Raw genomic sequence first — 57,671 nt, forward strand, 5'->3', positions numbered from 1 at the left:
GATTTACGCCGATAAGAATAAGTTTAAATCCACCGAAAGCAACTACAAACAGGCTGCTTCGGAACTTTCGAAAGCCACTTCGGAATACGAGTCTGCTTTTGAGAAAGTAATGGAACTGGAAGATAAGATACAGGGGTAAACTGTTTTATCCTGAAAGGGATGATCCCCGGCGCTGAAAGGTTCCGGGGATTTTTTTGTGTGGTAAAGTATAAATGCCGGGTGGCGGATGCAAATGATTGTCAATCAGGCGGGCATGTTATGAGACAAACTGCCCGGTTTCAACCTTAATTAAAACTTAACGCGTTAAAATTGGCGGTGCGGCGGGAGTTATTAATTTTTGATGAAACGATCCCGGTAGTAAAAGCGCCCCGTTTCCATGGCTTCGAAACCCATCATCCACCAAGCTTGAATCGCATGCCCGCAGAGAAAGACATCCTTTTCCGTCAGTATTTCGAGCGCACCTATCCGCGCGTGAAAGCCTATCTGGTGAATGCACTCGGCGCCAATATGCATGCCGATGATATTGCGCAGGACGTGTATATCCGGATCTGGAAACACTGGGACCGCCTGGAAGCCACCCCACCGCCGGATGCCTGGCTGTTTACCGTGGTGCGCAACTCCGTGGTATCGCACTTCCGGGTAAAGCGGCTGCCCATTGTGGAACTGGAAGAAGAGCGCCACGATCAGATACCTGCCGGCGGCACCGCACCCTCCCTGCTGCATAAAGAATACTATGAACTGTACGAGCGTACCCTCCGCACCTTCCACACCGTAAAACAACGCTGCTTCAGGCTTCATTGGGACGACGGGTTAACCTATCGGGAGATCGCCGAGATGGAGGGTATATCCGTAAAAACGGTGGAGCGTCATGTGAACGAGATCCGCCGCCTGCTGCGCACTAAGCTGGATGTGCATGCCCTCTACGTGATCCTGCTCATGCGCGCCGCCGGTGAGTTAACATTATGGTAATACAGAAAATGTCTGTCTCCCTTCCCCTTTAGCGTATTACTGGTATGGACCCGCAACACATCCGACATCAACTACGGCAACTAAGTGCCGGCACGCTCAGCGAAGCAGACCAGGAGCTTTTGCGGGAGCGGCTGGAACTGCTGGAGCCTGCAGATATCGATATAATATTCCCCGAAAAAGAATGGGCGGAAACAGTTCCGTTCCACATATCTCCAATTGAACAGCAGACAGTGTACAGCAGCATAATGGCACAGGTGCGCCCTTCCAGCCGGGTCGTACGCATGCGATGGCTAAGGGCCGCCTGCGCTTTGCTGCTAATTACTACCGGGGCTTTAACGGCCATGATCTTCTGGCGTAATGCGGAAGCGGAGAAGGTACGGATGGCTGCTGCTGTGCGCAGCCTTACCTTCAGTACCGGTGCCGGAGAGCACCGGCTCGTAACACTGTCAGACAAAACGCGGATCTGGATGAATGGGGCCACCGTGCTGGAAGTACCGGAAACATTTACCGGCGATTACCGTACTGTACGCCTCCATGAAGGCGAAATCTTTATAGAAGCAGGCATTGATCCCGGCAAGCCTTTTCGTGCGGAAATGGATAGTGTAACGGTGGATGTGCTGGGTACATCTTTCAATATGCGGAATTACTATACCGACCCCGGCGCCAGCGTATCTGTAGCCACCGGTAAGGTAGCCATGCGCCATAGTAACCGTTCTCTCATTCTTACACCCGGTAAAACGGGCATCTGGTCTAAATACGATGGCAGCCTGCTGCCCGGGAAGCCGGCTGGTAAGCCCGGAAGCTGGAAGCACCGGGAGTTCCATTTTGATGGGGAACCTTTAGGGGAAGCCCTCGCTGTACTGGAGCATTCGTTTGGTTACCGGTATCATGTGAAAGACAAGCGCCTGCTTATGCGCCCGGTGAAAGCGGCTTTCAGGGACCAGTCGCATGCGGATGTGCTGCGTATCCTTGCCGCCATGGGGCGGTTCAGGTACGAACAGCGCGACAGTACCATTATCATCACTGCAAACACACCTGCCACACCCATACATTAAATAATAGCCTTTTACGCATGAATGCATGTTTACCATTTTTCCTCCGTGCGGGGAACAGGACGCTGCTTGTCCTGATGTTCTCCCTGCTCCTGTTGCCTGCCTTACTGATTGCCCGGCAGGCGGAGCAGAAGATTGATGTGAAGCTGGAGAAATCCACGCTGAAGGAGCTTTTCGCATTACTTGAAAACAAAACGGGTCTCACGTTCAATTACTTCCAGGACGAGGTAGACCTCCGTACGCCCGTAACCGTGAACATGCGGCAGGCCACCCTGCAACAGGTGTTGCGTGCTGCTTTGGCCCCTACCACATATGGCTTCCGGGTAGATGGCCGCTCTGTGATCATCCGCCGCAAGCCTGCCCCCTCGCCTTCCGCTAATGGCAAACTGGCCGGTGTGCTGGTAGACGGTGGCTCCGGTGAACCCCTCGCAGGTGCCACCATTATGGCGGGCACGGCAGGTATGGTAACCGACATCAGCGGTAAGTTCGCCTTTGAACTGCCGGAAGGGGAATACGTCCTGCAGATCCGCTACATCGGTTATCAGCCCAAGAAGATACCGGATGTAATGATTAAAGCCGGTCAAACCAACGCGCTGAACCTCACACTGCTGCCTGCCAAAGGAACGCTGCGTGGCGTGGAAGTAGTTTCTTCCGCAAAGAAGGAATCCATCTCCTCCCTCTATGCCCGGCAGAAGAATAACCCCGCCATGAGTGACGGCATCAGTGCCGAGCAGGTGCGCAGAACACCGGACAGTCATGCCGGCCAGGTGCTTAAGCGTATCAGCGGGCTTACCGTACAGGATAATAAGTTCGTGATCGTGCGCGGCATGAGCGAGCGGTATAACAACATGCTGCTGAATGGCTCTTCACTTCCCAGTACGGAGCCTAACCGCCGCAATTTTTCTTTCGACATATTGCCCAGTAACCTGATCGACAATGTGGTAGTCAATAAAACCGCCACGCCCGATCTTCCGGGAGAGTTTACCGGAGGGCTGGTGCAGGTAAATACACTGGACGTGCCCGCTGAGAATTTCGTAAACATACTGGTGGGGACGGGTTTCAATTCGCAAAGCACAGGAAAGGATTTTTACAGTACCCGCAGGCTTAGTGGTGATTACTTCGGTAAACCCGGTGATGAGCGCCGCTGGTTAAACCGCTCCTGGTTCAGCCGCGATTACCAGCAGATGCTGATTGCAGGCAACCATGCAGGGATGAATGCCATGAACGGGCAGGTTCCAAATTTCTATGGGCTTCATCAGTATACCGCTAAGCCAATGCAGCAGTATCAGGCTTCGCTGGGTGGCAGTAAACAGTTGAAGGGAAGCCGCTCGCTGAGCCTTGTGTTGGCTGGCAGTTACCGGCATGAAGAAAACATCGAGCAATACGACGCCTGGTTCCGGCAAAGTCCTACGATAGTAGACGATGCCATGCAATATAATTTTATTACTGCCGCGGGCGGACTGGGCAATCTTACCTTCCAGACACCCCGTCATAAACTGGTATGGCGCAACCTGTATAACCGCCGCTTTACGCATGAAAATATTATTCAGGAGGCGGAAGACAAAGGCCGTAGCGGCCGTTCGCGGGAGTATGTATCTATCGTGGAAGCCGGGAACCTTTTCCAGACCAGGCTTGAAGGAGAGCATAAACTCGGGAAGGGAATTAAGCTTAACTGGTTTGCCGACCATGCCACGGTAGATAAAGAGCAGCCTGATACCCGGTATTCGGTTGGTGAGATACTCGGTACCGATCCGCATACCGGTCTGCCATTGCTGCGGTATGATTATGCGCGGCCCACTGCTTCTACTATTAAAGACGGCGGGCTGTATGCGAACCAACTGCATGAAAAGAAACAGAATATAGGGGGCGACCTTACCATTCCCATTCAGCTGGGAGGCCGCACCCACAAAATAAAAACCGGTTACTGGGGTACATTCAGAACCGCTGAATATGCACAGGTGATGCTGGCGCCAACGGCCAATGCCAGTGGTGACCGTGGCAGGGAAATAGCGGATTCCATCGGGTTCGGGAAACCGGATTATGAAGTGTTCCGCCCGGAGAACTTCGCCGCAGGCATACTCACTTACCGGCCCATTACTGCTTCCGGACTGGATGCTGCAGACCATTACGATGGCGACCAGCGCCTGCATGCCGCCTATCTCATGGCCGACTTCCTTCCCCTGCCCAGGCTGCGCGTAATTGCGGGTGTACGGCTCGAGAGCAATGCCATGGATGTGCATACCTATACCCGCATCAACCAGGGCAGCACTGCCAAGGCGGGCGATACCACGCTTAAATACCGGGAAACCGACTGGCTCCCTTCCATTAACCTGGTGTATCAGCTTACGCCTGCCATCAATATCCGCGCGGCTTACAGTAAAACCCTCGCCCGGCCCGATTTCAGGGAGCGCTCCACCTTCATGTATTACGACGTGAAGATGCGGCAGGATGTGAAAGGGGTACAGGGACTGGATTACAGCCGTGCCGACAATGCGGATGTAAGGATAGAATGGTACCCCAGCCCGGTGGAGGTACTGTCCCTCACCGCATTCTACAAAAAGTACGATAAGCCGGTGGAAACGGTGAGTTACCTCTTTTCCGATAACCGGTACGGCGTCTTTTACTTTAACCTCGAAAGCGCCGTTAACCGTGGGCTGGAACTGGATTACCGCCACTCCTTCTCCTTCATCAACCCCAACAGCGGGTTCTGGAAGAACCTGTTCCTCAGTGCCAATCTCACCGTGATGGATAGTAAGGTGACGTATGATGAGCTGAATATCCAGCGGGTATCTAACGGATTGCCGCCACTGCCTTCCAACGATTCGTCGAAGAACATCAGGAAGCGGCCTTTGCAGGGATTGTCTCCCTACATCATTAATACCGGTCTGTCGTGGCAGGGATCGTATTTCGGGGCCAACGTTACCTATAACCGGTTTGGCAGAAGGGTGACGTTTGCGGGGATCGATGATTACGATGACACTTATGAGAACCCGCGCGATCAGCTGGACCTGCAGCTGAATGCCCGTCTGCTGAAGCAGCGGATGGAAATACGGCTGAATGCGGCCGACCTTTTAAACCAGTATTATATCGAGTACTTCAACAAGCACCCCGGGAGCTTTCCGCCTGCCAGTCCAAGTAACGTGAACAATGCCGATGATCCGAAAGGGATGGGTTACAACCCATCATCCGACTGGAAGCTGAAGCGGACGAAGAAAGGGACAAACTGGTCGGTAACGGTGAGTTACCGGCTATAACACGCAGTTCATTCATCATGATATCAAAACCCTAGAAGTTAACGACATCAAAATTGCACCATGAAAAAGCATTTTTTATTGATCACCCTGGTAGCTACCGCATTTGCTGCCTGTAAGAAAGACGGCCAGAAACCCAATGCCGGCAGACCCGAAACTGCATCGCGCCTTGCTGCTGCAGCAGTTTGTGAACCCTGCAATACCGCTCCAAAAGATCTTCCGGATGTTATCAGCGGTAACCGTACCCTTTACAGGGATACCTGCTACATCCTCGACGGTAAAACCTGGGTGAAGAATGGTACGCTCACTATCCAGCCCGGTACCATTATCAAAGGCATTAAAAAAGCCACTGCCAGCGAAGCATCAGCATTGATTATTACCCGCAATGCATCTATTAACGCAGCCGGTACGGCCGACTGCCCTATCGTATTCACTTCCAATGAAACCACTAAAGCCGCGGGCGACTGGGGTGGCGTGGTAGTACTGGGTGATGCGCTGGTATGTACCACAACCGGTACTGCCCAGATCGAAGGTATCAACCCCGTGATCGTTCCTGCAGGAGTAGATTACACTTATGGCGGTACTACCGCTAACGACAATTCCGGTACTCTTTCCTACATCCGTATCGAGTACGCCGGTGCGGTGATCCAGGAAGGTAATGAGCTGAACGGCCTTACCCTCGGTGGTATCGGTTGCGGCACTACCATGGACCACATTGAAGTAATGTATGGAGCAGACGACGGATTCGAGTTCTTCGGTGGCAACGTAAACGGTAAGTACCTGCTGGCCATTGCCAATAACGATGATCAGTTCGATTTCGACTTCGGTTACAAAGGCAACCTCCAGTTCCTTGTATCCATCATCAAGCCTTCTGTTGAGTATGCCGCTAACAACTCTAACGGTATTGAGTGCGATGGTGGCCAGGTATCATCCTGCTACAGCCGTCCCGTTATCAGCAACATGACCATTGTGGGCGCGCCTAACTGCACCGTAACTTCTACCAACCAGCTGCTGAACGGTACCCGTTTCCGCAACAATACTTATGCAGTAATGCGTAACTCTATTGTGTACGGTTATCCTACGGCTATCCGCCTGGAGTCTGCCGTTACTACCGCTTCGTTTAACAACACAGACAGCTGTGGTACCAGCGGAACAGCAACTTACCTGTTCAACAACGCCGTACAAGCCTGTGTTACTGCATTCGCCACTTTCACGCCGCACTCCAGCACTACCAGCAACACGGTGGCCGGCCTGAACCTGAGCGATGCATTCCCTGCAGCCTTTGCAGACTATTTCGACCCTATCGCTTCCCCGCTGGCGCCTGCAGCACCGCCTACGTCTAATAAGACCGGCTTCTGCGGCCTGCTGCCGGTTAACTGCAGCTATGCTTTCAACACCGTTACCTACAAAGGTGGCGCGGTGGACCCCAGTGGTAATTACTGGCTGGGCGACACCTGGATCCGTTTCTAAGACAATCTCCTGTTCGTGATGAATAACTGGAAAGGGCGGGTTCATCGCCCGCCCTTTCATTTCTTTTAAAATTCCGATTGCATGAAAAAATGCTTTTTACCGGCCCTCCTGGCCCTCCTGTTCACCGCCTGTCAGAAGAATGGCGACCTCGTGGCACAGCCCGAGTTTTTTGAGATAAGGCTCACCTGGCTGTATACCCCTGATACTGATGTGGCGTATACGGTAGAATTTGAAGGCAACCGGGTGACAGACAGCCTGGTTTTCAATATAGATCAGAAATTTGCGCGTAAGATGTTGCCCGGCGCCAGCATGGGTAAAAAGAGAATAGTGCTGAAAGTAACGGGAACAGACAGTACCGTGCTGGATACCTCCGTGATGGTGAATGGCATGGCCAGCTTTCAGCTGCTGGCAGTGTCTGCCACCGATAAGCCCGTCCTGGTAGGCGGCAATTCCGAAGGCGGCGAAACGCCTGATCCTTCTTCCCGAACCCATGGAAAACACCGATATTATTATACAGACCCGCTGCTGCCCGATTCTGTGCGGATGGAAATACACGTATGCAATGCGGGTGTAAGGCCCTTTACTTACCAGGAAGCGCCATCCGGCGTATTAAACCTCAAGAAGGGAGCCTTTTCCCCTTATATAGAACTGCCGATGGATGTATATGGGCGTAATACTCTCTACCTGTTTAAACTCATTAACCCGAAGGATGGCTCCATGATCCAGGACATCACTTTCCGGCATGCCACCCGTATAGACCAGGCGGCGGGATATTCCGACAGTTTCAGGAGCAACCGTGCTTCGGCAGACGGTGTTCCACCCTACAAATTTGTGACCTCGATACTCCGTTATGGAGGGCCTGATGAAGTGCCTGCCAGGCAGGACAAATTCCATGACCTTACTTTATTCATGACAAACTGGTAAACCATTGCCTTTAGTTATCCGTAAAACCCTGAAGCGGCCCCTTAACCGGGGCTGTTTTTATTAGTGGCAGCGGCTGCGGGTTATAGAGAAGAATGCTGCATTTCGTAAAGGAAAAGCTGCGGTTGGTGTAAAAGAGATGTGGGGGAGATTGCTTACATTTATATTGAAGCCAGCATGGATATTCTAAAGACAATCACCCGTTGGCGGCTGTATCACTTCCTGTTTTGGGCCGCTTTCTTTGTGGTTTGGATCACATTGCGGATAGATGATTACCCTGATCTCACGCCCACTGTGTTAGCCGGACTGCTGAAAGTGCTTTCGCTGGCCGGGGCGGTTTACTTCACCAATTACGTGCTCATTCCTAAGTTCCTGTATAAGAAAAGGTACTTCACTTTTCTCGCGGTGTTTACGGTATTGGTGGGTGTAACGGGGTTTGTGGTGATTAAGGTTTTAAACTGGATACTCCTGCCCTACGCCTCTACCATCACCCACTGGCCCAATGCCACGCTGAACAGCCAGCTGTACGATGTATATATCCCCTTGTTTTTCATGGTAGGCGCCGCGGCGGGAATCAAGTTTTACATCGATCAGATCAGGACGCTGCATCATTTGCAAAGCGCCCTGCGTGCGGGAGCTGAACAGGAATTGCAGTTCCTCCGTTCGCAGATCAATCCGCATTCACTGTTTAATTCCCTCAACACCATTTACTTCCTTATCCATAAAGAGAATCACCTTGCCAGGGAAACGCTGCTCAGGTTCTCTGACCTCCTCCGTTACCAGTTGTACGAATGCAATACGGAAAAGATCGATATCGCGAAAGAGATCGCTTACCTCGAAAACTACATTGCCCTGCAAAGGCTGCGGCACGATAAGCAATATGATATCCAATTCGAGCATTCGCCCGATGTGAAAGACTTTGATATTGCGCCCCTGCTGCTCATGCCTTTTGTAGAGAATGCCTTCAAGCATATATCGCATCAGGCTGCCAACTCGGTTCATATTCAGATGGCGCGGGAAAACGGGCAGTTTACCTTTACCGTGGAAAATACCTGCGAGCCAAAGCCGCAGCGTACCACCGGGGGGATTGGACTGAGCAATGTAAAGCGGCGGCTGGAGCTTTTGTATAATGGAAAACACGCATTGCAGATTGTACCTGGCAGTGAGCAGTTTGCAATCACCTTAACCTTGCAGGTATGAAATTACAATGTCTGGTAGTAGACGATGAGCCGATGGCGCGGCAGGGCCTCCGTGAACATATTGCGGGTGTCAGTTTCCTGGAATGGGCCGGGGAATGTGAAAGCGCTATGAAGGCTGCGGAATTCCTCCAGCAACGGCCTGTTGATCTCCTCTTCCTCGATATCCGTATGCCACGTCTCAGCGGGCTCGAGTTCCTCCGTACTCTCCCGCAAAAGCCGCTTACCATCATCACCACCGCCTATCCCGATCATGCGCTGGAAGGTTTTGAACTGGATGTGCTCGATTACCTGCTGAAGCCGGTATCGTTCGAACGTTTCTTTAAAGCAGTCAGCAAGGCGAAAGCTTTATTGAAAACCGCCCCGCCGGATCACTTCTATATCAAATGCGAGCACCGGCTGGAAAAGATACGCCTGGAGGATGTGCTTTTCGTGGAAGCCCTGCAGAACTATATAGCCGTGCATACCACACAACGCAAATACATTACTTACCTCACGTTTAAAGCAGTGGAAGAATACCTGCCTGCAGAGCAGTTCATCAAAGTCCATAAATCTTACATCGTTGCTGCCGGTAAAATCGACAGCATAGAGGGCAATACGATTACGGTGGGCGCTCATGAAGTGCCCGTCAGCCGTGCGCTGCGCGATGAAGTGATGGAAAGAATTCTGCAGAACCGCTATCTAAAGCGCTGATTCCCCGGGAGGTGCTGTACGCCTTTTCTTACGTTTGTTGAAAAGCATCAGCCCCTTGTCTATCCCCTTACGCATTTCCGCCTGTTCTTCTTCGGGCAGGGCAATTACATCTGTACAGGCCTGGCTGCAGCATTTGTTGAATTGCTCCGCGCATTTCTCGCATTGGATAAACAGGAGGTGGCAGCCTTCGTTGGCGCAGTTGACATGCGTATCGCAGGGGGCGCCGCACTGGTGGCACTGGGAGATGATCTCTTCCGTGATGCGCTCGCCCAGCCTGTCGTCGAACACGAAGTTCTTACCCCGGAACTTATTGGGGATGCCCCATTCGCGGGCTTTATTGGAATATTCTATGATGCCGCCTTCCAGGTGGAAGACGTTGTTGAAGCCATGGTGGAGCATGTATGCCGAGGCTTTCTCGCAACGGATGCCGCCGGTGCAGTACATGATGATGTTCTTGTCTTTATTGTCCTTCATCATATCCACCGCCATGGGCAGTTGCTCCCGGAAGGTGTCTGAAGGTACTTCGAGTGCGTTATCGAAATGGCCCACTTCGAATTCGTAGTGGTTACGCATGTCGATGATCACGGTATCGGGGTCGGCGGAAAGCTCATTGAACTCCCTGGCGTTGAGATATTTCCCCCGGTTGTCCATATCAAATGTGGAATCGGTGATACCGTCTGCCACAATTTTTTCGCGCACCTTGATTTTCAATACCCAGAACGACTTACCATTATCATCCACGGCAACGTTGAGGCGGATGCCTTTGAGGAAAGGAATGGTATCGAGGTGCTGACGGAATGCGTCAAAATGATGTTCGGGGATACTGATCTGTGCATTGATACCTTCGTGCGCCACATAGATGCGGCCGAATACCTCAATTTCGTGGAGGGCGGTATACAATTCATCCCTGAAAAGCTTAGGATCGGAAATTTTGGCGTACTGGTAAAAGGATACCGTAACGCGGCGGAAGGTTTCCGCAGCCAACCGTGCTTTTAACTCGGTGGCAGAGAATCTGTTGTGAAGAACCATACTAGAATTTTAAGGACCAACGCCGGTGGAACAAAACTCATTAATAAATTGATTACCAATTGGACGGTGCTTGTCATACTCCCGCTGGCGGGACCTGACAGGCATTGCCGGCGCAAAGTTACAAAAAAAAGTGGTGGCGTAAACCGCCCATTCTCCAAGAAGCTGGTCTTCATCTCACATTCGTCAAATCCATCAATCGTATTGAACATTTTGACGGTATGGCAGTTAAATTATGGCACGCTTTTGGAAAAGTGGGATAATGTATGTGGATTTGACCCTGTGCTGTTCGAGTATTTTCTAACCCCCTTAAAGCAATCTATATGAGCATTTACGCGATTTACCTCATTACCGCCATTGTTTTATTTTGTATTTACCGCATAGCAGCTTACCATGCCCACAGCGAAGTAAAACTTAAAAAAGCGGGAGACCGTGGCAAACGGAGAAGTCTCCGCGTCCGCGCTTAACCGTACTCAGATACCTTTGGCAAGCAAAAAAAGGAAAGGCTGTCTCCCGTAAAAGGGAAGGCAGCCTTTGTCTTTATTACCATCGTTAAATTTATTTATTCTACCCTGAACGCTCCTCCCAGTATTCCCCCAAATCCCAGCCGCACTCCTATCCGGGTATCTGCCTGGCTCTGGTAACCTGCCACCACATCTACCCTTATCACTTTCAGGATGTTCTCCAGTCCGGCAAACACTTCCACATAATTGTTATTCCGGTTCACGTAAAACGCATTTGACCCTGCTACCAGGTGCCACTTCAGGCGGTTGAACAGGGGAATGCGGTTGGTGAGGAGCCCGTTGAAGTGATGCTCCACATTCGCCGTAGCATACAGTTTGGCAGTGGTGCTGTACTCGTAATACCTGGCCAGCTGGAAGCTGTTCATGTAACGGATGTTCAGGAAAGTCTGGTTCCCGTTGAAGTGCTGCATGTCTGGTATAGAAACAGATTTCCGGTTGAGGAACCCGCCTATCGTAACATGGTATTTGAGGGCTCCCAACAGCTTGAAATTCATATCGTCTTTCACATCTATATTCCATTTATCGAAATTGGCATCTAACAGTCCTTTCCGGTACCCGGCATAGAAAGTAGGGTATTTGGAACCGATGGCCTGTTTGCCATTGGGGTATTCGATAAAGCGCTGACCGGGCTGATAGCTGATGTTGGCGCCAATGGTTAGTACCTGTTCTTTTCCAAAGGGTACGCCAGCAAGTTCTTCAGGGTGGTTGGGTGTAAAGGATTTCTTTGCATTTTTAAAGATCACGAAGTCCGTTGTATTCTCCACTGCGTTACGATCTTCATATAAAGCAAAGGCGCTTAATGCTAAGGTGCTTTCATATACCCTGCTGAAACCCAGTGTGGCGAACTTACTTTCATACAATTTCATGTAATTCTCTTTCAGCAGCAGGGTATACAATTCATTCATGATCGGCCCGATGGGATTGGCGCGGTTAAACTGTGTGATGCGCTTGCCACCTGAAGCGCTCCAGGTATTACGCACGCCTACCCCGCCTTTAGGTACATTGGTTAACGTGAGCCCCGTTTGCGCCTGTAGGTGTGTATTGGAAAATCCATACCGCGCACTGGATTGCCAGGTGAGGTATTTCCGGTTCGGTAAACTGAATGTAACGGATGGATTGATTTGTAAAGCCACCCCTTCCACGGTGTTGTAACTCAGTCCTCTCGCGAGGCCCGGCATGCGGAATGTGTGAGACTGTACAGAAGTATCTCCCTGGAAATACCAGTTGTGGCTCCATCCGCTCCAGAGCACCTGCATAGGCTTAACGGGTTGTGGTTTCGCACGGAGGGAATCCAGGTGCTGGCGGCTGCGGGTTGAATCGCGGCGGGCGCGTGCGGTACTGTCTTTCACATGAAAATCCCGAAGCTCATCGGCTTCCAGTGGCAGCGGACGGATACTGTCCCAATACTTAATACTCCTCCACTCCGCATCCTTCTGGTATTTCATTACCACTTTATTGAAGTAGTTTTTCGGGAACACGGGGCTCAGGTTGTAGTTGGAGTATACATTCACGGAAGTGCCGGTAACTTCGAAGCCAAACACTTTTACGGCGAGGTACACTACCTGGTCTTTCGTGCGCCATACATCCGGCGCTACCGGCACATGCGTCTGGCGGATGACGAGGGTATCGATCAGTTCCAGCTGGTACTCTTTGGTGAGCATGAGGTCGGTGCTGTGAATACGCCAGTCATCTTCCGTAATATAAATATGCCCTGCAAATACCGGCTCGTATTTACGGCGCGGGATCACCAGGATCTTGTTGACCAGCTTACCATCGTCTACAAAGGTGCCTTCGAGGCGGTATTTATAATGGGACAATGCATTATCGGCGATGGGAGAAATAAAGCCACGGGGGCCTATCTGCGATTCCATGGCTTCCACATTGTTCTGATAGAAGTTGATGATGGTGGGAATGCTGAAGCCGAGCCCGCCACCACTGGAGCGGCTGGATACCACATCGAGCTTCATGTCGGGGTCGCGCCAGGCTATTTTGGTGAGGGATTCGGTGAGGGCTACGATGCCTTTGCCGGTGGAGTCTACCCCTAATTCATCTGCATCTACCTTCTGGCCAAATACCCGTTTGGGCATTTTACGCAGGCGGGCCAGCATTTTAATGTAGGATTCGCAGGTGTAGGCTTTTACCTGTGAGAGGTAGAACGGGCGCTTTTTGATGGCCTGCCTGATGATGGCATATGCAGGATCTTCCCCGCCTGATTTCACGACTACTTCCTTCATCTGGAGGCTTACCGGCTGCAGGGTGAAATTCAGTTCCACGGGCGCATCGCCTGCAGTAACGCTCTTTTCCGCTTTGCGGTACCCCATATACTGGCAAACGATGATGTGGCTGCCGACGGTGATGTCTAGCTGATAAGCGCCATTCGCGTTGGTGGTGGTACCCAAGGTGGTACCTTTGATCATGATGGTGGCAAATGGAAGGGGTGCCCCGCTTTCATTGGTGACAACGCCGCGGACCTGTGCGCCTGAAGCAGGTAATACAAACAGGAATAGGAAACAGGGTATCAGAGCTTTCATCATGTGTCAAATGTAACGGATGGCCCTACACGGGAGTAGTGCGCCCGGTCCTTTTATGCAAATTTTAACACACATGAACAGATCATGCTGCTTTCCGGGGTGCGGGCCGCAGCACGCTGGCGGAAAGGGCTCCCATACCGGCTACCAGTCCTCCGATAAGAGAAGAAGCAAGGATGAGTACCCAGGGCATGCGGCTTCCGGCTATCAGCTCGCTCATGCGGTTGCTGAGGATATGGTCATTCCGGATGTCGGCCACCCAGGCGAGGATGCCCCATAAAAGGAAGATGGCGAGAAAGCCGCTGATGAATGCTTTACCGGGGCGCTGTTGCCAGATGAGGGCCACAATGAAAGCCGCGATGGCTATTGCCCACCAGGGCAGGAAAAGTCCGAGGATATAACCCAGCAGGGCGGTAAAAAGGATTGTGAGCACAAAGCGCATGCGGTAAGGTTTAAAAAGGAATGCATGTAATCGGGAAGGAATTTACACATTTCTTCTCAATTACATGCATTGCCGTATGAAGGAAAGCCGGGCGGGTATCAGATGCTGTTCTCCAGCGCCTGCAGCACGTCTTCCAGAATATCGTCTTTATGTTCCAGGCCGCAGGAGATGCGGATAAGCCCCGGGGTGATGCCCACATTCACTCGCTCCGCTTCGCTCAGCTTGGCGTGTGTGGTGGATGCCGGATGGGAGGCAATGCTGCGGCTGTCGCCCAGGTTGGCGGTGAGGCTCAGCAGTTCCAGCTGGTCGAGGAAGCGGCGGCCTCTTTCCAGTCCCCCTTTCAGTTCAAAGCACACGATGCCTCCGCCGGCCGACATCTGCTGTTGTGCGATGGCGTATTGCGGGTGCGATGGCAGGAAGGGGTATTTTACCCATTCCAGGTGCCTGTTGCCTTCGAGGGCCTGGGCAAGGGAAAGGGCGTTGCCGGAGTGGCGCTCCATACGCACATGCAGGGTTTCGAGGCTGCGGGCCAGTACCCAGGCGTTAAACGGACTGAGCGAGGGGCCTGTGCTGCGGCAGAAAGCGTATACTTCATCCACCAGCTCCTTTTTACCCAGTACAATGCCTCCCAGAACGCGGCCCTGTCCATCGAGCCATTTGGTGGCCGAATGCGTTACCAGGTCGGCTCCCAGTTCGAGGGGGCGCTGAATGGCAGGCGTGGCAAAGCAGTTATCGACGTTGAGGAGAACGTTATGCTTATTGGCAATCTTCGCTACCACTTCCAGGTCGATCAGGTCGAGCCCGGGGTTGGAAGGTGTTTCCACAAAGATCATCTTCGTATTGGGCTGAATGAGCGCTTCGATAGTCTCAGGCTTGTTGAGATCGAAGTAAGTATGGCCGATGTTCCATTTAGGCAGGAACTTAGTGATCACGGTGTGGGTGGAGCCGAAGATGGAGGCGCTGCTCAGCAGGTGGTCGCCCGCTTTCAGGAATGCCATGAAGCTGCCGAAGATGGCGCTCATGCCCGAAGCGGTGGCAAAGCCACTCTCCGCTCCTTCCAGTGCGCACATGCGCTGGGTGAACTCTTCTACGGTAGGGTTACTGAAGCGGGAATAGATATATGCATCTGTTTCATCTGCAAATGCTGCCCGCATTGATTCCGCATCTTCATAACAGAAGCTGGAGGTAAGGTACATCGGGCTGCTGTGTTCCATATTCGGCGTTCTGCCGGGTTGTATGCGAATGGCCTTGGTTTCTGGCCGGTAGGTCGGTTTTATCTTTCTTTTTTTCATCTTTCAGTTTGGTATCAGGCGTTCAGTTTCACTTCCCAGGTAAGCTGCGTTTTACCCTGGCGGAGGGTTTCGGCTACGGAGCAGTATTTGTTCATGGAAAGCTCAACGGCGCGGGCGGCTTTATCAGCGTCCACTTTGCCGGAGATATGAAATATAATATGCGCTTTTTCCCAGAGAGACGGTTCTTTACCCTTCTCACGGTCGGCCTCGATCTCGATGCGGAAGTCCGTGATTTCCTGGCGCTGTTTCTTGAGGATCATCACTACGTCGATAGCGGAACAGCCGCCGAGGCCCATCATCAGCATCTGCATGGGGCGTACGCCGTTGTTTTTACCGCCGTTTTCCACGGAGGAGTCCATTAATACCTTGTGGCCCTGCTCGTCCACAGCTTCCATGTTAAACCCGTCGTCTATGCGTTGTAAAGCGATCTTCATATCTCTTAAATATTCGGTTTAATGTAAAATTAGCGGTTACGCCGCTCATCAAAGATAAAATATCTGCATGAATAACATAAGGATGACAAACGCGGTTTATCCGTGCATATTTGTAAATGGCCGCTTACTTTTGTAGGTTTGCGCAAAATTTTTCAAGCCGTTGTCATTGCAGACCTTTCACAGCCGTCAGCCTTTTACACTCGAATCCGGAGCGGTTTTGCCCGGGATCGAGATCGCGTATCACACTTACGGGACGCTTAGCCCGCATGCCGATAACGTGGTATGGATCTGTCATGCCCTTACCGCAAATTCGGATGCGGCAGACTGGTGGCAGGGACTGGTAGGTGATGGCAAAGTGATCGACCCGCAGCGGCATTTTATCGTTTGTGCCAATATCCTCGGCTCCTGCTATGGGAGTTCGGGGCCGCTCAGTACCGACCCTGCAACCGGGGAACCCTGGTACCGAAGCTTTCCGCAGGTCACCATCCGCGATATCGTTCATGCCCATATCCTTCTCCGCAAACATCTTGGCATCGACCGGATCCATTTGCTGGCTGGTGGCAGTATGGGGGGCTACCAGGTGCTCGAGTGGGCACTTATGGAGCCGGAGCGTATCGGGCAGCTCTTCCTCCTCTGTACCGGTGCTGCAGAAAGCGCCTGGGGTATTGCTGTACATACTTCCCAGCGGCTTGCCATTGAGGCAGACGGCAGTTGGGAAGAAGCCCGTAAAGATGCAGGCGCCAAAGGCCTTAAAGCTGCCCGTGCCATCGGCATGCTCACTTACCGGAACTATCAGACCTTTATGGCCGCGCAAACGGACCCTGATAAGGAGAAAACCGACAACTTTAAAGCCGCTTCCTATATTATTTACCAGGGCGATAAGCTCGTACGCCGCTTTAACGCCCAGAGTTACTGGTTGCTGACCAAAGCCATGGACAGCCACAACATCTCCCGCGGCCGCCATGCCGATGTGGCTACTACCCTTCGCCAGATCGAGCAGCGCACCCTGCTGATCGGGATCACCAGCGATATTCTCTGTCCCCCGCAGGAGCAAACCCTGCTGGCCAGCCATATGCATAACTGCATCTACCATGAAATCGATTCTCCCTATGGCCACGACGGCTTCCTGATTGAATTCGGGAAAATAGGGCTGATCCTCAGCAGCTTCCTCGGGCAGGACTAACTCCCTCTTTTATAACTTCCTGTATTTCAACGGTACCCAACCTGTTAAGATGGCGCCGTACATCCTTGTATTACCCATATTTTTAATAGAAAAATTTTTGGTTTTCAAAAAAAATCTTAACTTCTCTCTATCAACTGATACTGTTATGTAACCTATTCATTTTCACGAACCAAATATCCAAACCTGCGCGATTCCATTCACCAAATTCTCACCTTATGAAAGTATGTAGACAAAGCTTTAGCTTGCTGGCCACATTGCTGGTATTGCTATGTCATCCTTCCCTGGCCCAACAGCAACAGAATATAACTGGTACCGTTACGGATGCCACCACCCGCCAGGGGCTTCCCGGGGTTTCGGTGTCTGTAAAAGGCGCCAACGCAGGCGCGGTTACCAATGCTAATGGTGAGTTTACCGTACGCACCACGCACCGGCTCCCGATGACGCTCGTGTTTTCTTATGTTGGTTACAAGCCTGTTGAGCAAACGGTAACAGACGCTTCCGCGGCGGTAAACGTTCAGCTGTCTTCCACCGAGATCCTTGGTCAGGAAGTAGTTGTATCGGCTAACCGTACCGCACAAAGCGCACTGGAATCGCCGGTATCCATCGAGAAAATAGATAACAGGGCCATCAAGGCCTCCCCTGCGCCTACGTTTTATGACGCATTGGCTAATATGAAAGGCGTGGAACTCAGTACCCAGAGCCTCACTTTCAAGTCCGTAAACACCCGCGGCTTCAACAGCAATGGTAACACCCGTATGCTGCAGCTGATCGATGGTATGGACAACCAGGCGCCCGGCCTCAACTTCTCCGTGGGTAATATAGTAGGTATCACCGAGCTGGATATGGACAACGTGGAAGTACTGCCCGGTGCGGCTTCCGCACTGTATGGTCCCAATGCCCTTAACGGCATTGTGCTGCTGAACAGTAAAAGCCCCTTCCAATACCAGGGTCTCAGCGCTAATATCAAATCCGGCATCCTCAGCGAGAGCGGCAGAAGCAAAGGCACCACAGGGTATTACGATGTAGCTGTCCGCTATGCTAAGGCCATCAATGAGAAATTCGCTTTCAAGGTAAACCTCGGATATATTAAAGCAGACGACTGGCAGGCATATGATGACCGTGACCAGAGCCTGCTCAACGGTCATGGTCTGGATGGTACACGCGCCAATCCCGGTTACAACGGCGTCAATATTTATGGCGACGAAACCAATGTGAACATGTACCAGGCCTTAAAAGCAGCCGCATTTACACCCGGCAATCCGCTGGGTAACGGTATCGCTGCTTTATCTGCTGCAACAGGCGGCTTAATTACCCCCCAGCAGATATATGCCGGCTTTATGCCAGACAGTGCCCGTACTTTCGTATCCCGCACAGGATATAATGAAAGGGATCTGGCAGATTACGAAACCAAGAACCTGAAAGTGAACGCTGCAATACATTACAAGTTCAATCCCAACCTGGAACTCCTTGTGCAGGGCAGCTACGGCACCGGTACTACCGTGTACACAGGGGCAGACCGCTATTCCATCAAGAACTTCCGGATGGGACAGTATAAAATAGAGCTGCGCGCAGATAACTTCTATGTTCGTGCCTACACCACGCAGGAGCGCTCCGGCGATTCTTATGCCGTGGGTACACTTGGTTCCGGTATTAACGAAGCCTGGAGCTCGAGCCAGAACAAATGGTTCCCTGAGTATTTCGGTAACTACGCTACACAGGGGTTAACTACATTCTCCACCGCATTCCAGCAGGCGCTGCAGGGTGGTCAGAATCCTGCCCAGGCATTTGCCACAGCAAGCGCAGCAGCAAAAGGAGGCAGCGCTAATTTCCATAATACCGCACGCGCATTTGCTGACCGCGGACGCCTCATGCCGGGAACAGCTGAGTTTGAAGCGGCAGCCAACAAAGTGAAGGACAAACCTATCCCCGGAAGCCTCGCAACAGGCATCGGCGCCAAGTTTATGGATAAAACGAACCTGTATCAGGGAGAGTTCATGTACAACTTCAAAAACCAGATCAGCTTCATGGAACTGATGGTAGGCGGTAACTATCGTGTATATGCACTGAACTCAGAAAAAACAATCTTCGCGCTGGACGATAACGGTAAAGAATTCCGCATCAACGAATACGGCGGTTATGTTCAGGTAGGTAAAAAACTGCTGGAAGACAACCTGAAACTTAGCGCAGCTTTGCGTTACGACAAAAACGAGAATTTCAAGGGGCAATTCAGCCCAAGGCTTTCTGCCGTATATACCTTCTTCAATACTCATAATCTACGCGCTTCCTTCCAGACCGGTTTCCGCATCCCGCATACACAGGATCAGTATATCGATCTGCTGACACCGCAGGCCCGCCTGCTCGGTGGCCTCCCCTTCCTGCGTGAGCGCTACGGCCTCAACGGTCCGAACGTATTTTCGCTGGAATCTGTGCAGGCCGGTGCGCCAAAGCAATACACTTTCCGCGAATTCAAACCGGAGAAAGTGGAAGCATTTGAGATCGGGTACAAAGCGCTGGTGGCCAGCAAACTGCTCATCGATGCTTACGTATATACCAATACCTTTAAAAACTTCAACGGCAGCCAGGTGCTCATAAAAGTAACCCCACAGGGTCAGGAAGTGTATAGCGTTCCCGTGAACTATGAGAAAGACATCAAATCATGGGGCTGGGCACTGGGCCTCGATTATCGCCTCCCTGCCAACTTCACCGTTGGAGGTAACGTTTCTTACAACAAACTCCTAGATGAGGAATCGCTTGGTGGTTTCCAGGCCATGTACAATACACCTCGTAACCGGTATAACATCAATTTCGGCAACCGTAACATCGCGCAGAGCAATTTCGGCTTCAACATCTCCTGGCGCTGGCAGGAAGCCTTTGTATGGTCTTCCTCCTTCGTTGGTCCGCTCGTACGCGTGAACAATCTCGGCAACATCCCTGCATACGGTGCGCTGGATGCCCAGATATCCAAGTTGTTCCCCAAACCGAAGCTGACCATCAAAATCGGTGGTGCTAACCTTACCGGGAAGAAATACACCCAATCCTGGGGTAACCCCACCGTGGGCACTCAGGCATATGTTTCCCTCGGGTACAATCTCTAGTCTTTTTCTGATTTGCCATAATAGCGAAGGCCCCGGTTTTACACCGGGGCCTTCTTTTGTTGTAACCCTCATGATTGCTCAAGAGTATCTTTATACGTTGAAACGGAAATGCATCACATCTCCATCGCTAACGATGTATTCCTTGCCTTCAATACGCAGGCGGCCATTGTCGCGTGCGGAAGATTCGGAACCGAATTTTACGTAGTCGTCGTAAGAAATAACCTCTGCTTTGATGAATCCTTTCTCGAAATCGGTGTGGATCACACTGGCGGCCTGCGGGGCTTTCCAGCCACGGAGGATCGTCCAGGCACGTACTTCCTGCACGCCGGCGGTGAAATAAGTGATCAGGTTCAGCAGTTTGTAAGTGGAGCGGATGAGGCGGTTAAGGCCCGGCTCGGTAAGGCCGTATTCTGAGAAGAACAATTCTTTATCAGCAGCATCTTCCAGTTCACTGATCTGTGCTTCGATAGAGTTGTTCATGATGATCACCTCTGCGTTTTCTGCCTTCACTGCTTCTTCAAGCGCTTTGGAGAATTTGTTACCGGTGAGGATGGAACCTTCGTCTACGTTAGCTACATAGAGAACGGGCTTGTCGGTCAGCAGGAAGAGATCTGCGATAGCGGATTTATCTTCTTTGCTGAGGCCCAGTTCGCGGATATTGCGGCCCTGTTCCAGGAATTCCTGGCAGCGTTTCAGGGTTTCGAATTCAATTTTAGCTTTAGGATCGCCACCGGTTTTAGCCATTTTCTCTGTGCGGGCAATTTTCTTTTCCACGCTTTCGAGATCTTTCAGCTGCAGCTCGGTATCGATGATGCCCTTATCGTTAACGGGGTTGATAGGACCTTCGTCGCGGAGGATATTCTCGTCTTCGAAGCAGCGGATTACGTGAACGATAGCATCAACTTCACGGATGTTAGCGAGGAACTTGTTACCCAGGCCGTCTCCCTTGCTGGCGCCTTTTACGAGGCCGGCAATGTCCACGAACTCCATGGTGGTGGGCACGGTACGGTTGGGCTGAACTAGTTCAGCGAGCTTGTCTATGCGCTCATCCGGCACATCCACCAATCCAACGTTGGGCTCGATGGTGCAGAAGCGGTAATTGCTCGCTTCGGCTTTTGCGCTGTTTGATACAGCATTAAACAAAGTAGACTTCCCTACGTTCGGTAATCCGACAATTCCTGCTTGCAAGGCCATTTTTGAAAAAATTTGCGCAAAGATAGGAAAAGCATTCTGTATTTCAGCGCGTAACGGCCAGTAGTTGTAATCCGGGAGTTACATATCACAATTTTGTGGCGTAGGATGGAATAAAAACCATATTTTGGCCGCTTAATACCATCTAATACCAGGGATATTTATGGCTTTAAACTACGTCTGGATCGCATTTTTCGTGATTTCTTTCGCCGTGGCGCTCTTCCGGCTCATCTTTATGGGTGACGTCGAAATATTCGGGAAAATGACCACCAGCCTCTTCGAAAGCGGGAAAACCGGTGCTGAAATCGCTATCGGCCTTACCGGTATGATGGCTTTCTGGCTGGGTATCATGAAGATAGGCGAGCGCGCCGGGATGATTGCAAAACTGGCCCGGGGAGTAAATCCCCTGTTCAGGCGGCTCTTTCCCGGCATTCCGGACAAGCACCCTGCCATGGGCTCGGTAGTGATGAACTTCTCAGCCAACGCCCTCGGCCTCGATAATGCCGCTACCCCCATGGGACTAAAGGCCATGAATGAGTTGCAGGAGCTGAACCCGAAGAAAGACACCGCCACTGATGCGCAGATCATGTTCCTGGTGCTGAATACAGCCGGGATCACTATGATCCCTACAGCAGTTATGGCTATGCGGCTTACCATGGGTGCCGCTAATCCGGCGGACATCTTCATTCCCACCATGATCGGCACATTCATTTCATTCATATCCGGCATGATTGCCGTGGCAATATATCAGCGCATCAACCTGTTCCGCCCTGCCCTGCTCTTTTTTGTTGGCGGGTTTATCGGGCTGATGTACCTGCTTTATCTCTGGATGCGCAATATGCCACAGGAAGAGATCGCAGTGAAAACTGCCATGCTGGGCGGTATCATCATCTTCTCCATCATCACCTCTTTCCTTGTAGTAGGCTGGCAGAAGAAGATCAATGTGTATGAAGCATTTATCGACGGCGCCAAAGAAGGGTTCACTACAGCCGTAATGATCATCCCCTATCTCGTAGCCATCCTCGTAGGTATTGCAGTGTTCAGAGCTACCGGTTGCCTGGATTTCATTACCAATGGCATCGCTTATGTAGTAGCGCTGATGGGACTGAACACCGACTTTGTGCCTGCATTGCCCGTTGGTATTATGAAAACCTTCAGTGGCAGCGGCGCACGCGGCATCATGGTGGAACTGATGAAAACACATGGCCCGGATTCTTTCGTTGGCCGCCTCGCCTGTATTATGCAGGGCTCCACAGAAACCACGTTTTATGTACTGGCCGTATATTTCGGCTCCGTAAATATCAAAAATACCCGCTATGCCCTCACCTGCGGACTTATTGCCGACGCCGTAGGTATTATCGCTGCAATAATGATAGGATATATCTTTTTTCACTAACCATTAAATGATGCAAAAGAAAATTGCTCTTCATGAAGACTGGATCTCGGTTATACTGGCATTTACTGCCATTAGCCTGATCCTTGTGGGCCTGCACCCGGCCATGCCAAAATTCGACTGGAACAACGGGCACGACTTCCTTACCCGCCTTACCGATCTTTCCAACTACGGCAAAATGGCCGGTACGTTCGGCTGGGTAATTGGCGCGCTCCTGATCGCTTACCTGCTGGGAGGTAAAAAAATCTCCGGCGGACTGTTCACCGGCGCACTGGCCATATTCGCCATATCTATGTTTGCGCAGGTGATTACTGCCAACGCTGCCATTAAAGATCTTGGTATCGAGATCGTATTGTTCAGCCTGCTGCTGGGCCTTTTTATCAGTAACGTAATAGGTTTACCGGAATGGATCAGGCCTGCCCTGCAAACAGAGCTGTTTATTAAAACCGGTCTGGTGCTGCTGGGTTCCGGCATCATATTCCAGGAACTGATGAAAGGCGGCGGGCTTGGCGTGCTGCAATCCGTAGTAGTTGTGTTTACCGTTTGGTACTTTACTTTCTGGCTTTGTAAGAAATTCGGGCTGGATGATGAGTTCCGTATGATGATATCCAGCGCGGTGAGCATTTGCGGTGTATCTGCCGCCATTGCTACATCCGGTGCTATTGAGGGAGATAACAAGAAATTATCCCACGTGATTTCACTGGTACTGATCGTAGCCATCCCCATGATGATTTTCATGCCTTACGTTGCGCAGTGGATGAACATGCCGCCTGAAGTAGCAGGCGCATGGCTCGGTGGTACCATAGATACTTCCGGCGCGGTTGTGGCAGCAGGAACCTTACTTGGCGAAGAAGCTTTGAAATATGCCACACTCGTTAAGTTCTCTCAGAACGTACTGCTGGGCGCTGCTGCTTTCTTAATCTCATTTTGGTGGGCGTATTCCAAGAAAACTGCCAATCAACCCAAACCGGGCCTGCGCACTATCTGGGACAGGTTCCCCAAGTTCGTACTGGGCTTCATTCTTGTTTCACTGGTATTTTCGTTCCTGCTCTCTCCTGCTACGGTAAAAGCTATTAAAGCGCCGATCAAGGAACTGCAAACCTGCTTCTTTGCCCTGGCATTTACCTGCATCGGACTGGAAACGAAGTTTACCGATATCTTCAGAATGGAAAACGGCCGTCCGGCCATGGCATTTATCATCGCACAGGTATTCAATATCCTTGTAACCCTCGCTATGGCTTACCTGGTGTTTGGCGGTGTATTATTTTCTTAATTCAACTGATCTTTATAGCAGAAGCCTTCCCCATTTGAGGGAAGGCTTTTTTCTTTCATTACCCTGCCTCAACCATTCACACCCGCCAACCCTCAACTCACTACCCTTCCATTGATTTTCTCCTCACAACATTTCATATTCGCGGCGAAACCATGTATTCGATAATTAAACCCCATTGCCATGAAGCAAATGCTTAGCCTGGCTGCATGCACGCTGCTGCTGACTGCCTGTTCCAAAAACAATAACGACTCCCCTCCAAAAGATGAACCAGTCCCCCTGAAATACCTCATATGGGCGGGCGAGAAGAACGGTAATACAAAAGTTGACGGTGTTACCATCACCTACAACGCTCAGAACCGCCTTGCCTCTTTTATTCAGGATAATGGTGAAGATGGCATGAGAACATCCTACGACAACGATGGTAATGCCATTATGAACGAAGTCTGGACGGAAGATGTTCTTTCCCGCATTCATATTCACTATGTAAACGGCAGGCCGGATACCGCTGTGGAAAGATTCTATTTGAAAGCTACCAATGTGAAAACGGATGTTCATTTCATGTCATACACGATCGAGAACAACCGCGTAGTCCGCATCCGGCAGCGTGACTCTGCTGGTATAAAGCCCACTGTTGATTACTTTATCAGATACACCGGAGATAACGTTACATCTTTCCTGCAGACACCGGCTGCCCAGGTCGCTGATACTGTGCTTTTCGCAGAATGGACGTATGGCACCAAAAGCAATCCTTTCTCAGCTGGTAAAACAAAATTCTTTGTAAGCCCTACGGGTAACAACTTATTTTTTCAAAGCGCCAATGAACCACTGACGCAACGGTACCGAATTCCCGGATTCAACGTTGACCTCAGGGAGAAATTCGTTTACCAGTACGATAAGCAGGGATATCCTGTCCGCCAGGCTGGCATAGAAGCCGGTGAAACTGATTCTACGATCGTTCAATACGAATATCGCCCTTAATATCTCACGCGTTCGGCATAGCAAAAATGCTGCAGTGGTTATGTACTTCGGAGATCACTACCGGCAGTTCAACTGCCTAAAACGACGATACGCAACGCAGCAGATGCAGTTCACCACCCGTGGGATGTACCCGGTGAGGGATTGCATTACATTAGCATGTTAACGAACAAAAGCAACAGCATATGAAACCGAATTTAAAGTGGATGCTTGCAGCAGCAGGGCTGATTTGCCTTGGTGGATATGAAGCATCCGCCACCCCAAACACAGGAGATTCTACATTGCAGGCAGCGCATTCCCCTGCAGCTACCCGTTATCTTAAGAAACATGTGCGCACCCTTGCAGGTGATGTACCGGAATCCTATCTGTTTACCTACGACAGCCAGCACCGGCTTACCGGTACTGCACAGAAAGATGCTGAACAGGAGAATAAGCGCGAATTCGCTTACAACCAGCAGGGACAACTTAGCAGGATGGTGATATGGAGCGATGGGAAAAGGCATGCTTTCCTCTATCAGTATTCGCCGGACGGAAGTGCTGCAACCGGCATAGAAAGGATCTTCGAAGATGGAGACGATGACCAGCCCGTTAGTACCGTTAACTGGAAATTCACTATAGAGAACGGGCAGGTAACACAAATTAAGAAGGATAGTAAAGATGATCCTGAAGCATTTCATCACCAGGTAATCCGTTACGACGGTAAAAACGTGCGCTCCATCGCTTCCGTAGCTGCCAACGGTAAAGATACCGTGGGGGTAATGGAACTGGTATACGGAAAGAAAACCAACCCATATATTGGCGCCCGCATGCCGCTGCTGATGCACCCGGCGGCAATGGTACTCCTGATGAGTGATAATGAAGTTATTGCCATGAGCTTCCGCAGTAAACAGGCGAAAGCCACCGTAACCACCCGGTACGAATATAAGTATGATGGGCAGGGTTACCCGGTATCAGGTGTTGAGAAAGACGGTGGAGAGGTTTCTGCAACAGAAACGTTTGAATATCAATAGTCAGTCAAACAATAGATGATCAGTGGTATGCCCGGAATGCAATTGCAGACCGGGCTATTTTTTTTAATCGTATTTACCTGTTTTATCCTCGATGGTTACGGATTTTTCTGCGTTGTTCTGGATCTTCACATATACCAGCAACTGGCCGGCACCGGCTTTAAAGCAGGCTTCCTGTGCCAGGCGCACTACTTCCATCACGGCATCGTATGGCCCTTCCATAACCGTCTCAAACGGGCAAACGCGGTATTTAAGTCCGCTCTGCTGAATGATGGCGATGGCCTCGTCTACTACGGCATATACTTTCTCTGAAGGCACCTGCGGCACAATTTGCAGGGCCAGGTTTACATGGTGCTGGTGCATGAACTACTTTTTCTTTGTGATAACTTCGTATAAATCCGAGCGAAGATCCTTCAGATTCTGCACGCTTCCAAATGCATGCAGTTCTTTGAGTAAAACAAGATCCACATCCGCCACCACAATCATTTCTGTATTGGGCGTAGCATCCGCCTTCACCCCCGTAACCGGGAACGCGAAATCGGAAGGCGTCAGTACAGCAGATTGAGCGTATTGAAGATCCATATTATTTACACGTGGCAGATTGCCCACACAACCGGCTATGGCCACATAGCATTCATTCTCGATAGCACGCGCCTGGGCACAGAAGCGTACCCGGTTATAGCCGTTCTGGGTATCCGTGAGGAATGGCACAAATAATATCTGCATCCCCTGCTGCGCCAGGATGCGGCTCAGCTCAGGAAACTCTACATCATAGCAGATCAGGATACCTATCTTCCCGCAATCGGTATCAAACACCTTCACTTCGCTCCCGCCCTTCATGCCCCAGCTATACACCTCACTGGGCGTGGGGTGGATTTTCCGGAAAGAATCCCAGGTGCCATCGCGGCGGCAGATGTAGGATATGTTGTACAACAGCTCATCGATCACGATAGGCATGCTTCCCGTGATGATATTAACGTTATAACTCTTCGCCATTTCCGAGAACTTCTCCCGGAGGAAATCGGTATACTTCGCCAGTCCGCGGATAGCGGCTGCGGGGTCCAGCTGATTGAACTCCAGCATGAGCGGGGCGTTGAAGAATTCCGGGAACACTACGAAGTCGGCTTCGTAATCACTCACCGCATCCACGAAAAACTCCACCTGCTGGAGGAGGCCGTCCATAGATCCGTAAGTACGCATTTGCCATTGTACCAAGCCTATGCGCACGGTGGATTTGTTATAGCGGATGGTGTCACGGTCTTTTTCGTAATAGATATTGAACCATTGCAGTAATGTGGCGAAGCCTTTGGAAGAGGTGTCGTTCGGGAGGTAATTCCGTAATACCTTCTTCACGATAAAATCATTACTGAACTGGAAAGTGAGTGTGGGATCATAAATCTCCTTATCCATCACCTTCTCAATATAAATACGCGGAGTCATCAGGTCAGCATACTTCTCATAGTTGGGAATTCGCCCCCCGGCTACGATCCCTTCGAGGTTGAGGTTCTCACAAAGCGCCTTGCGGGCATCATAAAGACGGCGGGCCAGCCGCTTGCCCCGGTAATCGGGATGTACGAATACTTCTATGCCATAAAGCGTATCGCCTTTGGGATTATGGGTATTGAAAGTGTAGTACCCTGTAATCTGCTCATATGTATGATCGTCGCCGAACTTTTCATAATCCACGATTATGGACAGTGCGCAGCCCACTACTTTGCCGTTTACGGTTACCGCGATCTGCCCGTCCGGGAAAAGGGAAATCAGCCGCTGAATAGTTCCTTCACGCCAGTAGCTGCCGGGCATATCTGCATACGCGCTCATCATCGATTCTTTGAGGTCGCGGTAATCATCCGCCGTAAGTGACCGTATATCAATTGTTTCTTCTGCCATAACTATTGGGTTTACAAGGGTTAAAAGTTACGTAAAAACGGGGACATGGCGATTTTCCGGAAAAACGACTACCTTTACTGCCTGTTAATTTTGACCATCTTCCCCTGAACGGCCTTCCCAAATACATCTAACCGTGCCCGTAATTTCTAACAGAGACATCATCATTGTAGGGCTTCAGCCCTGGTATACGCCAATCGGCAGCAATTGTAAAAACATCGCCCTGGAGCTTTCGCGCCACAACCGTGTATTGTATATCAATTCCCCGCTCGACAGGCGTACCGTGCTGCGCAACGGGAATGATCCCGACATTGCCCGGCATATCCGGATACGGAAAGGCCAGGAGCCCGCCCTGCTGAAAATCAGTGATAACTTCTGGAACTTCTACCCCTCGAGGATGCTGGAATCCATTAACTGGCTGCCTTCTGCCGGTATATTCAACTTCTTCAACAGGATCAACGGACGCCGGTATGCCGACTGCATTCAGAAAGCTGTAAAGGAGCTGGGATTCAGGGATGTTATCCTTTTCAACGACAATGATATCTTCCGGGGCCTGCATCTCAAGGAATTGCTTAAACCGGCCATGTACGTTTATTACAGCCGGGATAACGTGGCGGCGATGGACTGGTGGAAAAAACATGCCCCCCGGGTAGAGCCGGAACTCATTGCCAAAGCAGATGTGGCGGTGGCTAATTCGTTGTTTCTGGCAGACAGGCTTAAGCAATATAATCCCAACAGTCACTATATTGGCCAGGGCTGCGAGCTCTCGCTCTTCGATCCTGCAGCTGCATACACCAAACCTGCTGAGCTGGAAGGCCTTACCGGCCCTGTAGTAGGATATGTGGGGGCACTAACCGCTATGCGCCTCGACCCCGGTATTCTGCTCCGTATTTCGCAGGAAAGGCCTGACTGGAATATTGTACTGGTTGGACCGGAAGATGAGGTTTTTCAGGCCTCTGAACTTCACAGGCAGCCCAATGTGATCTTTACCGGACGCAAACCCATGAGTGAGCTTCCCTCCTATATGCACTACTTCGATGTCTGCATCAACCCCCAGGTACTCAATCCTGTCACGGAAGGCAATTACCCGCTGAAAGTGGATGAATACCTGGCAATGGGAAAACCTGTTGTTGCCACAGCTACCGCAACCATGCAGCTGTTTAAGGATCATACCTACCTGGCTCCTACGCCGGCAGATTATGTTCCCCTCATCGAACGGGCTATGCAGGAAAACAATTCCCAGGCAGCGAATGCGCGAATCAGCTTCGCGCGCTCACATACCTGGGAAAGTTCTGTAGGCGCCCTTTACGACGCCATCCGGCATACGATGAAAAACAATTAATGTGCTACTTTAACGAAACGGCGTACCCATTTCTGGTTGTTGCTCCGCAGCTCCAGTAAGTAAGTTCCTGTACGGAGCTCTTCAATAGAGATCTCTCTCTGGTACACCGTGTGCGGATCCGATTTATCTTTCAGCACTTTCACAACCCTTCCCATATCGTCGTAGATCGTTATGATCAATTCTCCGCCGATAGGGTCTATCATCCTGGCCCGTACGTAAGACACGGCAGGATTAGGATATACCGTAAAAGGATTTTCTTCCGTATTATCTTCCGCTTTCAGCACGGTTATGCGGTGAGTGGTTTTGGCAGTTGCTTCAAGATTGTCCGTAACTGTCAGCTCGATTTCGTATACCCCTTCCGCCAGGCCCGAAACGCGGGTCTGATTCTTATCGGGGCGTGAGAATTCGGCAATACCCGGACCGCTCACCATTCTCCACTGGTAACCCGTAATGGCTCCATCCGGGTCGCGGGAGTTAATACCATCGAGGAATACATAGTCCAGCGGCAGGCGAATGGTTGTTTCCCCGTCGATGGAAGCTATGGGACTCTGGTTAGGCTGAGGCTGCACCGTTACTGTAACGCGGGCAGCATGAGTAGCGCCCCTGTTGTCCGTTACTGTCAGTTCGTACACATAAGTACCTGCAGTGTTCAACCCGGTAACATCCGTTCTGGCGGTAGATGCAGAAAGAATGAGCCCGTCTGCCGGACCGGAAATCTTCCGCCAGGCATATTGGGTGATAGAGCCGTCTCCATCCGTAGAACCGCTACCGTCGAGCGAAGTGGAGGATGTGGGCAATGTAATGCTTTGATTTACGCCGGCATTGGCAACAGGAGGTGTATTCGGTTCAGCAAGTACGGTTACCGTTACTTCGCTGGAATTAGTTGCGCCTTTATTATCCGTTACCGTCAGCTGGAAAACATAGGTTCCTTCCACCAGTCCCGTAACATTGGGTTGGGCAGTTCCGGGGATAGATGCGCCGCCAGCAGAGGGGCCTGATACCTTTCTCCATGCATATGTGGTGATGCTGCCATCACTGTCTCTGGAGCCACGGGCATCCAGCACAACTGAGGCAACCGGTAGAGTAATGGTTTGGTTCGCTCCTGCATTTGCTACCGGAGGTACATTGGGTGCTGCTAAAACGGTCACAGATACTTCGTCTGAATGCGTGGCTCCGTCGTTATCGGTAACCGTCAGCTGGAATACATATGTTCCTTCCACGAGGCCGGTCACAGTAGGTTGTGCTGTAGCCGGGATGGAAGTTCCGCCTGCGGAGGGGCCGGAAAGCTTTCTCCATGCATAAGTGGCAATATTGCCGTCAGTATCTCGGGAACCACGGCCATCCAGCACCACGGAGGAAGCAGGAAGCGTAATAGTCTGGTTTGCACCCGCGTCGGCCACAGGGGCCACGTTGGGGGCAGATAATACAGTTACCGTAACCTCGTCTGTATTTGTGGCGCCATCGTTATCAGTCACCGTTAACTGGAAAAGATAAACTCCTTCTACCAGGCCGGTTACTTCCGGTTGTGACGTAGCGGCAATTGAAGTGCCACCCGCTGCAGGGCCGGAAAGTTTCCTCCAGGTATATGATGTAATAGTACCGTCAGCATCTCTGGAAGCACGGGCATCCAGTGTTGCAGAAGAAACGGGGAGTGAGATGGATTGATCCACACCCGCATCGGCCACCGGAGCCTCATTGGGTGCTGATAATACCGTCACTGTTACTGCATCAGTATGCGTGGCGCCATCATTATCAGTTACAGTTACTTCAAAGGAGTAGGTTCCTTCTGCCAGTCCGGTTACCTCCGGCTGGGCAGTGGCAGGAATAGAAGTGCCACCCGCAGCAGGACCTGAAGCTTTCCTCCAGGCATATGATGTAATGTTACCATCAGCATCGTTTGAACCACTGGCATCCAGTACAACTGAGCTTACAGGTAATGTGATGGAGATATCAGTTCCCGCGTTAGCAACCGGCGGAACATTGGCCGCTGTGATAGTAATCTTCACCTGGTCCGTTGCTGTTGCGTTATTATTGTCTTTTACAGTCAGCTCAAATACATACTCACCTGCAATTGTCAGGTCAGTTACGTTAGTTTTTGCAGCTGAGGGAGTAGTGAGGGTACCACCTGCAGGACCGCTCACCTTTCTCCAGGAATAAGATGCAATGGGGCCGTCGGCATCTGTAGAACCGCTGCCGTCGAGTGCCAGTGTAGTCACAGGTAATCTCGCGGTCTGATCGTTACCGGCTTTAGCCACAGGAGGCACATCTTCCGCCGTTACGGTGATTTTAACCTGATCGGTGGCAGTTGTATTCTCGTTGTCTTTAACAGTGAGTTCAAATACGTATTCACCGGAAACCGTAAAGGTGGTTACATTGGTTTTGGCAGCGGAAGGCGTTGCCAGTACCGGCGCTTCCGGACCACTGATCTTTTTCCAGGAGTAAGAAGCAATAGTGCCATCAGGATCAGCAGAGGCGCTACCGTCCAGTACAATGGTGCTTACGGGCATCCTTACCGATTGATCTGCTCCGGCTTTTGCTACCGGAGGCTTGTTGGTGGTGGCGCCCTGAACAGTGATGGTCACTTCATCGGAAGCTGTCAGTCCACCGTTATCTACTACCGTAAGGCGGTATACATATACACCGGCAGTTAAACCGGAGAGATCAGTATTGCTGGCATTCAGATCGAGTATAGCTCCTGCTGACGGCCCGCTGATTTTTTCCCAGACATATGAAACGATTACACCATCAGGGTCGAGGGAGAAACTGCCTGTCAGTTGAGTTGCGTTGGAAGGCAGCGTCAGCACAACATCTCCCCCGGCTGTAGGCACAGGAGGTTTATTGGCGGAAGTAAGCACAGATACGGTAATCATATCAGTGGCAGACCCTCCTGCATTGTTTGTTGCTTTTAATTCAAACACGTACGTGCCTGCTACCATTCCGGTAACCTGCGTAGTGGCAGCATTAGCATTGGTAATTGTTCCCTGATTAGGCCCACTTACTTTCTTCCAGTTATAGGAAGAAATAGTACCACCGTTGGTGGTAGTGGCGCTGCCGGTAAGGGTTATGCTTGTAGTGGGCAGAGCGATCAGTTGATCTTTGCCGGCATTCGCAATGGTAAATTGCGCAGGCACGCTGCTATTATATTCGAAAGCACCTACGTCAAACGTATTGTTGTAAGGGCGGGCAGTACCATCGAAGTCAGCAGTTAGTCCAAGATCAGCCATGTTGCGGCCGGCATCAATTGCACCGGATCCTGCTTTCAGCCTGAAGTTGCCGCTATTGGGATCCAGGAATCCAGCTTCTTCCAGTGTCTTGTAATTTTGGTTATTGGCAAAATCGTAAAGTACCGGTTTGGAACCCTGAATGTAGTAACCGTTCAGTGGACGGTCCCACGCAGTGCCGGGGGCAATCACCAGGTTGTTATATACTTTATGGCCAAGCGTGGTCTGGTCTGCATAGATTTTGAGTCCGTTGACGCCTGTTCTGATGATGGTATTATTGTAGATGTATGCCGTGGCAGGCGCAAATAGGTTCTTGTCAGATACGTTGATCCCTTCAAACTTGATGTCAGTGATCACGTTGTTGTAAACGTGATTGATACCTGCACCAAATATCTCGATGGCAGAATTATACCCTTTGCTGACGAAGTTATTATAAATGCGAAGCGCGCTGCCGCCGCCGGAAAGGATACCGTAACCATGGGGACTGTTCTTCATCATGGCATAATTCACGACGCGGTTGCCGTAAATGCGGTTATCGCCTTTGTCTGCCACGGAGATTTGCATACCGTCGCTACCCATGTTCTCCAGGTCATTGTTATATACCTGGATGTTTTCTATGCGGTGGGAGGCAAGATCCGTACAGGTTCCGGACGACCACAGGTAATGCGTATTACCAATGTAGAAGCCTTCCCATGCCGAGTTACGGCAAAGCAGGTCGTGAATCTTTACATTCCGCATGGTGAATACGGGATCCAGCCACTCCGGATGGTCGCACTGCTGAATAGTTTTTGCCTGCAGGAACATGCCTGCATCGTGGATATAGATGTGATGCACCTCGAAATCAGTAGTACCGCTTCCGAAAAACGCCCCGAACATTTTCTGGCCGTTCTTATTTGTACCATTTACGTCGAAGCCGTATTTGATTGCCGGTGCGCCGGTTCCTTCTACTTTAATGTGTTTGCTGGTATTGAAAACAAAGCTGGCGGCAGTAGCCGAACTGTTCACCCCTACCCTTACAAGTCCGCCGCAGTTCGTAATTACAATTGGCTTCTCTGCAGTACCTGTCAGTTTAGCGAAATGGATATATTCATAATCGCCGGGAGGGATACAAAGTGTATCACCGGGATTTATGCCCAACTGGGTCATGGGATTATCGTAATAAATAACGTTGGGGCCGGTCGTTCTGATAGTAATGCGTTTGCCCCCGGAACCGGTTGGCGGCGGAACCGATGTAGTACCTTTACTATACTGGAGCATCCATTCGTAAACGTTCAGGCCTGTTTCAGGGTCCTTATAATTTGGATCATATGTTTTTGTCCAGGCATCATGGGAGGTGGAAGTCCAGACCGTGAGCCTTGCAGGATATTTAGTTCCAGGTATAGCTTTGTTGATACCATTCACCCAGCCTTCGGAGTAGGATAAAGGAACCATATTATCCAGATTATTATGCGTTGCGAAAACAGGGGTATTATTCGCAGCGATTCTGGGCGGGAGCTGGGGAACGCCGGAAGGGTCCCATGCGCCGCAAATCACCACTGCTGCGGCTATCTGTTTGGCGGAATCAGCGTTTTCTGACAATGCCCCCCAGGCTACACCACCACCCATACTAAGACCGGTGATGTAGATACGGTTGGTATCTATGCGATAATAGGTTTTGAGGTATTTCAGTAACTGGAATACTTCACCGGAACCCGGCCATCCTTTAAACTGCGGTGATATTACAATGAATGAGTGAGTTTGACCGTTTACAGTAAACGACGCCGGGAACTTACCATCCTTGATGTATTTGGGCAAAGCAGTGTTAGTTACGCTACTGGTGACCGATGTTGCAGATGTACCGGCCAGTTCACCTCTCCCATGCAGGAAAATGATGAGTGGGTGGGGCTTACCGCTGGTGGCATAATCGGCAGGTAATGCCTCATAATACCCCGTCATATTGTTGATGGTAAAGGGGGCAGGGATCGTTTTCGGAACCTGTTGCGCGAACGCTCCAGGGCTAAGGGCTATCGTAAGATACCAGAAGCAGCGGCCAAGCCACTTCCTACATAAGTCAAATTGCTTCACGCACAGAGGTTTTTCTTGGTATGGACCGTGTATGGTAATTTTTAAAGTAAGGAGCAGCTAAATACGACGACACAAATTCCCTTACTGTTGTATATCGTTACAAAGAAACAAATTTTTCTAAAACAAATAGGAAAAAAATCTCATATACATTATGATTGGCTATAAATTATTTAATTATGCATTCCTAACCTATTGCAAATCAACCCTGTGATTTTTTATTTATTATTTATTGCGTATGATTTTACAATAATTTATAACTTGCGCCCATAACGACTTCCTGTGTCGAAATGTTTTTAACCCTTCCTTTGATGAGCCGTCTGACAACTAAGTTTACCTTTTAGACTTAAATAATTTCATGCTGTCTGGCCTGTTTTCCGTTTTACGCAACAAACAGTTTCTATCCCTTTTGGGAAACGTTGTTTCGGCTTTTTTCAACGTATTGTCGTTTGCCATTCTTGTAAGATTACTGAGCCTTACGGATTTCGGTATCTGGGTGATATTTACCACTACGTACAATATAATGGACCAGGTGCGTACCGGTTTGCTGCAATCGGGGCTTATCAAGTTTTATTCCGGAGCTGATGCGCAAACTGCCCGTACCGTGGCTGGTGCAGCCTGGCATGTGGCGCTCCTGTTAACTGCCGGATATGTGGTTTTGTCCTTAGCCGCCACATTCACCGTTGCCCCCTACCTGGACCCCAGCTGGCGGTTCTTCATTCCCTGGTTGGGTATCCTTACCCTGTTTTCGCTGCCCATGAACTTTGCCACCTGGGTGTTACAGGCTGAAAACCGCTTTCACCAGATCGTTTATATCCGTATTGCCCAGAATGGCAGCTTCCTGGTACTCGTAGGTGTTTTGTGGCTGGCAGATAAGATTACTTTGCCATTTGTACTATATGCCTACGCTGCTTCCATGATCCTGTCTGGCATATATTGTCTTGCCCGTAAATGGACCGGCATTCGCCAACTCGCATTCCGTACAAAACAACAGGCAAAGGAACTGTATGTCTATGGCAGGTTAATTATCGGCAGCATCATTTCATCTTCGCTGATCAACTATACGAACCAGATGGTGATCCTCACCATGCTCGGTTCTGCCAAAGTTGCCCTGTTCAGCATTCCCCAGAAGTTCATGGAAGTGATAGAAATTCTTCTCCGCAGTTTCGTAGCTACCGCCCAGCCCACCATTTCTGCCGCCGCTAACCGGAACGATTCCAGGGCAGTTGCTGTAGCCTTTTGCCGGTACACGGGCACAGTAACCATCCTGATCATACCCTGTATCATAGGAATGCTCCTGTTTACAGAACCGCTTATTGTATTGCTGGCCGACCGGGAATATCTCGAAGCCAGACATGTGGTGCGCATTACACTGCTCACCGCCATCCTCTGGCCTATTGACCGCTTTAACGGGGTTACGCTCGACATGATGAACCTGCCGAAAGTGAACTTCTACAAGAATATGCTCAAACTTGTGCTGAATGCATTTTTTGCCGTTGTTCTCACATGGCTGTTCCCCAATATTATCTCAGTAGCTATCGCCGGTTTCTTACACATAATTTTTGCCGTGGGTTACGGGTATTACATCATGAAAAAGCACACGGAAGTTAACTTTGCGGATATCTGGCGCTATGGATGGAGCGAGTTCCGCCAGCTAACCAAGAAAGTGCTTAAAATTTCACAATAACTGCATGAAGACCGCCTTTATCATACTTGCCCACCGCAATCCCGCTCAACTCGAACGCCTGCTGAAGAAACTGGCGCATCCCGGTATTGACTGCTATGTACATATCGATGCCAAATGCGATATCGCAGTATGGGAACCGGTGCTTTCTCTCCCGCAGGTCTTCACGGTACAACCACGGACAGACATCAAGTGGGCGGGCTATAGCATGGTGAAAGCCACGTTACATTGCATGGAAGCTGTACGCGCTTCAGGCATAAAGTATACCTATGTAACGATGACAAGCGGACAGGATTACATCATAAAACCAGCCGCAGCGATCTACGAATTCCTGACCAGACCTTCAGATCTTCAATATATCGGGCTGATATCTGATGCGGAACTGCAACCGATGTTATCCAAAACCAGTAATTATCACCTCGTAGAATATAACTTCCCCGGTAAATTCAGGCTGGCGCAATTGTTTACCAAACTGATGCCGGCCCGCAAACCACCCATGGGTATGCGCCTGTACTCAGGCTCCCAATGGTGGTCACTCACCCTGGATTGTATGAATTACCTGCTGGATCACATCAAGGCAAACCCCTCCATTTCCAGGTTCTTTAAATTTACCTGGGGCCCAGATGAGTTTATTTTTCAAACCCTCCTGATGAACAGTCCCTACCGCGACGCTGTTACCGGGTACGACCTTCATTACATAGACTGGTCGGCCGGTAAAGAACATCCCAAAAATCTGGGGGCAGATGATATTGACAAGATGATGGCCAGCCCCCTCCTGCTGGCCCGCAAATTTGATACAGACAAAGACCCTGGTATACTCGATATAATTGACGCCAGGCTACAATAAGCAAGAAGCCGCTTCCCATAAAAGAGGCTGCTTCTTGTTTTCCATATCTTTCCGTTAATATTATACCAAAAAGAGGCTATTTAGACCTTATTCAGCCTCCATCAAACCTTCATCCATCCTTCTACCATCCTTCTACCATCCTCCATCCAACCTATAGCGCAAGCCACGTCTGGAGGGAGTTTTGCAAAAAGATGGTAGTACAATCGATTGACTGTCAATGAATTGATTATTTTTTATACTATATTAGTTTAATGGCATTTCTGATAGTATATTAACTGTGTGATGGCATAAAAAAAGGCCATCCCGAAACGGGAGGCCTTTATATACTACACCTTAGGAATGCCTATACTTTCTTTTTCCAGAGGGTGTTAAATCCTCCGGTTAAGCCGATAGGCAGTATCTCAGCTACCTCACAATCCAGTTTCTGCAGGAATTTTATCCGCTTTGTCAGCAGCGAAAACGGAAATACGTCTTCCACAAAATTCGTTTTAGCAAACTTGATGATCCGGTAGTTATGTTCTTTTGCAATATCCAGCAGCGCCTTGCGGGTGAAGAACTGTACGTGATCCAGGTTATCTGCCTGCGATTGTACGGTGGTTCCTTTAAACCCGAGGGTGCTTTTTACTTTATTGATGAATTTCCAGAATGCGGGATGGTTCCTCGCCTTCAGCATGGGTCGGGTTACGCAGAGCTCGCGCGGGCCCTGGCCGTTAGGAACGGTTACCACCAGCAGTCCATTATCCTTCAGGGAAGCATAAATTACTTTCAGCAATTCTCCGGGGCGGTCGAGGTGCTCGAGCACTTCACTGCAGATAACGGCATCGTAGCGTTCCCCCTGAGCAGTAAGCGCTTCTGCACTAATGGCTTCAAAACGTACGTTTGGCAGCGTGTTTTTAGACCGTGCCACGTCGATCGTTTTCTGGCTGATATCGATGCCAAGTACATCGTATCCGAATTGGCCAAGGTGGCGGCTGATTACGCCATTACCGCAACCCACATCCAATACACGGCCACCGGCAGGGATTTCCTGTTGAAGGTGGCTGGCAATGAATTTAAGCCGTTTGATATCCGTAATGCGGTCGTATTCGTAGGTGATCATTTTCTGGGTCATATCCGATTAATTATTGCGCTTTGGCGCTATAAAGTGAGGTGTATACGTTTTCTATCCGCTGCGTCATGCCGGAAACATTGTATTTCTCCCTGACGGTATTGATGGCAGCCTGGCTTAGCTGCTCCCGCAAGATTTTATCTTCCGCCATTTTAACAATAGCAGCAGCAAGGGCGCCTGTGTCTTTAGGAGGAATGAGCCAACCGTTTTCGCCATGGGATACCGCTTCCCGTGTTCCATCCACATCAGTGGCCACAACCGTTTTCCCCATGGCCATCGCCTCCAGCACTCCTATCGGGAAACCTTCCCAGAGAGATGGCAGGCAATAGATGTCAATCCCCTGCAACACAGCAGGAACATCCTGCCTGAAATTCTCAAATATTACTTTATCGCTGATGTTCAATGCTGCGGCAGTATCAATCGCTGCCTGTTTCAGTTCTCCCTCTCCTACCATCAGCAACTTCATTTGTGGGAAAGTTTTCAGCGCTTCATGAAAGCCGCGTATCATCCCTTCAGGATCTTTCTGCAGCGTCATCCGGGCAATGTATCCTACTACCAATGTACCTTCCGGTATGCCATAGGCAGCCTTAATATCAGGAAATTGCGCAGCAGGGTTGAACTTTTCGGGGTTGATGCCGTTTCTGATCACTTCCGCATTAAACTTGCCAAATGTTTTAAGGCCTGTCTGCCGGTTAGATTCTGATACACAGATGTTGGCCTGGGCTCTCCGTGTAATGAATTGCTCCGACAGGATGCGGGCTTTTCTCATGAGCGGGTGCAACCCGTCATGGAAAGACCAGCCATGCACCGTATAGATCAGCGGAATGCGGAGGCGCCTAGCGGCCCACATCACATTGGTGTTGGCCCTGGTGCCATGTACATGTATAATATCGATCCGCTGCTCTTTCATAAATTTGCGCACTTTCTTCCAGACGCCGATATCGAACGCCTTTTCACTGGCGATTACATGTACGGGAACGTTCATTTGCTGCAGCAGGCTTACCATAGGCCCGTCTGTAAAAGACAGTACCACCGGTTCAAACCTCGAGCGGTCCATGAACCTGACCAGGTCAAGCACATGGCTCTCTCCTCCACCAATTTTACCCTGGCGGATGGCTTGCAGCACTCTTATTTTACGTGTAACTTCCATTTTACAACTTTTCCATCCAACGGTCGTACCACAACTGGAATACCAGTATGTTCCATAACTTCTGGTGGCTTACTTTACCGCCACCCAGGTAGTTTTTAAGCAATACCTGCACATGTGCGCCATTGAAAAGACCGCTTTTGTTCAGTCTTTCCTCCGACAGGAAGTATTGCATCTGCTCGCGCAGATCATCGCGGAACCATTCCTGCAGCGGAGCGATGAAAGGCCGTTTGGGCCGGTCCATCATGGATTTGGGCAGGTATTCGTGTACGATCGTTTTAAGAATGTATTTGTTCGTGTTCTCTTTGGTTTTCAGCGCTGAGGGCACAGTGGCGAGGAACTCAACCAGCCGGTGATCCAGCATGGGTTCGCGGCCTTCTATGCTTACGCTCATGGTAGCCCTGTCTACCTTCACCAGGTTGTTATCAACGAGGAAAGTACGGTAGTCGATAGCCAGCAGCTTGTTCAGCGATTCATCGATATTGTTCAGCTCACCGTTCAGGTCAAAATTAGTCTTGTACCTGTCGGTTTGTACGCCCATATAATGCGATGCTTCACTTTCCGTGAGGTACTGGCTGATATACTTCAGGGCCTGTTGCGGCTTGCCTGCCGCCCAGATGAGTTTCATTTTCTCATAGCGGGAAGCGAAATTGTATTGCTTCGAGAAGTAAGGGATATTAGCCGGTGGAATCAACCCCATAGCGCGGCTTATCATCCGCTGGATCCCTTGAGGGAACTGGCTGGTATACCGGATGGCCTGGTTGAATTTATTATATCCCGCAAACAGTTCATCTCCCCCGTCTGCCGAAAGCGCTACTTTCACCTGTTTGCTGGCCAGCCTGCTCACCAGTGTGGTAGGCACGGTAGAATTGTCGGCAAACGGTTCATCGTATATCTCAGGCAGGTGGTGCAGTACATCTTTGGCATCTTCCGGGCCAATGATCCATTCAGTATGATCGGTACCCAGGTGGCGCGCAATCTTTCTGGCTTCTGCGGATTCATCCCACTGCCTTTCCTTGTACCCGATGGTAAAGGTCTTGATCCGGTTTGCAGAGCCGGATTGGAGGATGGCCGCCACGCTGGCACTATCGTAACCCCCGCTTAAAAACACGCCCACGGGCACATCTGCCACCATTCGGTATTGATAGGCGCTTTTCATCAGCGAATGCGTATGCGCAATAATCTCATGTTCCGACATTTTAGTTGCCGGTTTCCGGTATGCATCCAGCACATCCCAATAAGCCACTTCCTGCGGTTCGCCTGTCAACAGGTTAACGCGGAGATAATGCCCGGGCAGCAGCTTACGGGTATCTTTGAATACGGTATAAGGAGCGGGGATATAACTGTATTGGAGGAAGAGGGAAACACTGTTGGCATCGATCTCTTTCTCAAACCGGGGATGCTTGTGGAAGCTTTTCAGTTCTGATGCAAACAACAGGAGGCCGTCTTTGCGGTAGTAGTACAAGGGCTTCACACCTGCCCGGTCGCGGCAGATGAATACTTCGTTCTTCTCAGCGTCCAGAATCACGAATGCGAACATGCCAATGCATCTGTCTACCACCTTCTCTCCCCAGCAGGCATAGCCTTTGAGGAGCACCTCCGTGTCTGACCCGGAGAAGAATTCATATCCCTGGGCTTCCAGGTCTTTCCTGATCTCTTTATAGTTATATACTTCGCCGTTGAAAATGATGTTGTACTGGCCAAAATGCATAGGCTGATGGCCGGAGCTGGACAGGTCTATGATCGAAAGGCGGCGCTGGCCGAGGCCTACCACGGTATCACCCTGGCGGAAGCATTCATAGCCCGCATCATTCGGCCCGCGGTGCATCAGCACGTCCGTCATTTGTTCCAGTGTATCCTGTGTGGATTTCCCGGAAAAATCAATAAACCCTGCTATTCCACACATAATCGTTACTTTTTTTAAAATTTCTGATATTCCAGAAAACACCACGCCAGAAGGCTTTCAGATGAACCAGCTCCCAGCGGCTGAGGAAGCTGAGGGTGTTTTTGGGGATTGTTAAAAGAGAAAAATAGGCCATAAAAATCAGCCGCCGTGGCAAACTGATGTTCCGGCGCATGAAGAGCAGCCTGTTCCGCGTAATGAAATACGTTTTGAGCGGACTGTTCTTCCCGGTGGTCATGGACTCTTTGTGATAGATCAGGGACTTATACTGGTAATAGACCTTGTATCCCTTCCGTTTGAACATTTCGCACCAGTCGAACTCTTCGTAATAGAGGAAGTATACTTCGGGCATGAGGCCTACTTTTTCAAGTGCCTCCCTGCTGATCATCATGGCACCGCCATGGGCATAGTTCGTTTCCTTTACTTCATCATATTGCCCCTGGTCCTTTTCACGGCAACCAATCATGCTGTTGCGTCCGGTAAGGATGTCCACCCCATGGTATCCCGCATATTCTATCGTTCCTTTATGAAAGAAATAATGGAATTTGGGGCTGGCAATACCGGCATCCGGATACTGGCGGAATATATTCAGGAGGCCTTCTATCAGTCCATCGGTAAACTCCGTATCGTTGTTTACCAGGAAGTAGAATTCGCCTGTGGCAGCTTTGATACCAACGTTGTTTCCGCCGGCAAAACCCATGTTTTCTTTATTCCGGATTACCTTTACAGATGGTGAAATTGCCAGCAGTGCTTCCGTAGGGTCTTCCACGGATGCATTATCCACTACAATCACTTCCAGTTGCCGGTAACTGTTAGCCAGAAGCGAGCGCAGCAGTTCGCAGGTTACGGCGGCATTATTATAATTCACCGTAACGATCGAAACGAGGGGGCTGTATTCAGTTTTTTCTGGCAACATTCAGCAAAGGATTATTGATATCGGTTTTATTGTGTTGGGTATGAATAAAAGTCTTGTTCGCTCCTTTTATCCTGAAAAGCAGTAAAACCATCATCCATACGGCTTTTGGCAGGTTCAGCAGCGCTGTGAACAGGTATTTCCTGTAGAACATTGCGGGCAGTGGCAGCGCGAGACTCAGTGCATTAATCAGGAAGAGTGCACCCCAGTACCATAAAGGTATATGAACGTAGCTGCTGAAAACAAAAGAGCAGGCTGCCACGAAACAGATACCGGCAATCAGCAGCATCCGCGGCAACATGAGGTTGTGGCAGAATGCGAGGTTGAAATAATCCACATTCCCCTTCAGCAGCATCTTTACACCGGGTTTCCAGAACCTCCTGAAATACAGGAACTGGCTGGATATCCATCTCCGCCGCTGGTTGCTGAATGCCTCAGGATGCTCCACTTTTTCATCGAAGATCAGCGCGTCTTCCTGGTAATGAATGTGGTAACCACGGGCCACTATTTCCAGCTGCAGTACCTTGTCAAATCCACCCGTTGCATCGATCTGCTCCATTACGGATTTGATAAGGGGATAATGAAATACCATCCCGGAGCCAATGACAGAGGAAGATAAACCCACTGCATTGCTGCCTTTCCGGTAAATATGGTTGGCTATAATTTCATTCGCAGTATCCAGGACGGCAAATGGTGTTTCAATGTTTTTGGCTACCCGTTGTGCCTGAATCACATGATGCCCCTGCTGGTACGACTGATTCACCTTCAGGAGAAAGTCATGCGCCAGCACATTGTCTGCGTCACTGATCAGCACGAGTTCGTAACTGTCATCGAGCTGGCCGAGCGCTGCGTTGAGCGACTTGGCTTTGGTGCTTTTCTCGAATGATACGGGTAATACATTTACTTCTGCTGCTTCCAGCAGGCGGAGAGTTTCGGGTTGCAGGGAGTCTGCAATCACCCAAACATCGTATTTAGAAGAAGGATAATCGAGCTCCATATAGCTGCGGGCAACGGAAAGTATCACCGCATCTTCTTTGTATGCGGGTACCAGGATGGCCACTTTGCTATAAATATCTGTTGGGGGATTGGCGGAAGACGTGCGTCTAACTAATTTTCCGGCGATGGAAAAGAACAAGTTATACAGTACGCATCCGGTTAAGTAGGTAAGTAAAAATATCTCAATAAGGAGGATCATTATACATTATCTTTTTGAATAAGCGCAAACGGCGTATTCACGATGAGCCACATGTCGTAGGTGAAAGAATGTTTGGCGGCATAGTCCTTATCCAGGTTGATACGCTCTTCAACAGACATTTCCTTTTTTCCGCGTTTGCTGATCTGCCACAGGCCGGTAATTCCGGCAGGTGCCAGAAAGCGTTCGGCCCAGTCGTCAGTAGTAAGTGTAATAGCTTCGTACAGCGGTAAGGGGCGGTTGCCTACCAGGGACATATCGCCACGGAGTACGTTTAAAAGCTGAGGCAGCTCGTCCAGACTGCTGTTGCGCAGAAAGTTTCCAAGTTTGGTAATACGCGGGTCGTTCGAAACTTTTATGAAAGTAGGGCCATTGCCGTTGGTATCATACTGATTCATGTGTTTCAGCTTATCCAGTTGCTTATCGGCGTCAGGCACCATAGTTCTGAATTTGAAGAATTTAAAGACACGGTAGTTGCTTCCAGCACGGAGGGAAGAATAAAATATCGGGCCTTTGGATTCCAGGCGGATGAGGATAGCAATCAGCAGCATTACAGGGCTGGCAACCACCAGTCCGAGAGATGATGCGGTGATATCCAGGCTGCGCTTCAGGAATGCATCTATCCTGTTCTTCTTCCTGATCTCTTTTGCCGGGGGCACTGTGATGCCGGGTACAGACTGCAGTCTTTTCAGTTTCTTCACAAAATCAACCTTAGCGAAAAGGTGTTGCTGCATGCAGGCTGGGGTAAGGATTTCATCGATAAAACCATGCTGCTTAACGAAGGCCTGTTCAGTGGCAGTAACTTCATTTACCAGCAGGAAAAACGGGATGGCGCGCAGGATGGGGTGCAGATCAAAGAAACGGGACCACGACATGCAGTCTTCCGCAGTCAGCGAAGAATTTCTTGCGATGATTGCGGAAGGCACCAGGCGGTGGAGGTTCAGTAACTGCAGTATCAGTGCCTGTGCCTCAGCGGTATCTTTAACTTCATGCATCTTACCGGATGCCGGGCCTTCAGCAGGTGAAGTGCGGTCGGCGCCTACAATAAGCACCAGCCTGGTTTCAAGCTGGGAGCCAGCATCATTTGCATTCTTGGCAGCACTCTGTTTTACCGTGTTCAGGGGTGTCACAATAACGGGTGTACTCATGTTCATGCTATTCGGTTGAATAATTCAGGGTATTAAACATTGCTAAGTATATCAGGCAACAACCTGGAGCTGCTTGCCCAGTATTGCTTTCACACGATCGAGCAACTCAATAGGATTAAAAGGCTTCTGCATTACATCGTACACATTGTGGAAGAGCCCGGTCACGGATTCTGACTGATCGTTAATGCTGCCGCTCAGTACCATGATAGGGATGTTTTTGTAGAGGTGGCTCTCGGATAAGTATTCCACAAGTTCCCATCCGTTAATGTTTGGCATAGCGAGATCAGTTACGATCAGGTCTACCGAATTCCCCTTGGAAAGCCAGGCCATTGCTGCGAGGCCATCTTGCGCAGATACCACATTGTACTCTTTTTTGAATATCACTTCCAACAACACTCTGATCGGCGCGCTATCATCAATTATCATTACTTTCTTTTTCATACCTTCTTTCTTTTAAGTTTTATCAAAGTGCTATATCAACGCTTAGCGCAATATCAATAGCGGCAGAAGGTTTTAGATCGGATCTGGCAATAAAATTATTTGAAGCTTTTCAGGGGATACTGGTGAGGAGGCGGGTTATGCCACAATGGTTAATTAAGTCAAATCTACAATATAATTTTCACTTTCTAATATGTTGATATGATTAATTTAATTCGTTTAATCATGCTCAACGGGAGTAAAATTATTACAGATCTGACTACTCTCCTACTTTATTTGGCGAAAGTCAATTTTTTTTGGGTGAAAGCTTAAAAATGGACATTGAATGTTTAGCGAACAATGCTTTTTCCCTATTTTCATTACATATATTCTATACCTTTATCTATCTTCGCCGCCTATCCCCAACTAAATCATTAATAATCATAGTGCCAGATGATAAAACGTTATCTTAATCCAAAAACGTTATTACTTGCCACAGGTATCAGTGGATACTTAATACTCCTGATTCTTACCCTGCTTCACCGCCAGCCGCCTTTGCATGACGAGCCTTTTTTCCTCGCCAATGTTGTATTATATGATGATTATGGCTTTACAGAACGCTTCCTGCTGGAAATGCAGGACCAGGCACCCGGCCCCCTTTACCAGTTTGTTCATAGCCCCCTCCGCCCCCTCACCCACCTCCAGGCTCCGGGTGTAAGACTGGTCAATGTATTCTTCCTGGGAGGCATCATTGCTTTACTGGCCGTTCTGATGCGGCAACTCTGGAAAATAGATAATCTTACTGCATTCACATATGCACTCTGCGCATTGGCTGCACCGGTAATGTGGCAGGTGTCTGGTATGGCACTCACAGAAATTCCCAGTATGCTGGCCAGCTTCCTTTCTGTGGTTGTACTCTGGTTTGCGCTGAAGCAGGAAAAACCCGTTCCGTCCCTTGCGCTGGGACTCGCTGCGGGCATATTCGCCGGATTAGGCATACTAGGCCGCGCCCCTTTCCTGGTACTGGTGCCGGCATCTCTGCTGATGGCCTGTCTGTATCTTTACCGCGGTGAAAGAATCCGTGTTGTGACATTAATCATATATTCCCTCACAGCGCTGGCCATCAGTGTGCCCGTATTTATGATATGGAAAGGTTTTACTCCGCCTCAGCAGGCATTTGTAGGCCATGGCATCAGCATATGGCATGGACTGCTCGGTTTTGGCTACGCGGCCCTTATCACGCTTATTATTGCACCACGCTGGTTTATTTTCAATAAAACCATAGTGTGGCTGCTGGCTGCAGGGTATATTATTTGCCTGGGACTCAATCTTACCTTGTTCCATTTTGAATACGCACCGCTAAATAAGGCATTAGGGAAAGTGCTGCCGGATTTCATTATGCAGCTGTATCCTTTTATTATATCCCCCTTCCTTTGCGTGCTTGCTTTATACTTTATGGCCTGCCTGCTCGTATGGATGTATAAGTCTGTTGCAACACCATTTAAAGTTTACCTGATAGCAGTAACAGGGTTATTATTATGTTCCAATTTTGCGGTAACCCACCTTTTCAGCTCCAGGTACATTGCCCAGATTGTTCCCTTCCTCATCCCGGTTCTATGGCCTGCAGATGAAATAAATCATTCAAAAATAGCCCGTTATGCAGTTGGCATGGTGGTAGGTATCTTATCCCTGGAAACCTATTTCAACTTCAGCTGATACATAAATCCGGAGTTTCACAGATCGTTTTGGTGCGTTTACCAAGGGAAATCATGATTTCCCTAAAAAAATTATGTTATTAATGAACTGCATCATAATATTGCAAAAATAACCGGATATACCGATGAAGCATTTCGCTTCCCGGCCAGAGACTTGTAAATACATCTCCCCATATCTGGTTCCCCCGATACCTTAGATATTTTTGTTAATTACCAGTTCCTTCGCAAAACCTCGATGCCCTTCGTGCGGCAATTATTTTTTACCATTCCTTTGAATTTGACAAGGCTGAAAATGCTGTGCAATGCTATAAACGATTACTAAAAGCGCTGTACAGTTCAAGAATAAAAACTTTCGCAAGTTTTAAATTATCCGGTTTTAACCGGCTTTTTTAAGCAGTGATAGTTAATGAAAAAAAATAATTGATATGGACATAATATATTTCATAAAGGCGTTACTGAAAAAGAAATGGTGGATCATCGGTGGAACTTTCCTCGCGATCGCCGCTGCCTTCTTCTTCACCATGGGCCGCCCCCGACTCTATTCATCCACTGCCCAGATCTCCACAGGATTCACCATTAAAGACCAGATCACCCTCCGTGACGAAGGCAACAATATTTTTGAAGCCGATGTCAAGTTCGAGAACGCCATGCAAACCATGACTTCTCCCCTTGTGATCAGCCTCCTCTCCTACCAGCTGCTGTTACACGACCTTACCAGCCCAAAGCCGTTCGTTGTACTGTCGGAGCAGGAACTCAAGTCAAAAGAATACCTGGCCTTTAACCGTGATGCCGCCATTCGCATCTGCCGCCAGAAGATGGATTCACTGCAAATGCTCTCGTCTTACGACCCCGAAGAGCGTAAAGTGCAGGAATACATGAAACTCTGCAAATTCGACTATGAAGGAATCCGCAAGATGCTGAATGTGAACCGTGTAACCCGTACGGATTATATTGATATAGCCTACCGTTCGGAAAACCCCGAGCAGTCTGCCTTCGTGGTGAACACCCTTTACAATGAATTTATCCGTTATTACCGCAGCCTGCGTTCCGAACGTACAGTTGAGAACGTGGAAACCTTCGCAGAACTGGTTAACCAGAAGAAAACAGAGCTGGATGCCAAAGTGGAAGCACTGCGTATGTATAAAACATCTGAAGGCGTCCTCAACATCGAAGCAGCCAGCGGGTCGGAACTGGGGCTGATCAGCCAGCTTGAAAAAGCACTGCTGGACGAACGTGCCAGCCTTAATATCATGACCTCTACCCTGGCTACCCTCAATACCCAGATCGCCAACGCGAGCTCAGGTAAGGTTACTTACGGCTCCGCAAATGCTAATGCAAGTGTGGTATCATTACGTAAGGAAATCAACCGCCTCAATGATGAAAAGCTTCGTTCCGGTACACAGGATGATGACCTGGACGAAAAGATAAAACAACTACGCAAGCAGCTCCAGCAGGCAGAATCCGCACTGCCTACCACCAGCACCGGCGTGCCTTCTTCCGTGATAACCAAAGAAGAGCTGATCCAGCGTAAGGAAACCATGGAAGCCGACATTAATGCATCTCAGAAGAATATAGCAGTACTGGAGCAAAAGATCCGTTCACTGAAAGGCTCTCTCGGTTCCTATGCAAATAAAGAAGCTACGGTTGGCACCCTCCAGCAGGAAGTACAGCTGGCACAGGATGAGTATAACCGCCTGAAAGAGAAAATGAACTCTGCCATTGACAACCGTACCGTTCCTACCGATAACTTCCGCCAAACACTGAAAGGGCAGCCGGCCTTCAAACCGGAATCCTCCAAACGTGCGATTATCATGGGTATGACCGGCATGGCCGTTTTCTTCCTCACCTCCCTTGGTATCATTTTTAAAGAGCTGTTCGATACCAGCATAAAATCGCCCTCCAACTTCCTGAAGAGCGTGGATCTGAAGCTGATCGCAACTGTTAACCATGCCGATCTTCACAAGTACAGCATTCTTGAAGTATTGCAGGCGAATGAAAATTCTAAAGACATCCGTAAACGGCAGAACAGTTTCCGGGAGCTTTTGCGAAAGCTGCGGTTCGAAATGGAGAAAAGCGGGAAATCTATCTTCCTCTTCACCAGTACCGAATCGCAACAGGGTAAAACAACGCTGGTACAGGCCGTGGCCTATAGCCTTAGCCTTAGTAACAAGAAAGTACTCGTTATCGATACCAACTTCTGTAATAACGACCTTACTGTTGCCCTGAGCGCAAAGCCAACACTGGAAACCTTCTCCATGCCGCGTGATGAATATTCTTATGATAAGGTGGAAGAGCTGATCACAACTTATGCGATTGAGAATATCGGAGTGATCGGCTGTAAGGGAGGCGACTACACCCCTACCGAGATACTTCCACCCAATCACCTCCTTAATTACCTCCATGAGCTGAAAGAGCACTACGACTTTATCCTTATGGAAGGTGCTCCCCTGAACGATTATACGGACAGTAAAGAGTTAGAGAAATATGCAGAGTCCGTTGTAGCTATATTCAACTCCAATGCTACGCTGAAACAGAACGATAAAGATTCCATTGATTTCCTCCATTCGCTGAACGATAAATTCCTGGGTGCGGTATTGAATAATATAAGTGATGATTACCTGGAATTATGATTTAACCCCCTATTTTAAATATGCAAACGAAACATGAAACATCTCACTCAATATTCTCGCTCTCCGCACCAGGAGCGGGTAGGTATCCGTGGGTGGATTATGCCAAAGGCATTGCCATCATATTTGTTGTATACCGCCATGTGATTTATGGATTGTTGTACCGGGGAATAGAAATTACCCCGGCGTTGATGGACGCAAACGAAATGCTGTATGGTTTCCGCATGCCACTATTTTTCTTCTTATCCGGCTTATTCTTTGCTTCCAGCGTTTTAAAGAAGGGAGCTGATAATTTTCTGATATCCAGGGTTAATACCCTTTTATATCCGTACCTGGTATGGGCGGTTATTCAACTGACACTGCAACTTCTCTTTTCTGAATATACCAACTTCAAAAAGGGAATAGGCAATTACCTCGATATCCTTATCCATCCACGAAGTATGCTCCAGTTATGGTACCTGCTGGCTTTGTTTAACGTTTCTGCATTGTACCTTTTTGCAGATCAGGTATTAAAACTCCGCGCGTGGATGCAGCTGATTATTGGTGTGGTGTTACTCAGCTTAAAGCCTTTCGCGGGAGATTTCAGTACCCTGTCAGATGTAATGCAGTATTATATCTACTTCGCCTGCGGTCATCAGGCAGCCAGGTACTTCTTCCAGGATAACGTGCAGCGCTTCTTATCGTCATTTCCCCGCCTGCTGATACTGTTCCCGGTGTTCCTTGCTGTTCAGTATTACTGCATGCAGCATCAGGATATGAATATTTACCTGTTCTCTGCCCTGGCAGTTGTGGGAGGCATCGTGGTAATTATGGCGTCTATGCTGCTGGATAAACATGGTAAGCTTGGCTTTTTACGGACGATAGGGCATTATTCCCTGTATATATATCTGCTGCATGTGGGTATCGTATTCCTTCTGAGGAATCTGTTCATAAAAATCGGTATTGCCGCCAATGTGACGCTGACCACTTTCCTCCTTGTTGTAGCCGGGATATATCTGTCGATTGTAATATACCGCCTGATGCTGCGCATGGGTATGCATTACCTGTTCAAGGGCCCTTTTCGGGAAACGCCCCGGAAAGAAGGCGAAAAAAAAGTGACATTCAATAATATGCTGGCCTTATGAAGTTGAAGAAAAAAGCAGAAAAGAAAATAGTCAGTGAATCACTTCACCAGGCGCTGCTGATGATTTTCGTAGGCGCAGTTTTACTTTTCCTGGCATTCAAAACAGTTTTTGGTTAATCCAATGCTCGCACTCGATAAAAATAAAAAACGTAACTGGCTTCTCGTCCTCCTCTGGCTCCTGCTGATCCCGGCTATCGCTTACGTTGCCGCCACTGACTATAAGATTTCCGTGGTGGTAGTAATAGCAATACTGGGTATGGCGACCAGCCTGTTATGTATCATGTACTATAAACTGGGTTTCTACCTGTATATCACGATTACGCTGATCCTGCCCATGCTGGAAAGGATGTCGGGGTCCGAAATGAGTACGGGGATAGTGATGGACGGGCTATTATTATGCTCGCTGCTGGGCTGCCTGATTAGCCGTGGCGATCCCACCTTCAAAAAGGTAAACTTCCTGAAAGATCCGTTGCTGGTAGCCACCTATCTGTATATCCTGGTGCTGATCCTGCAGATAGCGAATCCTTATGGGTTCAACCCCACCGGCTGGGCCATCTTTATGCGGGTGATCATGCGCAACGTATTGTTCCTGTTGCTGGCACTGAACGTCTTTAACAATATGAAGGATGTTCATACATTCTTCAAGTTCTGGATCGCGATCTGCACGGCGGCCGCCCTTTATGCCTGTATGCAGCAATGGTTTGGCCTGATGCCTTATGAAAGGGCATTTATGGCGAAGTATCCCAAGCTGTTCAATACGACTATCATTCTGTCTGGTATCCGGATATACTCTTTTATGTCCGACGCGGCATCTTTCGGGATAATCATGGCCTGTAACATTGTGATCTGTATGATCCTCCTTACAGCCAGCAGCAAAACAATGAGTTTTCCGAAGAAAGCTGTATTGATACTGATTATCATCTTCCACCTGCTGGCCCTGGGATATTCCGGTACACGTACCGGGTACGTGATGCTGCCTGCCGGCCTGATGCTATTCTTCATTGCCAACATGCAGAAACGAAATACGATCCTGGTGGCGATGGCCTTTAGCTTCTGTGCGGTGTTAATCCTCTTCGGCCCGTTCCACGGCAATCCTACCGTCATCCGGGTACGTACGGCATTTCTGGGAAAACAGGATGAATCGGTGAATGTGCGCGACCGTAACCGGGCAGTTGCACAGCCTTACATCTACTCCCACCCTTTCGGTGGCGGGGTGATGACTACTGGAGGAAATGCGATGATTTTCCACCGCGGCCACCAGCTGGCTAATCTGCAGACAGACAATGGTTACCTCCGTGGAGTGCTAGAAACCGGCTGGCTGGGACTTATTCTGATGGTGGCGAACTTCTACCTCCTCATACAGATGGCGGTATCCAATTACTTTAAACTAAATAATGAACTCGATAAACTACTGATGATCGGCATCGCAGCCGCAGTATTCGAAATGTCTTTAGCACAATACACGCAAGATGCTTCTACGCTGGTGGAATCTGCCATCATGCTGAATGCATTCACTGCTATACTACTGAAAATAAAATACTTATACACTCAAAATCCATGAACATGAAATGTATTTCCTTGGTCGTTGTTACGCTGGCGATCTCCTTATCAACACAGGCGCAGGTGCAGAGAAAGGATACATCCGTTTTACTGAATCTGCCTGCAGACCGCTCAACCGTAGCCCGCTTCAAAGCTAAACTGGTGGAACTCGCCATGAAGCATCCGGATATGCAGGAATATGCCGTTCGCAAGCAAATCAACAAGTACGAAACAAACATCGCAGGATCTGCCTGGCTGAACCACTTCACAGCCGCAGGTAACCTGAACGAATTCACCATTAAGGGGAACAGTAATAACAATAATAACAACTTCCAGACTTTCTACCCCCGTTATAATTTTGGTGTGCTGATCCCCATCGGAAACCTGATCAAGATCCCCAATGAGGTAAAACGTACCCGTGCGGAAAAGAAACTGCTGGAAACACAGGAACAGGGCGTAGCGCTGAATGCAAAGGCACTCGTACTGCAGCAATATGAAGAGTATGCTGCCGCCAAACAATTATACGAACTGCACCTGCCCGTGCTGGAAGACGTGCTGCAGCAATACTCACAGGCTGAGGAGAAATTCCGTGCCGGAGACGAAACTATGCCGCTCCAGATGTACAAGGAATCTTACCGCCTGTACAATGCCGAAATGGGCAAAAAGGTATTGTTGGAAAAAGACCTCCGTCAAGCCAAGCTGAAGCTGGAAGAAATGGTTGGTACAACGCTGGAGCAGGTTATGCTGATGCTCTAATGCTCCCTCGTTATTCTTCTTTAACAACAATCGTCCGATTATGATGTTAGGCAATGTGCTGGCGTTGGCGATGACGCTTACTACAGCACTACAGGATGGGCCGTATGCACCGATGAAAAAGATTGATATTAAGGTGACACAGTGGCAGTCAAGGCAGGCATTGATTTATACGCCTGAAGGAATGGTTCCGGGAGAAAGATATCCTCTTCTCGTTGCATTCCATGGCAGAAGCATCGCAGGAACTGATCCTGCGAAGATCTTCAAGGAAGGCGTTGCCAAACAAATCAAAGAAGGGAAGAAAATAGAAGGTGTCAGCAAAACAGACGGGAAGCTATATAAATTCATCGTGGTTGCACCGCTGGAAGAAGGCTGGTCGACCCCTCCTCAGAACGTTAATGCTATGCTGAGCGATATCATCAAGCGGTATCCGGTAGACACTACACGGATTTATCTCACCGGCTACAGTGCCGGAGGATGGTCTGTAGAGTCCGCCAAAACCCATGATGATGACCTGTCTGCCAGGATCGCCGCATGTGTGACTATGTCACCCGCCGGACTGGACTCGCCTTATCTGAAGCGCTTCCAGCTGGTAGCTAAACACAATATTCATACCTGGTACTTTGTAGGCACAAATGATGACTACTTCAGGGATAATATAAAACGGAACATGGATAGTACAGCCCGTTATGGCAAAGGCCTTACAAAGCTTACGCTGTATCCCGGTGCGCACTGTTGCTGGAGTTCGTTCTATACTCCTAAGTACCGTGAAAACGGGATGAATATTTACGAATGGCTCCTGCAGTATAAAAAAACGTACGCCCTCAAACCGAAAAAGCGATGAACAGACGTAAGGCTATCGGACGCCTGCTGATGCTTGGCGGTGCCGGCTTAGCGGCCGGCGGAGGCTTTACCTGGTTCCGGTACTATAAAAAACCGGACCTGGCAGGCCTCGACGCTCTCCGTCCGATGATTGATGAGCTGGCGGAAACGATCATTCCGGAAACCGATACACCTGGCGCCAAAAGCGCCGGTGCCGGAGAAATGATCATCCGCCTCATCCGCGAATGCGCTCCCCGGAATGCCCAGAACAGGTTCCTGACCGGACTGGCAGACGTGGAGGACTATGCCCGCTCCCGATTCGGCCAGCCCTACCTCAGCTGCAACGAACAGCAGAAGGATGCCATTACAGCATACTTCGAGGTACGCGACCGCTCCGGTAAAGGCCTGCGCGCAAAAGCGATGAATAAACTCATTGGTCCTGCTTTCTTCCAGACAATGAAAAAATATACGGTCATCAGCTACTGTACTTCCATGCAGGGTGCTACGAAAGGCCTTCAATACGATTACATGCCCGGAATTTATCGCGGCAGCATCCCGCTTTCTGCCGGACAGAAATGCTGGGCCACAAGCTAAAAGTATCAGCCATGACCGTTTTTTACATCCTTTTTTATCTCAGTCTGTTTATCCTTTTTTATAATTATCTCGGATACGGGATCCTGCTGGTCCTGTTCACCCGTATAAAACGGTTATTTCATTCACCTGATCGTGAACAGCTGGATCTTGTTCCTCCTGTAACGCTGTTGGTAGCTGCTTATAATGAAGCAGATTTTATCCGGCAGAAAATAGAAAACTGTCTTGCGCTGGATTATCCGGAAGACAAGCTGACTATCATTTTCATTACCGATGGTTCTTCCGACGGCACGCCGGATATAATCAGGGAAGAACCGCGTGTAAAACTGTTGCACGAACCTCAGCGTTCCGGCAAAACTGCCGCTATCAACCGGGCAATGAAATGTGTCCAGACTCCTTTCGTGATCTTCTGCGACGCCAATACCCTCCTCAACAGCCAGGCCGTACGAAATATAGTGCGGCATTATGAAGATCCCTTAACAGGCGGCGTGGCCGGAGAGAAAAGAGTTATTGCAAATGGAGATGCTAATGCCGCAGATACCGAAGGTATTTACTGGAAATATGAATCTTATCTCAAGAAACTGGACGCGGAATTATACTCCGTTGTCGGTGCGGCCGGAGAATTATTCTCTATCCGGACCTCCCTGTACCAGCCTGTGGAAGAAAACGTAATCCTCGACGATTTCGTGATTTCACTGCGCATCAACATGAAGGGGTACCGCATTGCCTACGCACCAGATGCATATGCAATGGAGGCCCCTTCTTTCTCTATTAACGAAGAACACAAACGGAAAGTCCGTATCTGTGCAGGCGGCTTTCAGTCAATCATACTACTCAGTGATCTGCTGAACATTTTCAAGTACCCTCTCCTTTCATTCCAATACATTTCTCACCGGGTGCTGAGATGGACGCTAAGCCCGCTGAGTATGCCAATACTTCTGATAAGCAACTTTATATTGGTAATTTCAGGAGCAGGCATTTTTTATAGCCTGATGTTTGCCGGGCAGGTGCTTTTTTATGGCATGTCCATAATTGGCTACCTGCAGGCCCAGCGGAATACTAAAAGCGGGTTATTCTATATCCCGTTTTATTTTGTCTTTATGAACCTGGCGGTGTTTCAGGGATTTGGGCGGTTTGTATCAAAAAGCCAGTCTGCTGTGTGGGATAAAGCTAAACGTAGTATTGTCTAAGTTTAATACCTACCAAAGTGACAATTAAAGAAGACAAGAGAATATACGGGCTGGATGCTTTGCGTGCCATGGCAATGCTGCTTGGTATAGTATTGCATGCAGCCATAGCCTATAAGGTTTTTCCGAATCCTACATGGCCGGCAGATGATACCTATCATTCCTATTGGTACGACGGTGCCTATTGGATGATTCATACATTCCGCATGCAGCTGTTTTACCTTGTTGCAGGCTTCTTTGCCAGGATGTTGTATTTGAAAATAGGCGAAAAGGATTTCATATCGCACCGAATTAAGCGGATCGCCATACCTTTTGCGGGCAGCCTGATATTCATTCTTCCTTTTACAATTGCTCCATTTCTCTATTATAAGTACTTCATAGCAGAGCAGCTTTCATATACGGATGCCATGGCGCATTTCCGTGTGCAGATGTTTCGCTGGAACGGGATGGCGCATTTATGGTTCCTGTATTACCTGATGATTTTCTATTGCGGCATGTTGTTATTGCTGCATAGAAGAATTCAGAATCTGATCCCGGCAGTGCTGTTAAAATGGTCATTTAACTTCGGTAAAATAGAGCAGCTGCTTCTGGCTACGCTGATGTTGGCCGGAATACATCTGTTATTCTTTGAGGGGCCTGTGGTTGAAGTTTCAACCGGTATATTCCCAAAAATATCTCATCTTCTTTACTACGGATTCTTCTTCATCCTGGGTTATTATGTCCACAAAAATAGTGGGCAGCTGGAGCTGATTGCCAGGCGTACCGGCCTTTACCTCCTGACCGGAACATGCATAGCCCTGGCTTTATTTTCGGTGGTGGTACTGCCAACAGGGATAACTTTATCTCCGGTACTCGTTAAGGCAGGGGTAGCATTACAAACGATGTTACTGACGTTTGGTGTGATGGGCTTCTTTCTCAGGTACCTTAACCGGCAGAACGATACTTTCCGGTATATCTCTGATGCGGCTTACTGGTTGTACCTGGTGCACCTGGCTGTAGTAGCCGGCTTACAGATTGCATTCCTTCACAGCCCTGTGCCGGGTGCATGCCGTTTTTTCCTTGTATTGCTTATTACTACAGGCTTTGGGATTGGCACTTATCACTTGTTTATACGGTACAGTTTTATCGGAAGTATATTACATGGCCCCAGAATGCGCAGGAAGTATGTTATTAATTAATACTATATTATTTTATATCATACCAAAACACAGTGTACATTTATCGACTGAAATATGCCATTTACCATTCATTTTTAGGCTTTCACGAATTTCTGCATATGAAGTGAAGTATTCTATATAAATTGCACTGTAATCTTCTTACAAGTAATATTTTTTACCATACCTCTGTAAGTACCAACCGCTACCTCGCGTAATATTTTGACCCCATCCTGGAAAAGCTTTAATGATTAAAACCGGCTTCGGCTGGTAACCAAGCAATGTGCATGTTCACTTGCAATCAATAATTTGTTAGAGCCAATCTACCTCATATGAAATATTTCTACCACCTACTTGTTTTCATGCTCCTATTTGGAGTAAAGAATGCCAATGCACAAGTGCTAGACCCCAACGATCCGGTTGTAACATACAACCCGGCTGCTCCCCCGGCATATCCTGCATGGGGTAGTATCGGTAAGTGGGTGCGCACCAACAGGAACCTTGGCTGGAACACTGACCAGTACAAGGCCTATTACTACAAAGGCATGGCTTTCAGACTGAAATTCCCGGCCAATTATGACCCCTCGGGTGCTAAGAAGTATCCGATTATTGTTTTCTTCCACGGTATCGGTGAAAAAGGCTCAGAATTCGATAACGAATTCCAGCTTTACCATGGTGGCCAAAAGCATATGCAAATGGTCAACAACGGTACATTCGATGGATTCCTCCTTTATCCCCAGAACCAGTCCGGTTATTTCGGCCCATCTTATTATGATGCCATCCGCGAGCTGGTTCATAACTTTTTCCCTACACAGATCAATGTAGATGTCAACAGACTGACTGTTGAAGGACTTTCCGGAGGTGGTGTATCTACCTGGGAGTTTCTTCTTCGTTTCCCTAAAGATGTTGCCGCGATTGGCCCGATCAGCGCTGCCTATCCCGAATTGGCCAACAGTATAGAAGTTTATAAATGGACCCCCATCTGGTGGTTCCAGGGTGCTTCTGACCCTAAACCCCACCCCTCTATTGCTCAGGGCGTTTATAGTACTGCCACCGCCGCAGGTGCTAATATGAAACTTTCCATCTATCCGGGTGGGCACGGTATATGGGGTAATGCCTGGAATGAGGCAGACTTCTTCCCCTACATGAGCAGAGCCAATAAAGCGAATCCCTGGCCTCTTTCGGGAAGAACTGAGTTCTGTCCCGGCGATCCCATTTCATTAACTGTTGGTCTTACCGCTGGTTTCGACGGATATGAATGGAGAAAAGACGGCAATCTGATTCCCGGAGCTAACTCCAATACCATCCAGGTAACTTCTACCGGCACATATGATGCCCGTATAAAAAGAGGCACCACCTGGTCTGTTTGGTCTCC

The 57,671-nt window shown here is 49.3% G+C and carries 44 protein-coding genes (2 of these 44 cut by a window edge); 28 read left to right on the forward strand and 16 right to left on the reverse strand.

Annotated features, from left to right (window positions below; translation table 11 throughout):
- The 8 genes from DEV76_RS24190 to DEV76_RS24225 all read left to right on the forward strand — a co-directional run.
- Nucleotides 1-139 carry the final stretch of an ABC-F family ATP-binding cassette domain-containing protein gene (locus tag DEV76_RS24190; protein ID WP_109700589.1) on the forward strand. 1,799 nt of this gene lie to the left of the window's left edge, so 139 of the gene's 1,938 nt are visible here — the last part of the coding sequence; its start codon lies beyond the left edge, outside the window; the stop codon is at nucleotides 137-139.
- A 275-nt stretch (nucleotides 140-414) separates the two neighbouring features.
- Entirely contained in the window at nucleotides 415-969 is a 555-nt protein-coding gene (locus DEV76_RS24195; protein WP_109700533.1) for an RNA polymerase sigma factor, read from the forward strand.
- 44 nt (nucleotides 970-1,013) lie between these two features.
- On the forward strand, nucleotides 1,014-2,024 hold the full coding sequence (locus tag DEV76_RS24200) for a FecR family protein (protein ID WP_109700534.1): 1,011 nt from the start codon (nucleotides 1,014-1,016) through the stop codon (nucleotides 2,022-2,024).
- A 17-nt stretch (nucleotides 2,025-2,041) separates the two neighbouring features.
- Complete coding sequence (locus tag DEV76_RS24205; RefSeq protein WP_109700535.1) at nucleotides 2,042-5,275, forward strand: TonB-dependent receptor; 3,234 nt, start codon at nucleotides 2,042-2,044, stop codon at nucleotides 5,273-5,275.
- 60 nt (nucleotides 5,276-5,335) lie between these two features.
- Entirely contained in the window at nucleotides 5,336-6,742 is a 1,407-nt protein-coding gene (locus DEV76_RS24210; RefSeq protein WP_109700536.1) for a hypothetical protein, read from the forward strand.
- Between the two features lie 81 nt (nucleotides 6,743-6,823).
- A complete protein-coding gene (locus DEV76_RS24215) occupies nucleotides 6,824-7,666 on the forward strand; it encodes a hypothetical protein (RefSeq protein WP_109700537.1) in 843 nt (280 codons plus the stop codon).
- 174 nt (nucleotides 7,667-7,840) lie between these two features.
- On the forward strand, nucleotides 7,841-8,863 hold the full coding sequence (locus DEV76_RS24220; RefSeq protein WP_157963084.1) for a sensor histidine kinase: 1,023 nt from the start codon (nucleotides 7,841-7,843) through the stop codon (nucleotides 8,861-8,863).
- Nucleotides 8,860-9,552: a LytR/AlgR family response regulator transcription factor gene (locus DEV76_RS24225; RefSeq protein WP_109700539.1), complete on the forward strand. Its 693-nt coding sequence runs from the start codon at nucleotides 8,860-8,862 to the stop codon at nucleotides 9,550-9,552. Before DEV76_RS24220 ends, DEV76_RS24225 begins: the two co-directional genes overlap by 4 nt.
- Here the strand turns inward: DEV76_RS24225 and trhO are convergent.
- A complete protein-coding gene (gene trhO, locus DEV76_RS24230; RefSeq protein WP_109700540.1) occupies nucleotides 9,541-10,581 on the reverse strand; it encodes an oxygen-dependent tRNA uridine(34) hydroxylase TrhO in 1,041 nt (346 codons plus the stop codon). The two genes, DEV76_RS24225 and trhO, sit on opposite strands and share 12 nt — an antisense overlap.
- 320 nt (nucleotides 10,582-10,901) lie before the next feature.
- On the opposite strand from trhO, the gene DEV76_RS26040 reads away from it, so the two are divergent.
- Complete coding sequence (locus tag DEV76_RS26040; protein ID WP_157963085.1) at nucleotides 10,902-11,045, forward strand: hypothetical protein; 144 nt, start codon at nucleotides 10,902-10,904, stop codon at nucleotides 11,043-11,045.
- A gap of 95 nt (nucleotides 11,046-11,140) precedes the next feature.
- On the opposite strand, the gene DEV76_RS24235 is transcribed toward DEV76_RS26040, so the two are convergent.
- The 4 genes from DEV76_RS24235 to DEV76_RS24250 form a co-directional block, all read right to left on the reverse strand.
- Nucleotides 11,141-13,636, reverse strand: a complete 2,496-nt coding sequence (locus DEV76_RS24235; protein ID WP_109700541.1) for a DUF5686 and carboxypeptidase regulatory-like domain-containing protein — start codon at nucleotides 13,634-13,636, stop codon at nucleotides 11,141-11,143.
- A gap of 79 nt (nucleotides 13,637-13,715) precedes the next feature.
- Nucleotides 13,716-14,072, reverse strand: a complete 357-nt coding sequence (locus DEV76_RS24240; protein WP_109700542.1) for a hypothetical protein — start codon at nucleotides 14,070-14,072, stop codon at nucleotides 13,716-13,718.
- A gap of 98 nt (nucleotides 14,073-14,170) precedes the next feature.
- Nucleotides 14,171-15,364, reverse strand: coding sequence for a trans-sulfuration enzyme family protein (locus tag DEV76_RS24245; RefSeq protein WP_109700543.1), 1,194 nt, complete (start codon nucleotides 15,362-15,364; stop codon nucleotides 14,171-14,173).
- A 14-nt stretch (nucleotides 15,365-15,378) separates the two neighbouring features.
- Nucleotides 15,379-15,798, reverse strand: a complete 420-nt coding sequence (locus DEV76_RS24250) for an OsmC family protein (RefSeq protein WP_109700544.1) — start codon at nucleotides 15,796-15,798, stop codon at nucleotides 15,379-15,381.
- A 160-nt stretch (nucleotides 15,799-15,958) separates the two neighbouring features.
- Between DEV76_RS24250 and metX the strand changes: the two genes are divergently transcribed.
- Nucleotides 15,959-16,981: a homoserine O-acetyltransferase MetX gene (gene metX, locus DEV76_RS24255; RefSeq protein ID WP_232827035.1), complete on the forward strand. Its 1,023-nt coding sequence runs from the start codon at nucleotides 15,959-15,961 to the stop codon at nucleotides 16,979-16,981.
- A 215-nt stretch (nucleotides 16,982-17,196) separates the two neighbouring features.
- A complete protein-coding gene (locus DEV76_RS24260) occupies nucleotides 17,197-20,076 on the forward strand; it encodes a TonB-dependent receptor (protein WP_109700546.1) in 2,880 nt (959 codons plus the stop codon).
- 90 nt (nucleotides 20,077-20,166) lie between these two features.
- Here the strand turns inward: DEV76_RS24260 and ychF are convergent, their stop codons facing one another.
- Nucleotides 20,167-21,270: a redox-regulated ATPase YchF gene (gene ychF / locus DEV76_RS24265; RefSeq protein ID WP_109700547.1), complete on the reverse strand. Its 1,104-nt coding sequence runs from the start codon at nucleotides 21,268-21,270 to the stop codon at nucleotides 20,167-20,169.
- A 160-nt stretch (nucleotides 21,271-21,430) separates the two neighbouring features.
- On the opposite strand from ychF, the gene DEV76_RS24270 reads away from it, so the two are divergent.
- The 4 genes from DEV76_RS24270 (at nucleotide 21,431) to DEV76_RS24285 (ending at nucleotide 25,918) form a co-directional block, all read left to right on the forward strand.
- On the forward strand, nucleotides 21,431-22,663 hold the full coding sequence (locus DEV76_RS24270; RefSeq protein ID WP_109700548.1) for a nucleoside recognition domain-containing protein: 1,233 nt from the start codon (nucleotides 21,431-21,433) through the stop codon (nucleotides 22,661-22,663).
- A gap of 10 nt (nucleotides 22,664-22,673) precedes the next feature.
- Entirely contained in the window at nucleotides 22,674-23,933 is a 1,260-nt protein-coding gene (locus DEV76_RS24275; protein ID WP_109700590.1) for a YeiH family protein, read from the forward strand.
- Nucleotides 23,934-24,113: 180 nt separating this feature from the next.
- Complete coding sequence (locus DEV76_RS24280) at nucleotides 24,114-24,911, forward strand: hypothetical protein (protein WP_109700549.1); 798 nt, start codon at nucleotides 24,114-24,116, stop codon at nucleotides 24,909-24,911.
- A gap of 182 nt (nucleotides 24,912-25,093) precedes the next feature.
- Nucleotides 25,094-25,918: a DUF4595 domain-containing protein gene (locus DEV76_RS24285; protein ID WP_109700550.1), complete on the forward strand. Its 825-nt coding sequence runs from the start codon at nucleotides 25,094-25,096 to the stop codon at nucleotides 25,916-25,918.
- Nucleotides 25,919-25,981: 63 nt separating this feature from the next.
- Here the strand turns inward: DEV76_RS24285 and DEV76_RS24290 are convergent, their stop codons facing one another.
- Both DEV76_RS24290 and DEV76_RS24295 read right to left on the reverse strand, forming a co-directional pair.
- Nucleotides 25,982-26,278: a thiamine-binding protein gene (locus DEV76_RS24290; protein ID WP_109700551.1), complete on the reverse strand. Its 297-nt coding sequence runs from the start codon at nucleotides 26,276-26,278 to the stop codon at nucleotides 25,982-25,984.
- Between the two features lie 3 nt (nucleotides 26,279-26,281).
- Entirely contained in the window at nucleotides 26,282-27,805 is a 1,524-nt protein-coding gene (locus DEV76_RS24295; protein WP_109700552.1) for a GNAT family N-acetyltransferase, read from the reverse strand.
- A gap of 133 nt (nucleotides 27,806-27,938) precedes the next feature.
- Here DEV76_RS24295 and DEV76_RS24300 point away from each other — a divergent pair, with 133 nt between their 5' ends.
- Nucleotides 27,939-29,144 carry a glycosyltransferase gene (locus DEV76_RS24300; RefSeq protein WP_109700553.1) on the forward strand — a complete coding sequence of 402 codons (1,206 nt, stop codon included), beginning with the start codon at nucleotides 27,939-27,941 and terminating at the stop codon, nucleotides 29,142-29,144.
- Here DEV76_RS24300 and DEV76_RS24305 read toward each other — a convergent pair.
- A complete protein-coding gene (locus DEV76_RS24305) occupies nucleotides 29,141-34,429 on the reverse strand; it encodes a PKD domain-containing protein (protein WP_157963086.1) in 5,289 nt (1,762 codons plus the stop codon). The two genes, DEV76_RS24300 and DEV76_RS24305, sit on opposite strands and share 4 nt — an antisense overlap.
- A gap of 355 nt (nucleotides 34,430-34,784) precedes the next feature.
- Here DEV76_RS24305 and DEV76_RS24310 point away from each other — a divergent pair, with 355 nt between their 5' ends.
- Nucleotides 34,785-36,113, forward strand: a complete 1,329-nt coding sequence (locus DEV76_RS24310) for a lipopolysaccharide biosynthesis protein (protein ID WP_109700555.1) — start codon at nucleotides 34,785-34,787, stop codon at nucleotides 36,111-36,113.
- A gap of 4 nt (nucleotides 36,114-36,117) precedes the next feature.
- Nucleotides 36,118-36,957 carry a beta-1,6-N-acetylglucosaminyltransferase gene (locus tag DEV76_RS24315; protein WP_109700556.1) on the forward strand — a complete coding sequence of 280 codons (840 nt, stop codon included), beginning with the start codon at nucleotides 36,118-36,120 and terminating at the stop codon, nucleotides 36,955-36,957.
- A 343-nt stretch (nucleotides 36,958-37,300) separates the two neighbouring features.
- On the opposite strand, the gene DEV76_RS24320 is transcribed toward DEV76_RS24315, so the two are convergent.
- From DEV76_RS24320 to DEV76_RS24350, 7 genes are read right to left on the reverse strand one after another with little or no spacing between them, the layout of a single operon-like run.
- Nucleotides 37,301-38,068, reverse strand: a complete 768-nt coding sequence (locus DEV76_RS24320) for a class I SAM-dependent methyltransferase (protein WP_109700557.1) — start codon at nucleotides 38,066-38,068, stop codon at nucleotides 37,301-37,303.
- Between the two features lie 10 nt (nucleotides 38,069-38,078).
- Nucleotides 38,079-39,215 carry a glycosyltransferase family 4 protein gene (locus tag DEV76_RS24325; RefSeq protein WP_109700558.1) on the reverse strand — a complete coding sequence of 379 codons (1,137 nt, stop codon included), beginning with the start codon at nucleotides 39,213-39,215 and terminating at the stop codon, nucleotides 38,079-38,081.
- Between the two features lies 1 nt (nucleotide 39,216).
- Nucleotides 39,217-41,118 (reverse strand): asparagine synthase (glutamine-hydrolyzing), encoded by a 1,902-nt coding sequence (asnB, locus tag DEV76_RS24330; RefSeq protein ID WP_109700559.1) that lies wholly within the window; start codon nucleotides 41,116-41,118, stop codon nucleotides 39,217-39,219.
- Nucleotides 41,093-42,031 (reverse strand): glycosyltransferase family 2 protein, encoded by a 939-nt coding sequence (locus DEV76_RS24335; RefSeq protein ID WP_109700560.1) that lies wholly within the window; start codon nucleotides 42,029-42,031, stop codon nucleotides 41,093-41,095. The genes asnB and DEV76_RS24335 overlap by 26 nt, the downstream gene beginning before the upstream one ends.
- Nucleotides 42,012-43,223, reverse strand: coding sequence for a glycosyltransferase (locus tag DEV76_RS24340; RefSeq protein ID WP_109700561.1), 1,212 nt, complete (start codon nucleotides 43,221-43,223; stop codon nucleotides 42,012-42,014). The genes DEV76_RS24335 and DEV76_RS24340 overlap by 20 nt, the downstream gene beginning before the upstream one ends.
- A complete protein-coding gene (locus tag DEV76_RS24345; RefSeq protein ID WP_232827036.1) occupies nucleotides 43,223-44,374 on the reverse strand; it encodes a sugar transferase in 1,152 nt (383 codons plus the stop codon). The genes DEV76_RS24340 and DEV76_RS24345 overlap by 1 nt, the downstream gene beginning before the upstream one ends.
- Before the next feature lie 45 nt (nucleotides 44,375-44,419).
- Nucleotides 44,420-44,794 carry a response regulator gene (locus DEV76_RS24350; RefSeq protein WP_157963088.1) on the reverse strand — a complete coding sequence of 125 codons (375 nt, stop codon included), beginning with the start codon at nucleotides 44,792-44,794 and terminating at the stop codon, nucleotides 44,420-44,422.
- A gap of 444 nt (nucleotides 44,795-45,238) precedes the next feature.
- Here DEV76_RS24350 and DEV76_RS24355 point away from each other — a divergent pair, with 444 nt between their 5' ends.
- The 10 genes from DEV76_RS24355 to DEV76_RS24400 all read left to right on the forward strand — a co-directional run.
- Nucleotides 45,239-46,501, forward strand: a complete 1,263-nt coding sequence (locus DEV76_RS24355) for a hypothetical protein (protein ID WP_109700563.1) — start codon at nucleotides 45,239-45,241, stop codon at nucleotides 46,499-46,501.
- A gap of 424 nt (nucleotides 46,502-46,925) precedes the next feature.
- Nucleotides 46,926-49,130, forward strand: a complete 2,205-nt coding sequence (locus DEV76_RS24360) for an exopolysaccharide transport family protein (RefSeq protein ID WP_109700564.1) — start codon at nucleotides 46,926-46,928, stop codon at nucleotides 49,128-49,130.
- A gap of 20 nt (nucleotides 49,131-49,150) precedes the next feature.
- Nucleotides 49,151-50,251 carry an acyltransferase family protein gene (locus DEV76_RS24365; protein ID WP_109700565.1) on the forward strand — a complete coding sequence of 367 codons (1,101 nt, stop codon included), beginning with the start codon at nucleotides 49,151-49,153 and terminating at the stop codon, nucleotides 50,249-50,251.
- A 120-nt stretch (nucleotides 50,252-50,371) separates the two neighbouring features.
- Entirely contained in the window at nucleotides 50,372-51,811 is a 1,440-nt protein-coding gene (locus DEV76_RS24370) for an O-antigen ligase family protein (RefSeq protein WP_109700566.1), read from the forward strand.
- A gap of 2 nt (nucleotides 51,812-51,813) precedes the next feature.
- Nucleotides 51,814-52,545, forward strand: a complete 732-nt coding sequence (locus tag DEV76_RS24375; RefSeq protein WP_157963090.1) for a TolC family protein — start codon at nucleotides 51,814-51,816, stop codon at nucleotides 52,543-52,545.
- 40 nt (nucleotides 52,546-52,585) lie between these two features.
- The gene (locus DEV76_RS24380) at nucleotides 52,586-53,386 is read left to right on the forward strand and encodes a carboxylesterase family protein (RefSeq protein WP_109700568.1); all 801 of its coding nucleotides are present in this window, start codon (nucleotides 52,586-52,588) and stop codon (nucleotides 53,384-53,386) included.
- Entirely contained in the window at nucleotides 53,383-53,958 is a 576-nt protein-coding gene (locus DEV76_RS24385) for a gluconate 2-dehydrogenase subunit 3 family protein (RefSeq protein WP_109700569.1), read from the forward strand. Before DEV76_RS24380 ends, DEV76_RS24385 begins: the two co-directional genes overlap by 4 nt.
- Before the next feature lie 11 nt (nucleotides 53,959-53,969).
- A complete protein-coding gene (locus tag DEV76_RS24390) occupies nucleotides 53,970-55,145 on the forward strand; it encodes a glycosyltransferase family 2 protein (RefSeq protein WP_109700592.1) in 1,176 nt (391 codons plus the stop codon).
- 17 nt (nucleotides 55,146-55,162) lie between these two features.
- Complete coding sequence (locus DEV76_RS24395) at nucleotides 55,163-56,320, forward strand: acyltransferase family protein (RefSeq protein ID WP_157963091.1); 1,158 nt, start codon at nucleotides 55,163-55,165, stop codon at nucleotides 56,318-56,320.
- A 338-nt stretch (nucleotides 56,321-56,658) separates the two neighbouring features.
- Nucleotides 56,659-57,671, forward strand: the beginning of a protein-coding gene (locus tag DEV76_RS24400) for a fibronectin type III domain-containing protein (RefSeq protein ID WP_198652219.1). The gene runs 5,758 nt beyond the window's last position; the window shows 1,013 of its 6,771 coding nt (coding positions 1-1,013); it begins with the start codon at nucleotides 56,659-56,661; its stop codon lies off the right edge, out of view.

It is taken from the genome of Chitinophaga deserti (assembly GCF_003149455.1).
Taxonomy (GTDB): domain Bacteria; phylum Bacteroidota; class Bacteroidia; order Chitinophagales; family Chitinophagaceae; genus Chitinophaga; species Chitinophaga deserti.

Bases quoted from the DNA above. Each gene is read 5' to 3' on its own strand.
- DEV76_RS24195 (WP_109700533.1), top strand. From the start codon at position 415: ATGCCCGCAGAGAAAGACATCCTTTTCCGTCAGTATTTCGAGCGCACC.
- DEV76_RS24200 (WP_109700534.1), top strand. From the start codon at position 1,014: ATGGACCCGCAACACATCCGACATCAACTACGGCAACTAAGTGCCGGC.
- DEV76_RS24205 (WP_109700535.1), top strand. From the start codon at position 2,042: ATGAATGCATGTTTACCATTTTTCCTCCGTGCGGGGAACAGGACGCTG.
- DEV76_RS24210 (WP_109700536.1), top strand. From the start codon at position 5,336: ATGAAAAAGCATTTTTTATTGATCACCCTGGTAGCTACCGCATTTGCT.
- DEV76_RS24215 (WP_109700537.1), top strand. From the start codon at position 6,824: ATGAAAAAATGCTTTTTACCGGCCCTCCTGGCCCTCCTGTTCACCGCC.
- DEV76_RS24220 (WP_157963084.1), top strand. From the start codon at position 7,841: ATGGATATTCTAAAGACAATCACCCGTTGGCGGCTGTATCACTTCCTG.
- DEV76_RS24225 (WP_109700539.1), top strand. From the start codon at position 8,860: ATGAAATTACAATGTCTGGTAGTAGACGATGAGCCGATGGCGCGGCAG.
- trhO (WP_109700540.1), bottom strand. From the start codon at position 10,581: ATGGTTCTTCACAACAGATTCTCTGCCACCGAGTTAAAAGCACGGTTG.
- DEV76_RS26040 (WP_157963085.1), top strand. From the start codon at position 10,902: ATGAGCATTTACGCGATTTACCTCATTACCGCCATTGTTTTATTTTGT.
- DEV76_RS24235 (WP_109700541.1), bottom strand. From the start codon at position 13,636: ATGATGAAAGCTCTGATACCCTGTTTCCTATTCCTGTTTGTATTACCT.
- DEV76_RS24240 (WP_109700542.1), bottom strand. From the start codon at position 14,072: ATGCGCTTTGTGCTCACAATCCTTTTTACCGCCCTGCTGGGTTATATC.
- DEV76_RS24245 (WP_109700543.1), bottom strand. From the start codon at position 15,364: ATGAAAAAAAGAAAGATAAAACCGACCTACCGGCCAGAAACCAAGGCC.
- DEV76_RS24250 (WP_109700544.1), bottom strand. From the start codon at position 15,798: ATGAAGATCGCTTTACAACGCATAGACGACGGGTTTAACATGGAAGCT.
- DEV76_RS24260 (WP_109700546.1), top strand. From the start codon at position 17,197: ATGAAAGTATGTAGACAAAGCTTTAGCTTGCTGGCCACATTGCTGGTA.
- ychF (WP_109700547.1), bottom strand. From the start codon at position 21,270: ATGGCCTTGCAAGCAGGAATTGTCGGATTACCGAACGTAGGGAAGTCT.
- DEV76_RS24270 (WP_109700548.1), top strand. From the start codon at position 21,431: ATGGCTTTAAACTACGTCTGGATCGCATTTTTCGTGATTTCTTTCGCC.
- DEV76_RS24275 (WP_109700590.1), top strand. From the start codon at position 22,674: ATGCAAAAGAAAATTGCTCTTCATGAAGACTGGATCTCGGTTATACTG.
- DEV76_RS24280 (WP_109700549.1), top strand. From the start codon at position 24,114: ATGAAGCAAATGCTTAGCCTGGCTGCATGCACGCTGCTGCTGACTGCC.
- DEV76_RS24285 (WP_109700550.1), top strand. From the start codon at position 25,094: ATGAAACCGAATTTAAAGTGGATGCTTGCAGCAGCAGGGCTGATTTGC.
- DEV76_RS24290 (WP_109700551.1), bottom strand. From the start codon at position 26,278: ATGCACCAGCACCATGTAAACCTGGCCCTGCAAATTGTGCCGCAGGTG.
- DEV76_RS24295 (WP_109700552.1), bottom strand. From the start codon at position 27,805: ATGGCAGAAGAAACAATTGATATACGGTCACTTACGGCGGATGATTAC.
- DEV76_RS24310 (WP_109700555.1), top strand. From the start codon at position 34,785: ATGCTGTCTGGCCTGTTTTCCGTTTTACGCAACAAACAGTTTCTATCC.
- DEV76_RS24315 (WP_109700556.1), top strand. From the start codon at position 36,118: ATGAAGACCGCCTTTATCATACTTGCCCACCGCAATCCCGCTCAACTC.
- DEV76_RS24320 (WP_109700557.1), bottom strand. From the start codon at position 38,068: ATGACCCAGAAAATGATCACCTACGAATACGACCGCATTACGGATATC.
- DEV76_RS24325 (WP_109700558.1), bottom strand. From the start codon at position 39,215: ATGGAAGTTACACGTAAAATAAGAGTGCTGCAAGCCATCCGCCAGGGT.
- asnB (WP_109700559.1), bottom strand. From the start codon at position 41,118: ATGTGTGGAATAGCAGGGTTTATTGATTTTTCCGGGAAATCCACACAG.
- DEV76_RS24335 (WP_109700560.1), bottom strand. From the start codon at position 42,031: ATGTTGCCAGAAAAAACTGAATACAGCCCCCTCGTTTCGATCGTTACG.
- DEV76_RS24340 (WP_109700561.1), bottom strand. From the start codon at position 43,223: ATGATCCTCCTTATTGAGATATTTTTACTTACCTACTTAACCGGATGC.
- DEV76_RS24345 (WP_232827036.1), bottom strand. From the start codon at position 44,374: ATGAACATGAGTACACCCGTTATTGTGACACCCCTGAACACGGTAAAA.
- DEV76_RS24350 (WP_157963088.1), bottom strand. From the start codon at position 44,794: ATGATAATTGATGATAGCGCGCCGATCAGAGTGTTGTTGGAAGTGATA.
- DEV76_RS24355 (WP_109700563.1), top strand. From the start codon at position 45,239: ATGATAAAACGTTATCTTAATCCAAAAACGTTATTACTTGCCACAGGT.
- DEV76_RS24360 (WP_109700564.1), top strand. From the start codon at position 46,926: ATGGACATAATATATTTCATAAAGGCGTTACTGAAAAAGAAATGGTGG.
- DEV76_RS24365 (WP_109700565.1), top strand. From the start codon at position 49,151: ATGCAAACGAAACATGAAACATCTCACTCAATATTCTCGCTCTCCGCA.
- DEV76_RS24370 (WP_109700566.1), top strand. From the start codon at position 50,372: ATGCTCGCACTCGATAAAAATAAAAAACGTAACTGGCTTCTCGTCCTC.
- DEV76_RS24375 (WP_157963090.1), top strand. From the start codon at position 51,814: ATGAAATGTATTTCCTTGGTCGTTGTTACGCTGGCGATCTCCTTATCA.
- DEV76_RS24380 (WP_109700568.1), top strand. From the start codon at position 52,586: ATGATGTTAGGCAATGTGCTGGCGTTGGCGATGACGCTTACTACAGCA.
- DEV76_RS24385 (WP_109700569.1), top strand. From the start codon at position 53,383: ATGAACAGACGTAAGGCTATCGGACGCCTGCTGATGCTTGGCGGTGCC.
- DEV76_RS24390 (WP_109700592.1), top strand. From the start codon at position 53,970: ATGACCGTTTTTTACATCCTTTTTTATCTCAGTCTGTTTATCCTTTTT.